This window comes from Leuconostoc litchii (assembly GCF_008107645.1).
Classification (GTDB): Bacteria; Bacillota; Bacilli; order Lactobacillales; family Lactobacillaceae; genus Leuconostoc; species Leuconostoc litchii.
The window spans coordinates 603-58,273 of sequence record NZ_SDGY01000010.1 but is presented as its reverse complement, the minus strand read 5'-3'; the positions used below and the strand labels follow the sequence as shown (position 1 = coordinate 58,273).

At 36.0% G+C, this 57,671-nt stretch carries 60 protein-coding genes; 48 read left to right on the top strand and 12 right to left on the bottom strand.

Annotated features, from left to right (window positions below; all coding sequences use genetic code 11):
• Positions 1-24: 24 nt before the first annotated feature.
• Positions 25-429: a rhodanese-like domain-containing protein gene (locus ESZ47_RS09200; protein WP_148606690.1), complete on the top strand. Its 405-nt coding sequence runs from the start codon at positions 25-27 to the stop codon at positions 427-429.
• A 28-nt stretch (positions 430-457) separates the two neighbouring features.
• On the opposite strand, the gene ESZ47_RS09195 is transcribed toward ESZ47_RS09200, so the two are convergent.
• Positions 458-640, bottom strand: a complete 183-nt coding sequence (locus ESZ47_RS09195; RefSeq protein ID WP_148606689.1) for a DUF3042 family protein — start codon at positions 638-640, stop codon at positions 458-460.
• 83 nt (positions 641-723) lie between these two features.
• On the opposite strand from ESZ47_RS09195, the gene ESZ47_RS09190 reads away from it, so the two are divergent.
• Together ESZ47_RS09190 and miaA are read left to right on the top strand one after the other, a co-directional pair.
• Entirely contained in the window at positions 724-1,464 is a 741-nt protein-coding gene (locus tag ESZ47_RS09190; RefSeq protein ID WP_148606688.1) for a glycerophosphodiester phosphodiesterase family protein, read from the top strand.
• Entirely contained in the window at positions 1,457-2,338 is an 882-nt protein-coding gene (miaA, locus tag ESZ47_RS09185; protein ID WP_148606687.1) for a tRNA (adenosine(37)-N6)-dimethylallyltransferase MiaA, read from the top strand. The genes ESZ47_RS09190 and miaA overlap by 8 nt, the downstream gene beginning before the upstream one ends.
• 40 nt (positions 2,339-2,378) lie before the next feature.
• Here the strand turns inward: miaA and ESZ47_RS09180 are convergent, their stop codons facing one another.
• Positions 2,379-3,206, bottom strand: a complete 828-nt coding sequence (locus ESZ47_RS09180; RefSeq protein WP_148606686.1) for a hypothetical protein — start codon at positions 3,204-3,206, stop codon at positions 2,379-2,381.
• Positions 3,207-3,568: 362 nt separating this feature from the next.
• On the opposite strand from ESZ47_RS09180, the gene metK reads away from it, so the two are divergent.
• Positions 3,569-4,726: a methionine adenosyltransferase gene (metK, locus tag ESZ47_RS09175; protein WP_148606685.1), complete on the top strand. Its 1,158-nt coding sequence runs from the start codon at positions 3,569-3,571 to the stop codon at positions 4,724-4,726.
• Positions 4,727-4,744: 18 nt separating this feature from the next.
• Positions 4,745-5,704, top strand: coding sequence for an ADP-ribosylglycohydrolase family protein (locus ESZ47_RS09170; protein ID WP_148606684.1), 960 nt, complete (start codon positions 4,745-4,747; stop codon positions 5,702-5,704).
• A 15-nt stretch (positions 5,705-5,719) separates the two neighbouring features.
• On the opposite strand, the gene ESZ47_RS09165 is transcribed toward ESZ47_RS09170, so the two are convergent.
• From ESZ47_RS09165 to ESZ47_RS09145, 5 genes are all read right to left on the bottom strand, one after another.
• Positions 5,720-6,634 (bottom strand): diacylglycerol kinase family protein, encoded by a 915-nt coding sequence (locus tag ESZ47_RS09165; protein ID WP_148606683.1) that lies wholly within the window; start codon positions 6,632-6,634, stop codon positions 5,720-5,722.
• Between the two features lie 97 nt (positions 6,635-6,731).
• On the bottom strand, positions 6,732-8,246 hold the full coding sequence (gene ppcA / locus ESZ47_RS09160) for a phosphoenolpyruvate carboxylase (protein WP_148606682.1): 1,515 nt from the start codon (positions 8,244-8,246) through the stop codon (positions 6,732-6,734).
• Positions 8,247-8,545: 299 nt separating this feature from the next.
• Positions 8,546-8,770 (bottom strand): single-stranded DNA-binding protein, encoded by a 225-nt coding sequence (locus ESZ47_RS09155; protein WP_148606681.1) that lies wholly within the window; start codon positions 8,768-8,770, stop codon positions 8,546-8,548.
• A gap of 175 nt (positions 8,771-8,945) precedes the next feature.
• The gene (rnjA, locus tag ESZ47_RS09150) at positions 8,946-10,628 is read right to left on the bottom strand and encodes a ribonuclease J1 (RefSeq protein WP_148606680.1); all 1,683 of its coding nucleotides are present in this window, start codon (positions 10,626-10,628) and stop codon (positions 8,946-8,948) included.
• Entirely contained in the window at positions 10,628-10,840 is a 213-nt protein-coding gene (locus tag ESZ47_RS09145) for a DNA-dependent RNA polymerase subunit epsilon (protein WP_148606679.1), read from the bottom strand. The genes rnjA and ESZ47_RS09145 overlap by 1 nt, the downstream gene beginning before the upstream one ends.
• A gap of 139 nt (positions 10,841-10,979) precedes the next feature.
• On the opposite strand from ESZ47_RS09145, the gene ESZ47_RS09140 reads away from it, so the two are divergent.
• The 15 genes from ESZ47_RS09140 (at position 10,980) to ESZ47_RS09070 (ending at position 21,604) form a co-directional block, all read left to right on the top strand.
• Entirely contained in the window at positions 10,980-11,531 is a 552-nt protein-coding gene (locus ESZ47_RS09140; protein ID WP_148606678.1) for an LOG family protein, read from the top strand.
• A 3-nt stretch (positions 11,532-11,534) separates the two neighbouring features.
• Positions 11,535-12,005, top strand: coding sequence for a MarR family winged helix-turn-helix transcriptional regulator (locus ESZ47_RS09135; RefSeq protein WP_148606677.1), 471 nt, complete (start codon positions 11,535-11,537; stop codon positions 12,003-12,005).
• Positions 12,006-12,099: 94 nt separating this feature from the next.
• Positions 12,100-12,660, top strand: coding sequence for an elongation factor P (gene efp, locus ESZ47_RS09130; protein WP_148606676.1), 561 nt, complete (start codon positions 12,100-12,102; stop codon positions 12,658-12,660).
• Between the two features lie 121 nt (positions 12,661-12,781).
• Entirely contained in the window at positions 12,782-13,234 is a 453-nt protein-coding gene (locus tag ESZ47_RS09125) for an Asp23/Gls24 family envelope stress response protein (protein ID WP_148606675.1), read from the top strand.
• Positions 13,234-13,647, top strand: coding sequence for a transcription antitermination factor NusB (gene nusB, locus ESZ47_RS09120; protein WP_148606674.1), 414 nt, complete (start codon positions 13,234-13,236; stop codon positions 13,645-13,647). The genes ESZ47_RS09125 and nusB overlap by 1 nt, the downstream gene beginning before the upstream one ends.
• A 92-nt stretch (positions 13,648-13,739) precedes the next feature.
• A complete protein-coding gene (locus tag ESZ47_RS09115) occupies positions 13,740-14,537 on the top strand; it encodes a TatD family hydrolase (protein WP_148606673.1) in 798 nt (265 codons plus the stop codon).
• Entirely contained in the window at positions 14,530-15,099 is a 570-nt protein-coding gene (rnmV, locus tag ESZ47_RS09110) for a ribonuclease M5 (protein WP_148606672.1), read from the top strand. Before ESZ47_RS09115 ends, rnmV begins: the two co-directional genes overlap by 8 nt.
• Position 15,100: 1 nt before the next feature.
• Positions 15,101-15,985: a 16S rRNA (adenine(1518)-N(6)/adenine(1519)-N(6))-dimethyltransferase RsmA gene (rsmA, locus tag ESZ47_RS09105; RefSeq protein ID WP_148606671.1), complete on the top strand. Its 885-nt coding sequence runs from the start codon at positions 15,101-15,103 to the stop codon at positions 15,983-15,985.
• Positions 15,986-16,092: 107 nt separating this feature from the next.
• Complete coding sequence (locus ESZ47_RS09100; RefSeq protein WP_148606670.1) at positions 16,093-16,326, top strand: Veg family protein; 234 nt, start codon at positions 16,093-16,095, stop codon at positions 16,324-16,326.
• Between the two features lie 60 nt (positions 16,327-16,386).
• Positions 16,387-17,229, top strand: a complete 843-nt coding sequence (locus ESZ47_RS09095) for a metal ABC transporter solute-binding protein, Zn/Mn family (protein ID WP_148606669.1) — start codon at positions 16,387-16,389, stop codon at positions 17,227-17,229.
• Positions 17,230-17,231: 2 nt separating this feature from the next.
• Positions 17,232-17,930: an ABC transporter ATP-binding protein gene (locus ESZ47_RS09090; protein WP_148606668.1), complete on the top strand. Its 699-nt coding sequence runs from the start codon at positions 17,232-17,234 to the stop codon at positions 17,928-17,930.
• Entirely contained in the window at positions 17,923-18,714 is a 792-nt protein-coding gene (locus tag ESZ47_RS09085) for a metal ABC transporter permease (protein WP_148606667.1), read from the top strand. Before ESZ47_RS09090 ends, ESZ47_RS09085 begins: the two co-directional genes overlap by 8 nt.
• 101 nt (positions 18,715-18,815) lie before the next feature.
• Positions 18,816-19,649: a pur operon repressor gene (purR, locus tag ESZ47_RS09080; RefSeq protein ID WP_148606666.1), complete on the top strand. Its 834-nt coding sequence runs from the start codon at positions 18,816-18,818 to the stop codon at positions 19,647-19,649.
• Positions 19,650-19,655: 6 nt separating this feature from the next.
• On the top strand, positions 19,656-21,029 hold the full coding sequence (glmU, locus tag ESZ47_RS09075) for a bifunctional UDP-N-acetylglucosamine diphosphorylase/glucosamine-1-phosphate N-acetyltransferase GlmU (protein WP_148606665.1): 1,374 nt from the start codon (positions 19,656-19,658) through the stop codon (positions 21,027-21,029).
• A gap of 83 nt (positions 21,030-21,112) precedes the next feature.
• Complete coding sequence (locus ESZ47_RS09070) at positions 21,113-21,604, top strand: hypothetical protein (protein ID WP_148606664.1); 492 nt, start codon at positions 21,113-21,115, stop codon at positions 21,602-21,604.
• On the opposite strand, the gene ESZ47_RS09065 is transcribed toward ESZ47_RS09070, so the two are convergent.
• Positions 21,605-21,862, bottom strand: a complete 258-nt coding sequence (locus ESZ47_RS09065; protein ID WP_148606663.1) for a hypothetical protein — start codon at positions 21,860-21,862, stop codon at positions 21,605-21,607.
• Between the two features lie 418 nt (positions 21,863-22,280).
• Here ESZ47_RS09065 and xseA point away from each other — a divergent pair, with 418 nt between their 5' ends.
• The 6 genes from xseA to recN are packed head-to-tail and all read left to right on the top strand — an operon-like array spanning position 22,281 to position 27,665.
• Positions 22,281-23,558, top strand: a complete 1,278-nt coding sequence (gene xseA, locus ESZ47_RS09060; RefSeq protein ID WP_148606662.1) for an exodeoxyribonuclease VII large subunit — start codon at positions 22,281-22,283, stop codon at positions 23,556-23,558.
• Complete coding sequence (locus ESZ47_RS09055) at positions 23,551-23,775, top strand: exodeoxyribonuclease VII small subunit (RefSeq protein ID WP_148606661.1); 225 nt, start codon at positions 23,551-23,553, stop codon at positions 23,773-23,775. The genes xseA and ESZ47_RS09055 overlap by 8 nt, the downstream gene beginning before the upstream one ends.
• Entirely contained in the window at positions 23,768-24,673 is a 906-nt protein-coding gene (locus ESZ47_RS09050; RefSeq protein ID WP_148606660.1) for a polyprenyl synthetase family protein, read from the top strand. Before ESZ47_RS09055 ends, ESZ47_RS09050 begins: the two co-directional genes overlap by 8 nt.
• A complete protein-coding gene (locus ESZ47_RS09045; RefSeq protein ID WP_148606659.1) occupies positions 24,670-25,506 on the top strand; it encodes a TlyA family RNA methyltransferase in 837 nt (278 codons plus the stop codon). The genes ESZ47_RS09050 and ESZ47_RS09045 overlap by 4 nt, the downstream gene beginning before the upstream one ends.
• A complete protein-coding gene (locus ESZ47_RS09040) occupies positions 25,499-25,954 on the top strand; it encodes an arginine repressor (protein WP_148606658.1) in 456 nt (151 codons plus the stop codon). Before ESZ47_RS09045 ends, ESZ47_RS09040 begins: the two co-directional genes overlap by 8 nt.
• A 37-nt stretch (positions 25,955-25,991) precedes the next feature.
• Positions 25,992-27,665 (top strand): DNA repair protein RecN, encoded by a 1,674-nt coding sequence (recN, locus tag ESZ47_RS09035; RefSeq protein ID WP_148606657.1) that lies wholly within the window; start codon positions 25,992-25,994, stop codon positions 27,663-27,665.
• Between the two features lie 41 nt (positions 27,666-27,706).
• Here recN and ESZ47_RS09030 read toward each other — a convergent pair whose 3' ends face one another.
• Together ESZ47_RS09030 and ESZ47_RS09025 are read right to left on the bottom strand one after the other, a co-directional pair.
• A complete protein-coding gene (locus ESZ47_RS09030; protein WP_148606656.1) occupies positions 27,707-29,014 on the bottom strand; it encodes an NCS2 family permease in 1,308 nt (435 codons plus the stop codon).
• 158 nt (positions 29,015-29,172) lie between these two features.
• Complete coding sequence (locus ESZ47_RS09025; RefSeq protein WP_148606655.1) at positions 29,173-30,525, bottom strand: MATE family efflux transporter; 1,353 nt, start codon at positions 30,523-30,525, stop codon at positions 29,173-29,175.
• 303 nt (positions 30,526-30,828) lie between these two features.
• Here ESZ47_RS09025 and ESZ47_RS09020 point away from each other — a divergent pair, with 303 nt between their 5' ends.
• The 13 genes from ESZ47_RS09020 (at position 30,829) to ESZ47_RS08960 (ending at position 43,621) form a co-directional block, all read left to right on the top strand.
• Entirely contained in the window at positions 30,829-31,491 is a 663-nt protein-coding gene (locus tag ESZ47_RS09020) for a 2,3-bisphosphoglycerate-dependent phosphoglycerate mutase (RefSeq protein WP_148606654.1), read from the top strand.
• Complete coding sequence (pepA, locus tag ESZ47_RS09015) at positions 31,488-32,555, top strand: glutamyl aminopeptidase (RefSeq protein ID WP_148606653.1); 1,068 nt, start codon at positions 31,488-31,490, stop codon at positions 32,553-32,555. Before ESZ47_RS09020 ends, pepA begins: the two co-directional genes overlap by 4 nt.
• Positions 32,555-33,727, top strand: coding sequence for an FtsW/RodA/SpoVE family cell cycle protein (locus tag ESZ47_RS09010; protein ID WP_148606652.1), 1,173 nt, complete (start codon positions 32,555-32,557; stop codon positions 33,725-33,727). Before pepA ends, ESZ47_RS09010 begins: the two co-directional genes overlap by 1 nt.
• Positions 33,724-34,014 carry a YlbG family protein gene (locus ESZ47_RS09005; protein ID WP_148606651.1) on the top strand — a complete coding sequence of 97 codons (291 nt, stop codon included), beginning with the start codon at positions 33,724-33,726 and terminating at the stop codon, positions 34,012-34,014. The genes ESZ47_RS09010 and ESZ47_RS09005 overlap by 4 nt, the downstream gene beginning before the upstream one ends.
• A 25-nt stretch (positions 34,015-34,039) precedes the next feature.
• Positions 34,040-34,594 carry a 16S rRNA (guanine(966)-N(2))-methyltransferase RsmD gene (gene rsmD / locus ESZ47_RS09000; RefSeq protein ID WP_148606650.1) on the top strand — a complete coding sequence of 185 codons (555 nt, stop codon included), beginning with the start codon at positions 34,040-34,042 and terminating at the stop codon, positions 34,592-34,594.
• Between the two features lie 3 nt (positions 34,595-34,597).
• Positions 34,598-35,086, top strand: coding sequence for a pantetheine-phosphate adenylyltransferase (gene coaD, locus ESZ47_RS08995; protein ID WP_148606649.1), 489 nt, complete (start codon positions 34,598-34,600; stop codon positions 35,084-35,086).
• Complete coding sequence (locus ESZ47_RS08990) at positions 35,070-36,161, top strand: SepM family pheromone-processing serine protease (RefSeq protein WP_148606648.1); 1,092 nt, start codon at positions 35,070-35,072, stop codon at positions 36,159-36,161. Before coaD ends, ESZ47_RS08990 begins: the two co-directional genes overlap by 17 nt.
• Before the next feature lie 63 nt (positions 36,162-36,224).
• Positions 36,225-36,860, top strand: a complete 636-nt coding sequence (locus ESZ47_RS08985; protein WP_148606647.1) for a helix-hairpin-helix domain-containing protein — start codon at positions 36,225-36,227, stop codon at positions 36,858-36,860.
• A gap of 1 nt (position 36,861) precedes the next feature.
• Positions 36,862-39,144, top strand: a complete 2,283-nt coding sequence (locus tag ESZ47_RS08980) for a DNA internalization-related competence protein ComEC/Rec2 (RefSeq protein WP_148606646.1) — start codon at positions 36,862-36,864, stop codon at positions 39,142-39,144.
• A complete protein-coding gene (gene holA / locus ESZ47_RS08975; RefSeq protein ID WP_148606645.1) occupies positions 39,113-40,114 on the top strand; it encodes a DNA polymerase III subunit delta in 1,002 nt (333 codons plus the stop codon). Before ESZ47_RS08980 ends, holA begins: the two co-directional genes overlap by 32 nt.
• 37 nt (positions 40,115-40,151) lie before the next feature.
• Positions 40,152-41,237 (top strand): DNA polymerase IV, encoded by a 1,086-nt coding sequence (dinB, locus tag ESZ47_RS08970; RefSeq protein WP_148606644.1) that lies wholly within the window; start codon positions 40,152-40,154, stop codon positions 41,235-41,237.
• 39 nt (positions 41,238-41,276) lie between these two features.
• Positions 41,277-42,257 carry a DHH family phosphoesterase gene (locus tag ESZ47_RS08965; RefSeq protein WP_148606643.1) on the top strand — a complete coding sequence of 327 codons (981 nt, stop codon included), beginning with the start codon at positions 41,277-41,279 and terminating at the stop codon, positions 42,255-42,257.
• A complete protein-coding gene (locus ESZ47_RS08960; protein ID WP_148606642.1) occupies positions 42,257-43,621 on the top strand; it encodes a DEAD/DEAH box helicase in 1,365 nt (454 codons plus the stop codon). Before ESZ47_RS08965 ends, ESZ47_RS08960 begins: the two co-directional genes overlap by 1 nt.
• 56 nt (positions 43,622-43,677) lie before the next feature.
• Here the strand turns inward: ESZ47_RS08960 and rpsT are convergent, their stop codons facing one another.
• Together rpsT and rpsO are read right to left on the bottom strand one after the other, a co-directional pair.
• Positions 43,678-43,929: a 30S ribosomal protein S20 gene (gene rpsT, locus ESZ47_RS08955; RefSeq protein ID WP_148606641.1), complete on the bottom strand. Its 252-nt coding sequence runs from the start codon at positions 43,927-43,929 to the stop codon at positions 43,678-43,680.
• Positions 43,930-43,978: 49 nt separating this feature from the next.
• Positions 43,979-44,248 (bottom strand): 30S ribosomal protein S15, encoded by a 270-nt coding sequence (gene rpsO / locus ESZ47_RS08950; RefSeq protein ID WP_011680241.1) that lies wholly within the window; start codon positions 44,246-44,248, stop codon positions 43,979-43,981.
• A 219-nt stretch (positions 44,249-44,467) separates the two neighbouring features.
• On the opposite strand from rpsO, the gene gatC reads away from it, so the two are divergent.
• The 9 genes from gatC to ESZ47_RS08905 all read left to right on the top strand — a co-directional run.
• Positions 44,468-44,776 (top strand): Asp-tRNA(Asn)/Glu-tRNA(Gln) amidotransferase subunit GatC, encoded by a 309-nt coding sequence (gene gatC, locus ESZ47_RS08945; protein WP_148606640.1) that lies wholly within the window; start codon positions 44,468-44,470, stop codon positions 44,774-44,776.
• A 1-nt stretch (position 44,777) separates the two neighbouring features.
• On the top strand, positions 44,778-46,244 hold the full coding sequence (gene gatA / locus ESZ47_RS08940) for an Asp-tRNA(Asn)/Glu-tRNA(Gln) amidotransferase subunit GatA (RefSeq protein WP_148606639.1): 1,467 nt from the start codon (positions 44,778-44,780) through the stop codon (positions 46,242-46,244).
• A gap of 15 nt (positions 46,245-46,259) precedes the next feature.
• A complete protein-coding gene (gene gatB, locus ESZ47_RS08935) occupies positions 46,260-47,699 on the top strand; it encodes an Asp-tRNA(Asn)/Glu-tRNA(Gln) amidotransferase subunit GatB (protein WP_148606638.1) in 1,440 nt (479 codons plus the stop codon).
• Between the two features lie 65 nt (positions 47,700-47,764).
• The gene (locus ESZ47_RS08930) at positions 47,765-48,751 is read left to right on the top strand and encodes a diacylglycerol kinase family lipid kinase (RefSeq protein ID WP_148606637.1); all 987 of its coding nucleotides are present in this window, start codon (positions 47,765-47,767) and stop codon (positions 48,749-48,751) included.
• A 78-nt stretch (positions 48,752-48,829) separates the two neighbouring features.
• Positions 48,830-50,224, top strand: a complete 1,395-nt coding sequence (gene rlmD / locus ESZ47_RS08925; RefSeq protein ID WP_148606636.1) for a 23S rRNA (uracil(1939)-C(5))-methyltransferase RlmD — start codon at positions 48,830-48,832, stop codon at positions 50,222-50,224.
• A 146-nt stretch (positions 50,225-50,370) separates the two neighbouring features.
• Positions 50,371-52,938 carry a DNA mismatch repair protein MutS gene (gene mutS, locus ESZ47_RS08920; RefSeq protein WP_148606635.1) on the top strand — a complete coding sequence of 856 codons (2,568 nt, stop codon included), beginning with the start codon at positions 50,371-50,373 and terminating at the stop codon, positions 52,936-52,938.
• 4 nt (positions 52,939-52,942) lie between these two features.
• Positions 52,943-54,910, top strand: a complete 1,968-nt coding sequence (gene mutL, locus ESZ47_RS08915) for a DNA mismatch repair endonuclease MutL (RefSeq protein ID WP_148606634.1) — start codon at positions 52,943-52,945, stop codon at positions 54,908-54,910.
• Between the two features lie 54 nt (positions 54,911-54,964).
• A complete protein-coding gene (locus ESZ47_RS08910) occupies positions 54,965-55,330 on the top strand; it encodes a DUF1304 domain-containing protein (RefSeq protein WP_148606633.1) in 366 nt (121 codons plus the stop codon).
• Between the two features lie 1,058 nt (positions 55,331-56,388).
• Positions 56,389-57,671, top strand: a 1,283-nt coding sequence (locus tag ESZ47_RS08905) for a collagen-binding domain-containing protein (protein WP_148606632.1), incomplete at its 3' end; no start/stop codon positions are given.

The window sequence follows — 57,671 nt, the reverse complement described above, 5'->3', positions numbered from 1 at the left end:
TATTTAAGAGAGCGAAAAGGAAAAATGAATAATATATTATTGTTAATTGTGTCAGTAGTGAGTATTTGGGTTCTATTTTCAGTTGGTGGATGGCTTTGGGTATTTATTTCAGCAAAACAAAATGCTTTGCTACTGAAACCAGAAGAATTTACGAATAAAATTAACACGGATAGTGGACAGATAATTGATGTTCGAGAAAGTACGACATACAAGAGATCTCATATAATGGGTGCACGCAATATTGCGGCTATGAATTTTTTGCAAGGTAAATCTGGGTTACGTAGAGATCGTGAAATTTTTTTATACGGTGATAATTTACGTGATGCAGCACGTGCTGCAAAATCACTAAAAAAACAAGGCTTTAAGAAAAATATGATTTTTATATTGCGAGGTGGTTTTTCTCGTTATGAAGGTAAAAAGACAAATTAAAAGAACCGCAATATTGTGGTTCTTTTTCTTAGTAACGTGATTGATGTGCAGCGACACTTCTGCGAATTGCTGCTTTTGAAACTTCGTTATATTCTTCTTCTGCTTGCTCTATGGGCTTTAAAACTTTATGCTGGTATATGAGTGCACTACCGGCAACAATAGCTGCAGACCCAAGTGTTCCAACGATTACACCTAATTTAAATGATTTCATATGCTTTCCACTTTCTTAAGTTTCTCTAAATACCATTATCAACTATTTTAATGTATTTGTAAATAACAATGATTGGATAAAATATGACAGATATTATTGCACATCGTGGCTATCGTCTTGTTGCACCAGAAAATACAATTCCAGCTTTTGAAGCGGCTTTAGCTTATGACATCGACATGTTAGAGACTGATGTTCATCGGACGAAAGATGGACAGCTAGTAATAATTCATGATGAACAAGTGGATCGTACGACAAATGGTATGGGATTAGTTTCTGAACTTACTTTAGATCAGATTAAGTCCCTTGAGGCTGGGCAGTATAAGCAGCCAAAAATGAATAATATTACTATTCCAACTTTGGAAGAATTGTTAGTCTTTTTATTGGCAAAAAAATTTAATAAGACATTACTTTTAGAAATTAAAACTGATCACATACCTTATCCAGGTATTGAGAAAGAAATATTGGATTTAGTAAATCAATTCAATGTAAATTTTGAAATTATCTACCAAAGCTTTAATATGAATTCATTGCGTATTGTTAGAAAACTAGAGCCTTCTGCCAAAATAGCTGCGCTTGTTTTTTGGCCATCTCCAAAGGTGATTTGGTTAAAAGTTATTGGTGTAGTTGATTTTGTTCATCCTGATATTAGGATGCTCAAAAAGAAACCTCAATTATTTTGGCATATGGGCTTCCCTATTAGGCCGTGGACAGCTGATAAGGAAAATGATATTCGTGCGGTATTTAAATCTAACCTATCCGGTGTTATTACGAATCAAGTTGCCTTGGCTAGTCAAATTCGAAAAGAGGTACAAAACAATGAATAAAATTGTGATTATAGCTGGACCAACTGCTTCAGGGAAAAGTAATTTAGCTATTCAAATGGCCCAAAATTTTAATGGTGAAATTATATCTGCTGATTCAATGCAAATTTATCGAAGCCTTGACATCGGAACAGCCAAACCGACCAAGGAGGAGCAAAATATTGTAACACACCATTTAATTGATATTATTGATTTTACGGCAAGTTATTCTGTTGCTGATTTTGTTGTAGAAGCTGATAAAATTATTGCTGATATTATCTCCCGTGGGAAGTTACCGATTGTGGTGGGTGGAACGGGTCTATATGTTAAAGCATTATTGGGGCTCCAAAAATTAGAATACGCAGCTAGTGACGCAAACGAAGTATCAGTATTAAAGTCATACGAATTGAGTGAACTGGTTACTGAATTAAAGATGATTGACGCTAAACAGGCATTAAATGTGGATTTGAAAAACAAGCAACGAATTATACGTGCAATTCAAATTGCACGTCATGGAAAGAAAAAAATACAAAAGTCTCGTCCAACATATGAGTCTCTAACTATTGCGCTGGACTGGCCAAGAAATGTCCTGTATGAACGTATTAATACTCGAGCCTCCTATATGGTTCAGCAAGGTATATTGAACGAAGCTACAGCTATTCTAGAAGCTGGGGGTGAAAATTTACAGGCAGGAAAAGCCATAGGGTATAAAGAATTTTTCCCATATTTGCAAGGTCAGATTGATTTAGATATGGCTATTGAACAATTAAAACAAGATTCTCGTCGGTATGCAAAACGTCAATTGACGTATTTGCGTCATCAAATACCAGGTTTGATTTGGTTAGACGGGATGCAGGCTGAAACACAGCTAACCAATAAGTTACAACGGTGGATTTAAAATTAAAAGTTATTAAAAAAGAACACATTGTGTTCTTTTTTTAACGATATAAGAGAAGCATAGCTATTGCTTGCAACAAAACATACCCCATATTTTGCCAATTCCCCAATTTAGCTTTTACAAATTGTAAAGTAAAAGCTAATATACTACATAAAATAATAAATATTGTGTTTATACCTACCTGATGGCTAAACAATATAACCCAAAATAATCCAAGTGTTAAAATACTAAGTTTACGTCCATCTGGATTAGGCATGATGATAGGTGTGAAAAAGAATATGAAACCAAAAAGCATAGGTAACAATTGCACAATAAATCGCTGAGTGACGTAGTTGTTTTGTACGTAAAAAATTGCAATAGGAACAGTATATGTTGCTAGAATAGACATCAGAAGTAATCCTAATACATTTTGTAAACCTAACCAAAGTTGTTGTATCATGATTAAAAATAAACACAAAATTAATAGTAATACAAATATTTCATGGCGAGACTGAATTAATGAGCTAAACGTGAAAAGAATGCTTATCGCAAAGAAAACATAGCTAGTTAGACTGCGAAAGTTTTGTATCATCATTAGAGCCATACCCAAAGCTGTTGATATTGTATAACAAAGTAAGGGTGTGATTTGCCAAGTTATTGCGCCTTGTAGCATTTTTGTATGTAACAAAGGTAAGCGCCACCAGACAACGTTAAGAGAAAGCAAAATAACGGCTAACGGTAACCAAAACCGTCGATCTCGAAAATGAATGGGATAAAAGTTTTCAAAACTTCTCTTATCGCGTGCATCATTACTCAACCTTCGAGGCATTAAGCGCCCATCTGGTAACTGACGAGTAATATTTGATTGTTGAAAATATTCTTGTTCCATAGTCAATATTGTACCGTAAATTTGAACAAGTAAGTTATCGTTTTTATAACGACATAGTTACAGATAAAATAAATTAGTGCAATTTGCTTTTTAATCAATCATCTGATATGATTGATTATACAATTTAAAACAGCTATCAAGAGCAGGTGAGTGATACAGCACTATGACCCTGCACCAACCGGCAAAAATTGAAATGCACACGATTTCATAATGTGCTTTTACTTTTCGTCACGGTGGTCCATCTGTACAGATAGTCGTCACGTTAGCGCGTTCGACTATGCTTAGTCGAATGCGCTTTTTATTGCGACTTTTTAGCTTTTTATTTTGATTTAAAGGTGACGACCAAACGTAGGAGAATATTCATGACAAAGTATTTCACATCGGAATCTGTTTCGGCTGGGCATCCAGATAAAATAGCTGATCAAATAGCTGATGCTATTTTAGATGCAGTTCTCGAGCAAGATCCGAATGCACGTTCAGCAGTTGAAGTAACTACTTCAACCGGTGATGTTTCAATATTTGGTGAACTGTCTACAAATGCTTATGTTAATATTCGTCAAATTGCCACGGATACGATTCGTGAAATTGGCTATAATCATGCAGAATTAGGTTTTACTGCAAATTCTGTTAATGTTTCTAATAAAATTGTTGAGCAGTCTGGTGATATAGCGCAGGCCGTCGATAATGCTGAAGACGATCCTGACCAGCTTGGTGCTGGTGATCAAGGAATGGTATTTGGCTATGCTACTAATGAAACAGAAAGTTATTTACCATTAACTTTGGCGTTGTCTCATCGTCTAATGCGGAAGATTCGTGATGTGCGTGAAAATGGTGTTTTGCCATACTTACGACCAGATGCTAAAGGTGAAGTAACGGTTGAATTAGACGATAATGACAAAGTAACACGCATTGCGGCAGTTGTTATCTCAACACAGCATGATGAAGAAGTTACATTGGATCAATTACGCGCTGATATTCGCAAAAATGTTATTGATGAAGTGTTACCGCAAGAATTAGTTGATGAGAATACTACTTACTACATTAATCCTTCTGGAAGATTTGTTTTGGGTGGGCCACAAGCTGATTCAGGCTTGACTGGTCGTAAAATCATTGTTGATACGTATGGTGGGGCTGCTCATCATGGTGGCGGTGCTTTTTCTGGTAAAGATGCAACCAAAGTTGACAGATCAGCTGCGTACTATGCGCGTTATGTTGCTAAAAATATGGTTGCAGCTGGTGTAGCTGACAAGCTTGAATTACAAGTATCTTATGCTATCGGTGTTGCTAAACCAGTATCTTTGAATGTAGATACATTTGGCACAGCTAAAATTGATGAAGATAAAATTAATGAGATTATTGCTAATTTGTTTGATTTTAGACCTTTATCCATCATTAACAATTTGAATTTACGTCGTCCAATTTATAAACAAACAGCTGCATTTGGGCACTTTGGACGTACTGATATCGATCTTCCATGGGAATCACTAGATAAAGTGAAAGAAATAAAAAAATTGCTATAATTCATGATAAAATGAACTATGGTTAAAAAAGGGTCGACAATTCAATTTCTGCTGAAAGGAATGGCTGTTGGTGAAAGTATTGCCTATTTGTCTGTTAGTGAACAGGAAAAGATATTGCGGGCTGAGTCCCAGCATGAACTGAGATGGGGTTCACAAACAAGTCTGGCATTAGCAACAACAGCGAGTTTATCCAGAGGTTATCAATTAGCTGATGTGATGATTCATTTGCAAAACTGGTATAAAAAGCGTCAATATGCTCCGATGGGTACCATTCAAGACATCGATGATGTTACCAAACAAGCTCTAGATAATTATACAAAGAACAGAGATATTCTTGCTTCTGGCATTAGTACCGATAATGCAGATAGTGAGAATATTTTATCTAGAATGTTGCCTGTATCGCTATACTTGTATCATCAGGTTGGCGTTTCCTTCATAAATGATGAGTCAGCTATGCTTATGTTACATCGCATAGCAGGACTAACGCACAATGATGAGGGAGCATTGGTAAGTGTTGGCATGTTAAGTCTGATTGTAAGTCAAATTTTGGATGGGCGTGCAATGTCTGATGCTGTCGAAAATGGCTTAGCCTTTGGATTTGAGTACTATTCACGCCATCAAGTCTTTGTAGACGAATTGAAAGCTTTTTACGAACTAAATTTACCTGATTTTTCAAACATCCCAGCGGATAAAATTCAATTAGATGGTAGAGCTTCAACAACCTTAGAGGCAGTAATTTGGAGTCTATTAAACAGTGAAAGTTACACTCAAGCACTAAAAAAGTCTTTAATACATGGTCATTCTAATAGTATTGTACCGACGCTTGTTAGTGCGATTGGCGCTATATATTATAAAGATGATTTAGTGTTAGAGTTAGGACAGAATTTAATTGTTAAACGTGTTTTTACAACTGTTATTGGGCAAGCTGAGCGATCTTCTAGATTCAACTTACTAAATAAACCGGCTAATTTAAGTTAGCCGGTTTGTTTTTGTTTAAACCCAGAACGGATAAGATTGTTGTCTTACGGAAAAAGAAAAACTACCATTACCAAGGTCTGTGCCATCAAGATGTCCAGGTTGGATATCGTGAACATGAATAGTATCTCCTTTTGAGAGCGGAACACGATGAACAATATTTGATTTTGGGTTATTATGTTTAAATAGCATGTTGATGAAAAATTCGACAATACTTATTTTCCTGACGACGATCATCTCAAGTGTCGCTTTTTCTATTAAATTGTTTGAGGAAGAAATATCGTCTAAATTAAATTTATTGGTTAACGTCAATAAAAAAGAATCTGGAAAATGTCGATATTCAGAGCAAAAATTTACTGTAACAGGGAATTTTTTTTGATTGCAAAAAGCTGTTGCTATAGCAAAATAATTTTTAATCGAGTGAAAGACAGATTTCTTTTGGTGTATTATTTTATTATTTTGATGTGTCGTTAAGGCGACATCAAAACCAATACCAAGACTATTAACAAAATATTTAGTTTGTCGTTTAGGAATATCCCCAGTGATCTTGCTAATCGCTAAAAACGTAGGATGAGTAATATATTGTAAATGATGCAATGCACTTTGTGTAGTTTTAATATTTAATTTATTAGAAAAATTAGTATCAGCGTTTATAGGAATATAAGCAATTGGCAACTCATATTTACGTTTGACAGCGAGTAAACCATTTAATGTTTCATTTAGTACAGTATCATCGCCAATCACCAGAACAACATTATTTGATGATAGATCTGGTAATTTCTTAGCAATTTTTTTTGCTAAATAGATAGCTTCTTCGGTAAAAGTTGCATCTTGCCAAGAAATATAACTAATTGTGGATTTAATTTGAGAGATAAATCTTTGATGATTTAAATTATTATTTTTTTCATCATTGATAACGTGAAAAGTTGGCATATTTGGTTCCCCCAATTTGAAACAAATTAGTACTATTGTATCAAAAAAGTATTACTAAGGCGAACGAAAGTCAATAAAAAAAGCCTAAGTTAGGCTTTCATCCAAGGAAGTGTCGTAGCTGTGCTGTACGGTTAATTAACGCTGTAACAGCAATTGGAGCACCATCTTTGATTTGAACTACTTGAAGTGCAATTTCAGCGTGTTGCTGCTCTTCGCGAGTTTGCGGTCCAATCTCAAACTTAAAGATACGTTGCATAATTAAAATGTCTTCCTCCACCTCGGCCCAAGCATCGTTTTGGGTCTTTAAAATTTGAAGTGCATCCATATTGATATAGCGAGCTAATTCATTAAAATCTTTACTCATGCTAGGATATGAACGAACGAAAACACTTAAGTGATCTGCGTCTAGATGCTTAAGCGCACGGCCAAATCCAATAAATTCTGGTGGCACACCAATTGAGTAGAACGAACCAGTGAAGTTAATAGCACGAGGTAGTTCTATACCATCAACAGATCGTGAGTAACCAAGTACACCAACGTGCTGACGGCGGTCACGACGCTTTGGAAAAGCCTTGAATATTGGTTGCATACTAGGCACTAAGTTATCTAAAGTTTGTGAATAAAACTTTGCTGACTCTTCAGCAATTTCAGTTAAAATCTTTTGATCATCTAATGAAATCTTTAGTGGTTTAGCAACAGGCAACTTTTCTTTTAATTCAGCAATTCCTTTTTGAACCTCTTCAATTGGAAAGTCATAACGGAAAGCAGATTGAACAGTTGCTGTACGCACACCGGGGAATTCTGTCACATAACGGTCAATACGATGAGGGGACAAACCACCACGGAAAATTGCTGAACCAGTTCCTGAAATTGGGAAAATTTCAATATTTTCTTCTTCAGCAAACTCATGAAGTCTAGCAATTGCCAGCTTGTTACCAGTAATGGAACTCATGAAACCAGCCGTCAAAGCAGAGTCGGATCCAGCCAAGAATACACGCATGTACTTTGGACGGAAGCCAAAATGTTCTTCGTGAAGTTTCAAATATTCTTTTAAAATTTCAGGGGCGTGTAGTTGTGTTTCGAAATCCTCAAATAGAGGAATCATTTCAATGTATGGTGTGTTTTTATCTGAACGAGTAAATTCGGCAGACTTGAAATTTGCTAATTTTTCAAACAAAATTTGCATTTTCAAAATTTGATCTGCGCGTTGTGCCATTGGTAAAATTGCTTCAAATAGGGGACGGGAAAAGTCTAAATCGTGTGCAAAATCTTCTGAACTTAGGAAAGCAGTCATAGCTTGCATCAAGTTATAACCTTTTTCTTCCCAAATGTTTGGGAAACGGAAGGTTAAGAATTTGTCACGGCCAATTTGGTGTTCTTTAAAATAATCATATTCTGTGCTAAACAAACGGTCAATGACAGCCGCATCAGCGTGCTTACCTTCCCAATCCCACATATACTCATCGACATTTAGTTCATTAAAGTTTTCAAATGCTTCACTAGTTTCGCGATAAGCACTAATAAATGGTTGTTGAGAACTTTCCCAGAATGGCGCGTTAGCATTATCTGGGTGTTGTGTTCCCATAATTGAAGGGATTTTACGTGATGTCATGATAGCTCCTTAATTTGTACTGATGATATTGTAACATACTGACAAGCGACAAACTTTGGCAATGTCAGCTTTTTTACGAATAATTAAGCTAATTAGAATTCAAAGTTCGGATATTACTGATTTTGATATTTTATGAGATGAGTATGTTGACCTAAAAAATCAATATTGAGTAGAAAATTACAAAATATTTATTTTTTGTTTTATACCATCACTGAATTTATATGAAGTAGGTTGTAAAACCCAGAAGTTATTTTTAGTTTAACTTCTGGGTTTTGTGTCTAAAATTAGCAAGTTTGATATTAGTTTTTTAAATAAAAGTGTTTATTTCTGATTTTTTTTCCTAATGCCGATACGTTAGGGACTTGTCCTGACTCAACCAAGTCTAGAAACACTTTATCGGCAGACAAACGTTGATTATTAAGAAATGAGTACCACTCAATTCCTGTGAATAAATCTTTAACGGTAAATTCTGTTCCTGGCTCGACACTATTAACTCTTTTAACAGCTTCTTGCGATATATTCATGTTTACTCCTCCTTAACAAAACGTACAAAATAATTGACTACCTAATTCGATACTACATCTATAAAAATCTATTGTCAATTGAACAAGTTTATTATTCAAAATTTGCATCAAATATATTTAGAATAATCACTAAAAAACCGTCATTCGACATGTTCGGTCGAATGACGGTTCTGTTTTAAATAATAATAAGCATAGGCATAATCATTGGTTTACGAGCGGTTTCTTTATACAAAAAACGAGATAAGTCATCAATGACAGCTTGGCGAATATCGGACTCACTATTATTTGAGTTGTTCATCACACGTCGCATTGTACCGAAAATAACACGGCGACCTTCGTTAATCAAATCACCAGATTCACGCATATAAACAAAACCACGAGATAGAATATCTGGCCCAGATAAGATTTCTTTCTTTTTCAAGTCAATAGTTGCGGTAACAACCACCAATCCATCTTGTGATAGTTTCTGGCGATCATGTAGGACGACTGAACCAATGTCCCCAATTCCAGAACCATCAATGTAAGTATCATCACCTGGAAAATGTCCAGCAACTCGTGCATTTTCGCCATCGAGAGCCAACACATCACCATTTTCTAAAATGAAAGTATGATCTTCAGGCACGTCTAGTTCGTGTGCCAATGAGGCATGAACTTTTAACATACGATATTCACCGTGGACAGGCATGAAAAATTTGGGTTTCATTAATGCAATCATTAACTTTTCTTCTTCTTGACCACCATGACCAGAAGTATGAATGTTATTGACCTTACCGTAAATAACGTTCGCACCGCCTTCTTGTAGCTTATTAATAACGGCGTTCACAGAGGCCGTATTACCTGGAATAGGTGAAGAAGAGAAGATAACGTTATCTTTTGGTTTTAAACGGATTTGCTTGTGCGTTCCTTCGGCAATTCGTGCTAAGGCTGCCATTGGCTCACCTTGAGAACCAGTCGATAGAATAAGTAATTCATCATCAGGAATGTGCTTGATTTCTGATTGCTCAACTAGCATGTCATCTGGAATGTTTAAATACCCTAAGGCACGACCGTTTGTAACAGCAGATTCCATTGATCGTCCGAAAACAGCAATTTTACGTCCATGCGCAATAGCAGCGTCTGTTGCCATACGAACACGATTCATATTAGAAGCGAATGTGGCAAAAATAATGCGACCATGCTGTATTTTATCAAAGATATGGTTAACTGATTTTGCAACCCATGCTTCTGATTTTGTCCATTCGGGACGTTCAGCGTTTGTTGAGTCACTCATCATGAGCAAAACACCATTTTCACCAATACGAGCCATTGACCAAAGATTGGGTGGCTGCTTAGTAGTTGGCGTCAAGTCAAACTTAAAGTCACCAGTTTCAACAATAGTGCCGGCAGGTGTATGAATTGCTACACCAAACACATCAGGAATAGAGTGAGTAGTACGGAAAAACTCAACACTCAGTTTATCGAACTCAATTACTGAGCCATCAGTAATTTCATGAAGTTCGACACGATTAAGCATTTGCTTTTCTTCGAGTTTATTTTTAATTAATGCCATTGCCAATGGGCCAGCGTAAACCGGGACATTAACAGCTTGCAAAAAGTAGGCGATTGCACCGATATGGTCTTCGTGTCCGTGGGTAATGACCAGTGCCTTAACGCGATCGATATTATCAACTAAATAAGTATAGTCAGGAATAACGTAATCAATACCGAGTAATTCGTCTTCTGGGAACTTAATGCCCGCGTCGACGACAATGATTTCATTTTGGTACTCGATACCGTACGTGTTCTTACCAATCTCGCCTAAACCGCCTAGCGCATAAACTGCGACTTCGTTAGGTTTGATATCTACAGAATATGTCATTAGAATGTTGTAACTTCGAAGCTAGGATTGGCCTTTTCATAAGTCACAGCCTTGTCAGATAACTCTTCGATAAACTCCACATTATATTCTGTGTTTTCTTCAATAATTTCACGCGCTTGTGGCAAACTTTCAGCCTCAATGTACATTGAAATAGTTGTTTCACGCTTTGGATTGCGTTCAGGGTGTTCTTGGTAGTAAACTTTATAAATCATAAATGCCTCCATTAAAATAGTTATAGTAATTTGTCACGAACAAAACCTTATTTTCTAGTTTACCACATAAACTAAGTTTTCAGCTACTTGCTTGATTAATAAAGCAATAATTGATAAATTAATACTTAAGGATAATTATATGAAAATATCATCAGTTGGCGTTTTTATGGGATCACAATCGGGAGACAATCCGCGATATGTAGAGGCTGCAGAAGCGCTTGGAAAAAGAATTGCACAAAATGAATTACGGTTAGTTTATGGTGCAGGTAAAGATGGTTTAATGGGTGCTACAGCGTATAGTGCAATGGCAGCAGGTGGTAAGGTTTTAGGTATATCACCGCGAAACCTTGCTGAAGAAGCTGTTCATTCATCTGAAATAACACAACTCATTGAGGTAGATACAATGACAGAGCGTAAGCAACTTCTCATGGATAATTCCGATGTGTTCATTGTATTACCTGGTGGGTTTGGTACGTTAGAAGAAATAGCACAAGTCATTAGCTGGTCAAAAATACATATACACAATAAACCGTTGGCTTTATTTAATATCAATGGATTTTATGATAAGCTTTGGTCGTGGATTCATGAAGTCTATAAGAGTAACTTTGTTAGCGAACATGATATGAAGTATATTCAAATGTTTAATAATATGGATGATATGTTTGATTATTTAGAAAATTTTGAAGGTTGACACATGGAAAATTATGAGTTATTAAATGACTTTATTGATGTATATATGTCAGCTTTAAAAAATCTCGAAAAATTAATCTCTCAACCTACAAGTGAATATGGCGCCTCGTTTGAGCAGTGGTTGATTATGGCTGCAATAGCAAATAGTAATCAACCACTTACCATGACAGAAATTGCTCGTGATCGTGGTGTGACGAAAGGCGCAGTTGCAAGACAATTAAAGCCATTATTTGATTGTGGTTACTTAAAACATTTGTCAGATCACAAGGACCATAGACGAGTATTACTTATGTTAACCGATGAAGGTTTAATAATTGAAAAACAGATGACAAGTAAAGTACAACATCGGTTCAATAAATGGCTTGACATTTTTGGTTTGGAAGCGGGGCAAGATTTTTTAGTAACATTAAAAAGATTCCAAGAACTAATCGTGTTACCAGAACTTCATGATAAAAAAAAGATTGATTCAGACTGATAGTTATGATAAAATATTAATTTGTTTGAAGTCTGCATAAATTAAGGATTTCTGTTATAATAAACTATATTATCGAATAAAGAGGATACTAATCATGGCAATCGGCATGAATGATTTAAAGACAGGTTTGACTATTGAATACTCAAACGGTATTTGGCGTGTTTTGGATTTCCAGCACGTTAAGCCAGGTAAAGGTGGCGCGTTTGTTCGTTCAAAGTTGAAGAACTTGCGTACTGGTGCAGTTAACGAAGTTACTTTCCGTCCAGGAGATAAGTTTGAACAGGCTGATATCACGACAAGACCAATGTCTTACTTATATGCTGAAAATGATGGTCGTGTATTCATGGATGTCGAAAGCTATGAACAAATTAACATTCCAGATGAATATTTAACAAATGCTTTGAAGTTTATGCTTGAAGGTATGGAAGTTAAAATTACTATGTTTGGTAATGAAGTTCTTGGCGCTGAATTACCATCAACAGTTCAACTAAAAGTGACAGAAACACAACCTGGTATTAAGGGTGCAACCGCAACAGGTTCTGGTAAGCCAGCTACTGTTGAAACAGGAGCAACAATTACAGTTCCAGATTTTGTCAATGAAGGTGAAACTATTATTGTTAACTCTGAAGACGGTTCTTATAAGGGCCGTGCTTAATGAGCTTGCATAAGCATCGCTAGTAAAAGGCAACATTTGAGCGGTAGTGAACGTGTTTATGATAAAAAGTTCCCTCCGCGGAACTTTTTATTTTTTTAAGACAGTATTTCGAGGAACGAATATGGCCAAAGAAATTAAATACAATAAAGCAACTACTAAGAATTTATTATTGATTACTGAGAGTGATGTACCTGGCACAACACAAGTGACACCAGACGTCATTGAAGTAATTGCACAAATTGCAGCGCAAGAAGTCAAAGGTGTTTATTCAATGCGCGGTAAATTATCAGATCGTTTTGCTAGTGTGTTTGGTTCAACTGCTCGTGGAAAGGGTGTTGAACTTCAGCAAACAATCGACGGGTTGGTGATTGAAGCATATGTCTTTTTGCAGTATGGTGTTGCGGTGCCTAAAATAGCTTTACATATTCAAAATGCAATTAAGTCACAAGTTTCATCTATGACTGATTTAGACGTAGCGCGTGTTAATGTACACGTTAGCGGGATTATACCAGAAAAGCCCGATCATAGTATTGATCCGGACAATCTATTTGGTGAAAATGAGGTAGCTAATTAATGGCAAACTTAACGCGACATGAGTCACGACAAGCCGCATTTCAGGTTCTTTTTGCGTTAGAAAAGGACCCACAAAGTAACAAAATTGATGATTTATACGAAATTGTATTGAATGGTAAAGAATTTGATGATTATTTACCACATCTAGTTAATGGTGTGTTAGGTTCGAAAGTAGAATTAGATGAGAAAATTTCATCTCATTTAGCTGAAGGTTGGGCAATTAATCGTATTAATAAAGCAGATTTGGTAATTTTGCGACTAGCAATTTATGAATTAACTGCTATTGAGGCCACGCCTTATAAAGTTGCGATTGACGAAGCTATTGAGTTGGCAAAAACTTTTGCGGATGAAGATGACCGTAAATTTGTTAACGGCGTTCTAAAGCACTTTGCACGTGATGAAAAAACCGCTTAAATAGCGGTTTTTTCATTTTAAATAGGCATATTATTAGTAATGTGCCAATCATGATATACTAAACAGAGAATAATTTAATATCGGAGATTGAAATGGCAATATATGATCCAACTAAAAAACCAACTGATAGTTATGATACGCACACACATTTGAATGATGATCAATTATTTCACGACGTACCAGCCTATATTGGTCGAGCAAATGAATTTCGTGTGATGGAAATGAATGTGGTGGGTTACGATGCACAAAGTAATCTCCGTGCCTTAGAAATTGCTGGGAATTATAAGAATATTTATGCTATTTTGGGTTTTCAACCAGAAGATACGAAAGATTTTGATGAGCAAGCGTTAGCCACGTTAGAAGAGCAATTACAACAGCCAAAGGTTGTAGGCATTGGCGAAACGGGTTTGGATTATTATTGGGATACCACGACTCACGATGTGCAACTTTATGCGTTCAAAAAGCATATATCATTAGCTAAAAAATATGATTTGCCTGTCATTATTCACAATCGTGATGCATTTGATGATGTTTATCAAGTTTTGAAGGATGCTGGTATTAACAAGGGTGTGATGCATAGTTTTTCAGGTACACCTGATCAAGCTAAAGCGTTTGTTGATTTGGGGATGCACATTTCTTTTAGTGGTGTCGTTAGTTTTAAAAAAGCTGAGGAAGTTCGGGAAGCCGCTAAAATTGTGCCATTGAATAGGATTTTAGTAGAAACAGATGCACCTTATTTGGCTCCTACACCCTATCGTGGTAAAACAAATGAGCCCGCGTTAGTTAAGTTTGTGATTGATAGTTTAGCAGAAACGCTAGAGATGTCATCTAAAGAGTTGTCAGACCTAACCCGCATAAATGCACATCGTTTGTTTTTAAATCATGAATAAATTACCTAAAATTAAAGAAATGATTGTTGTTGAAGGACGATCAGATACGCAGAATTTATCACGTGCTGTGATAGCAGATACGATTGAAACGGGTGGAAGTGCCGTTAATGATGATGCTATTGAACGAGCAAAGTTAGCCGCTGATACGAGAGGAATTATCATTTTAACTGATCCTGATTTTAATGGGCAACGAATTCGACACATTGTTTCTGAAGCGGTTCCTACGGCTAAGCAAGCGTACCTTACAGTAAATGAAGCACGTGCTGCAAAAGATAATCCACATAAATCTTTGGGTGTTGAACATGCTACACCTCAGGCATTACAAACTGCATTGGCAAATGTTATTACGCCAATGGATGATACATACAATCAATCAGATATTGATCGTTTATTCTTGATACAATTAGGTTTACTTAGTGGACCGGAAGCACGCTTGAAACGTGAATTAGTTGGTGAAAAACTTCATATTGGTTATACAAACGGTAAGCAGTTACTTAAACGATTACAGGCATTTGGCATTAGGCGGGCACAAGTTAAAAGTGTGCTTGAAGGAGAATTTTAATATGGCACAGACAATTGATATAGCTAATCCAGTGCGGACACAAGCTATTTTAAATGAATATGGATTACATGCTAAGAAAAAATTTGGACAAAATTTTTTAACAGACCTTAACATCTTACACAATATTGTGAAAGTAGCTGAAATTACAGCAGATGATTATGTTATTGAAATTGGGCCGGGAATAGGGGCATTAACTGAACAATTGGCTAAAGTTGCTAAAAAAGTATTAGCGTTTGAAATAGATTCACAAATGGTTGATGTACTATCAGATACATTGCAACCATATGATAATGTTAAGGTTATTGAAAGTGATGTCCTAAAAGTAGACTTAGCAAAAGTAATTAGAGAAGAATTTGGTGAGGAGGCACATATCAAAATTGTGGCAAATCTACCATATTACATTACGACACCGATTTTAATGCAACTTCTTCGGGCTAATCTGAACTGGGACAATATTGTTGTGATGATGCAACGAGAAGTCGCTGATCGTTTGAATTCTCAAGTTGGAACAAAAACATATGGTGCGCTAACATTAACAGTCCAATATTTTGCGAAAGCTACTTTGGCTATAAAAGTACCAGCTAGTGCTTTTAATCCATCACCAAATGTTGACAGTGCAGTAGTTAAATTAACACCCCTTGAACCGGAAGTTATTGTTGATAATATTGGTAAATTCTTTAGTGTAATCAAAGCTAGTTTTGCACATAGACGAAAAAGTTTATGGAACAACATGATTCAAACATATGGAAAAGACCAAGTTGTTAAAGACAAAATTAAAATGGCCTTGCAAACTGCCGAAATAGATCCATCGATTCGGGCTGAACGATTAGATTTAAAGCAATTTACACAATTATATTTGGCGTTGCGTGAACAGCATTTGAACTGATTAAACGAATAATTATTCTACAATATGTTTTAATATTCGTACAAATTGCAATGATTGCTTATTTATGGTACAATTGTACTAGCTTTTACACGAAAGGTGGTATAAAAATGCCAAGTAGTTTGCAAGATATTAAAACAAAAATTGATTCCCATTTGGGTCAAGAAGTCACAATTATTGCTCAAGCTGGACGTAAGAAAATTACAGAGCGTTCGGGAATTCTACGTTCAACGTTCCCGTCGCTCTTTGTAGTGGAGCTGGATGAAGAAGCGAACTTTGAACATGCTTCCTATAGTTATACGGATATTCTAACAAAGAATATTGATATTACATTTGCTGATTAGTTGCCCACTGAAGGGCTTTTTTTATAGCTAAAACAACTTAACGATTAAAAAATTAATGTTATGAACAAACAAGCCGTCTATGCAATTTTAACCATCATGTTAATCCCTATTGGGATTCTTTTAGTGTTCTCCAAAATGGTTGGTGACACTACTGAAACCACGAATACAGCTGTGAGAATCACTACTGACAATGTTGCTTATCAGCAGATTGCTAAGATCCTTGTTGGTAATAAAGGTCACGTTACCCTGTTATCTGTTATACAACAAACAAAGCAACAAAAAAAACAATTAAAAAAAACAGAGCTAGTTTTAACGGATAGTCATAAAAGTTCATTGCTAACAGAAATTCAAAGACAGCATATAAGTCCTAAAATGGTTATTGCTAGTGATTATATACAAGCCAGTTCAACAATAAAAAATTATTATTTAAGTCCCGAAACGACTATTGTAATGGCACAACAAATTGTTAATCATTTAAGTGATATGGACCCTAAAAATCGTGATTTTTATGTTGAAAGTAATAAAAAGTTTATGAATAGAATCAATGACTTAACAACAATTTATAATAATTTAAAGAAAAAGCAAAACATTAATTATCTGTCGACAGACAGTACTCAAAATTTGTTAATGTCCCAACTAGGGTACAAGCAGGAAGCCAACAATATTGATAAAATGACTGACAAGCAATTATCCGATGTTGAAAATAAACTAGCTGATAAACATATAAAATTTGTTCTTACGAACATACATGATAATACAGAGAATACCAAAAGTTTATTGAGTGCTGCAAAAGAAGCTGATATCCCAGTTGTTACATTTACAACATTTACGCCTAACAATACTAAAATTTGGAATTGGCAACTATTACAACTTAAAAAAATTCAAAAGGCACTGGATAAGTAAACATGATTATTAAAACAAAAAACTTCAGGGTTAGCTATGGAGACAAAACTATTTTGTCACATATTAATATTGAAGTCCCAGCTGGACAATTTTTAGCTGTTTTAGGAGAAAACGGTGCTGGTAAAACTAGCTTTATTAAAGCCTTAACGGGAGAGAATAATCAAACGCAAGGTCTATTGACAGTTAATGCTAAGCAGATCGGTTACGTACCACAATTTAGGGATATTTCCCGCGATTATCCATTGAGTATTACAGAATTTGTTGGTTTGAATTTTAATCAGGGAAGCCGTCTATGGTTTACTAAAACAGAAAAAAGCGCTGTAGAACAAGCCTTGAAACGTATGGATTTAACAACTTTAGGGAATCAACGTTTAGGATTGGTATCTGGTGGTCAAAAACAACGTGCGTTTGTTGCACAAGCTTTGGTAAAAAATCCTGATTTGTTAATTCTAGATGAATCCACAGCTAGTTTGGATCATGAACATAAAGTTCAACTATTAGAAAATGTGCGTCATTTACAAAGAGAAAAAAATATGACTGTATTGTTTATCACGCATGAAATTAAATTGGTAGCTGATTTTGCCGATGGATACTTACTTTTTGAAAATGGTCAAGTCAAACAAGGTAGTTCTGATGAATTGCAAACTTTAACGACAGATTTGACAACCAGGCATTCAGAAGATGAGGTGCGTAATGTTTAGTTATGATTTTATGCAAAATGCATTTATAGCTGGTACGATTGTGAGTATTGTTGCTGGTGTGATTGGTACCTTTGTTGTTGCACGAAACTATGCATTTTTAACTCATTCATTGAGTGAAATTGGGTTTGCTGGTGCAGCATTTGGTTTATGGATCGGATGGCCAGCATTGTTGGGGATGATGATTGCAACTTCAACAGCATCATTAGCAATTGGTGCATTGGAATCAACATATACTAAGCACGATAATGTCACAAGTGCTGTATCGGCGCTGGCTATTGGCATGGGCATTCTATTTTTAGCTCTAGGGCACACATCATCAAGTGCAGCAACTGGTATTCTATTTGGCTCAGTGCTGGGTATTAGCCACCGTGATTTATACTTACTTATTACATTAGCCGCCATTGTTTTAATCACTTTGTTGTTTAATTATCGGGCACTACGACAATTGTCATTTGATGAGGCTGGAATATTTTTACAAACTTGGAAACAAAAATCTGTTCGGTATATTTTCTTGATAATGATAGCCTTGTCAATTAGCATTTCTTCACAATTAGTAGGCTCTTTATTAATATTTGTCTTAGTTACTTTGCCAGCAGCAAGTGCGAAGTATTATGCAAAAACAACTGTACAATTGATTGGCATGGCCATTACTTTTGCGCTTTTTGGGACATGGGTAGGATTAACAATTGCGTATTTAACTGATTTACCCACAAGTTTTTTTATTGCAGTGATTGAAGTTTTGATTTACTTAATCTCAGTATTACAATTTAAGAAAAACGCCTAGTTTCCGAACAATTAGAATTTATAAATGGTATAATTAGTCGTAAATATTAATAAAATTTTAGGAGGAAACGGACTGCTATCATTAGCAGTCCGCCATAAATCATGAAAACACGTCGTTCGGATCGATTAGTCGATATGGCGCGCTATATGCTTGAGCGCCCACGAAAATTGATATCACTATCATATTTTGCAAAAAGATATGAATCAGCAAAGTCATCGATTTCTGAGGATTTATCAATACTTAAGCGTACATTTCAAGAACGCGGAACGGGGTTGTTAGAGACAGTACCGGGTGCAGCTGGTGGGGCAAGATTTATTCCGTACATGGCAGAAGCAGAAGCAGAAGAGTTCATTAATGATATTTGTCGATTAGTAAATGATGAAACACGTGTACTACCTGGTGGTTATGTATACTTGTCGGATTTGTTAGGAAGACCTGATATTTTACGTCAAGCTGGAAGATTAATCGCAACACAATATATTCGTGATGATATTGATGCTGTTATGACTGCAGCGACTAAGGGTGTACCTTTGGCTCAAGCAGTTGCTGATCAGTTAAATGTACCTTTTGTTATTGTTCGTGACGATGCAAAAGTTACAGAGGGTCCAACAGTTTCTGTTAACTATTTGACAGGGTCATCTAAACGTGTTGAAAAAATGGAATTATCACGACGTTCATTGCGCACTGGATCACGTGTATTGGTTGTGGATGATTTCATGAAGGCCGGAGGCACTATTCAAGGAATGCAAACTTTAGTTGGCGAATTTGACGGTACAGTTGTAGGAACTGCTGTTTTTGCTGAAGGGCGTTCAGCTACGAGATTGCTAGATCATTTCACATCATTGTTACATGTTGATACAAACCTGAAAAATGGGGATCCTATATTAGTTACCCCAGGTAATTATTTGAACGAAATTTTTAAACGTGAGGCTTAATAAACGATGAGCGATATAAATATATTAATATTGGCAGCTGGTCACGGTTCACGTATGAAATCCGCAACACCTAAAGTTTTGCATAATGTTGCTGGACAAACCATGATCGACTGGGTTTTAGACGCTGTTGAGCCACTTAAAGCCGATAAATTAATTACTATTATCGGCGTCGGGGCTGAAAGCGTTCAAGAACATGTGGGTGATCGTAGTTCCTTTATACTGCAATCACAGCAATTGGGAACTGGGCACGCGGTTCGCCAAGCTGAGTCGGAACTTAAGGGTAGAGATGGTGTGACATTGATTATGTCAGGCGATACACCGATGTTTCGATCGGAAACATTGATGGGTTTTATTGCAGAGCATGAGCGTGCTAATAATGCAGTTACTGTATTAACAGCAATTGCTGAAGATCCAACAGGCTATGGCCGCATTGTTCGTGGTGAAGATGAAACAGTTCAAAAGATTATTGAACAAAAAGATGCAAGTATTACTGAACGTCGTATTAAAGAGATTAATACAGGTGTGTATGTGTTCAATAATCGTTTGTTATTTGATGCTTTGGCGCAGGTAAAAAATAATAATGCTCAAGGTGAATATTATCTACCTGATACATTAAACATTTTGCGTCGTTCCGGAGAGCAGATTGGCGCACATACTTTGCAAGATTTTACTGAATCGTTGGGTGTTAATGATCGCGTTGCGTTAGCAACAGCTAATCGTGTTATGCATCAACGAATTAATCATCAATTAATGGTTAGTGGTGTTGAGTTGCTTGACCCTGAAAATATCTATATTGATTCAACGGTTCATATTGGACAAGATACGGTAATTGAGGGTGGTGTAACCATACTTGGTGATACTAGTATTGGTACTAATAACACAATTACACAAGGTTCTCGAATTTCTGACAGTATGATTGGTAATGACAACGTCATTACATCATCGCATATTGAAGAATCTACTTTAAAAAATGGCATTACAGTTGGACCATATGCTCATCTACGACCAGATGCCCAACTTGATGATGATGTTCATATTGGTAATTTTGTTGAAGTTAAAAATGCTCAGCTTGGTAAGAACACGAAATCGGGTCATTTAACCTATATCGGCAACGCTACAATTGGACAAGACGTGAATATTGGTGCAGGGTCAATTTTTGTAAATTATGATGGTGTAAATAAGTTCAATTCAACTGTAGGAGATCGTGTATTTATTGGATCGAATACAAAAATTGTTGCACCTGTTAATATTGCACAAGAGTCAATTACTGCTGCTGGTTCAACAATTACGGATGATATACCGAAGCATGCAATGGGTATTGCTCGTACTCGTCAAACGAATAAAGAGAATTTTTGGCAACATATGCCACATAAATTTTAAAATAAAAAAGAGTTCTTAGAACTCTTTTTTATTTTTGATAATTGTGTTTATAATAGAGATAAAACATGTAAAGGAAAGTCTTGATGCAAATTACTGGTAAGTGTGCATTGGCAAACATTGTCGATGAAAAATTTTATACAAAATCTATAGACGCAATGGATGAAGACGAAATTCAACTTGATGAACTTTTTTCAGAAATTGATATACATATATTAGATAAAAACTTTTTACATATTGAATTGAAAATTAATGGTGGCATAGAGAATGAGGGGACAACATTAAGTGTTGAAACTAATGTTATTAATCTACCACTACGTTACCAAAATCAACTTCGCAAGTTAGTCTGGCAAGAGGAAGATGAATTAGAAGTTAATTTCTATATGATTGCTGAAAATGAATTCGCAAGTAAGTCTCATTTAAAAATTGCTTTAGCAAGTTCGGTGTCTGCATATGAAGATGATTCGGAAAGTGTTAAGGCTAAAATTTCAGCATGGTTTAATGAACAACTCGCGCATATTGTTGAAATGCAAGAAAAGGTTGCCGTAGAAAAGAAAATTACTGATGAAGAAGAGTAATTATACAGCCATTGTAATATGAGCAGTTATATGTAATCGTTTACTCATAGCGATACATGTAAAATCCAAAACATGCTTAGCTGTTGCCGTTTTGATACCATCTAATTGACCCAAATTGTAAGTGTCGATGATGTATTGTGCTAGTTCCTGTTTAGCGGTTAAATCGGAGATAGGTATGAGTAAATTTTCTAATGCAACTTTTGTTGGATTAGCCAAACGCCCAATTTCGTGTTTTTCAATCTTAGTTATTTTTATCATGTATTCAATTATAACGACTTTTTTTAATTGTGTAAATTGAAGATGATTTTGTCATTGCGTTTAAAATATTGATTCACTAGTTGCTTAATTTCACGATTATTGATATAATTAGGCTATGCGATGAGTCGAAGCGTTTGAAAAATTAACGCTGATTGCGGCCTACTGTGTTGATTCACAAGTCTCGTATAGACGTAGGTGTTAAGTGTTGTTGTGGAACTCACTTATCTCACCTGACTAACAGTGTTTACACTGTGGTGACGCGACTTTGCTATTAATGTGACAGTTGATAGTCGCCCGTCAGAGCGAATCTGACATGCCAAACTAAACAGCTAACTTAGGTTAGTTGTTTTTTTATGCAAATTTTATTGTATAATTGTAATAGATTTTATAAGTAACTAAAGTAGGTTGGTCTAAAAGGATGGAAAAAGAAAATAATCAATATTTAACTATCGGTGCATTGACAGCCTATTTAAAAAGAAAATTTGATGTAGATCCGTATTTGGCAAAGGTTTATGTCACGGGAGAAATTTCCAATGTTGGTCGTCGACGTGGACCGCATTTATATTTTTCGATTAAGGATAGTGAAAATAATGCTGTAATTAATGCTTCGATGTTTGGATATGCACGTCGAATTAAATTCCAACCAGAAGAAGGAATGAAAATTAATGCAGTTGGTCGTGTAGAAATATATGAACCAAGGGGATCCTATGCTATTGTTCTAGAATCAATGTCGCCTGACGGCATTGGCGAATTATTCTTGGCATATGAACAGCTAAAACATAAATTACAGGCTGAAGGATTGTTTGACATACCCAAAAAAAAATTACCATTATTTCCTAAAAAAATAGCTGTCGTCACTTCAGCCACTGGAGCTGTCATAGAAGACATTGCGCGAACAGTGCAACGTCGATTTCCAAGTGCGCAGGTTATTTTATTTCCAGCAGTTGTTCAGGGAGATAAAGCGGCACCAAACATTATTCGACAACTAAAGCGCATTGATGAAATGAATTTTGACACATTAATTGTTGGTCGTGGTGGTGGTTCTATTGAAGATTTGTGGGCTTTTAACAATGAGGAATTAGTGCGAACAATTGCAAAATTGCATACACCAGTCATTAGTTCAGTAGGGCATGAAACGGATAACACCCTAGCCGATTTAGTAGCTGATTGGCGTGCTGCAACACCCACTGCCGCAGCCGAATTGTCAACACCTGTAACATTACAGCAACTTACTGAACGATTACAGGAGTTGCAAATCAGACAAATAAGTCTATTGAAACGGATGATTGATGTCAGAAAGCAACGATTAGATCGAGTAGCTAATCATGTGATTTTAAAACAACCCGATCGTTTATATACGGGATATAGTCAACGAATCGATCAGCTTAATCATTCTTTGCTCCAGCTAACCAAGCAACAGATGGTTAAGCAAGAACATCAATTGGTCACACTACTACAAAGACAACAACAACTACAAGAAAATATTTTAAAACCTGCTAAAGAAAGATTACATTTATTAGGAGCAAAATTAGATTTAGTCAGCCCTCTAAAAATTCTTTCCAGCGGTTATTCTATCGTAACGAATGATGATAAAGTAGTACGTGGCATCAAAGATATTTCCGTTGATGATGGTGTTGATATACGCCTTTCTGATGGTAAAGCTACAGCAACAATAACAGGAGTAAAATATGAGTGAGCAACCAACCTTTGAAGATAAATTACAACAACTAGAAAATATTGTCAGTCAATTAGAAAAAGGCGATCGGCCATTAGAATCAGCCCTAGAAGATTTCCAAACGGGCGTTGGTTTGGTCAAAGATTTACAAAAGACACTTAAAGATGCAGAAGATACATTGGCTAAAGTAATGGATAATGATGGAGAGTTATCAGATTTGGAACTAACAAATGACTAATTTGAAGAAATTTCAAACAGAATGGCTACCTAAAATTAACCAACAGTTAGAGGCTGATTTATCGGATGTGTCCACTGATGATGATTTAGTAGCTATGATGAAATACGCTGTATTAAATGGGGGTAAGAGGTTACGTCCACTGATGACGTTAGCTGTTGTAGATAGCTTTGGCAAACAGATTACACCAAGTATTTTAAAAGTCGCAACGGCTATTGAATGGATTCATTCTTATTCACTTGTACATGACGATTTACCAGCTATGGATAATGATATGTTCCGTCGAGGGAAACCTAGTGTGCATGCGTTATATGGTGAATCAAATGCTATTTTGGTTGGAGATGCTTTACTAACAGGTGCCTTCAATGTTATTGCGACAGCAAATGATAATCTTGAAACAAACGATATATCTGATAAAAAATTATTATCCATTGTTCAAAATCTCTCACGTGAATCTGGTGGATCAGGGATGGTATTAGGGCAAATTTATGATATGGATAATCATAATAATGAACAAAATATTGATGATAAATGGTTAATTAATAATGTTTATACTATGAAAACATCTGCTTTATTAAGGTTTTCTGCCTTAACAGGAGCAATATTATCAGACCAACATACGTCGGATACTGAACGAAGCATAAAAGAAATGATGTATAACTTTGGAGAAAATTTTGGATTAGCGTTTCAAATTCAAGATGATTTAGATGATTATGCACAAGATCAGTTAGAAGATATTAACTCGTTACCTCATTTATTAGGCGTAACAGGGGCTAAATCTGTTCTTGAAAAACATCTTTCTCTAGCACAAAAAAGTTTAGATGATACTGTCAAACAAAATAAACAATTTAATCGAAACTTACTTGATGACTTTATCAACTTAATTGGAGACAAGAAATGAGTATTGAAAAAGAACGTGTTGATGTTTTGTTAGTCCAACAAGGACTGTTTCAGTCACGTGAACAGGCAAAACGTGCTGTCATGGCTGGACAAATCCTTGGTCATAATGAGGAACGTTTAGATAAAGCTGGTGAAAAAATACCAGTAACAACGGAATTGCATTTCAAAGGTGAACAATTAAAATATGTTTCGCGTGGTGGCCTAAAATTAGAGAAAGCATTGAATGATTTTGATATAACAGTAAAAAATAAAACAGTTTTAGATATTGGTTCATCTACGGGTGGATTTACTGACGTCTCATTACAAAGTGGTGCTAATCTTGTTTATGCATTAGATGTTGGTACCAATCAATTAGCTTGGAAATTACGTAATGATGATCGCGTAAAAGTAATGGAAAACACTAATTTCCGTTATTCTAAGTTAGCTGACTTTAAATTTGGACAGCCAGAGTTTGCAACAATTGATGTATCCTTTATTTCACTTGGATTAATTTTGCCTGCCTTGGCCAACATTATAACAATGGGTGGAAATGTTGTGGCATTAATTAAACCCCAGTTTGAAGCTGGCCGTGAAAATGTTGGAAAAAATGGTATTATTAAAGACTCTGCTGTTCATAAACAAGTGTTGCAGAAAGTAACGCAAATGATGATAAATGATGGTTTTTCAATCAAGCATCTAACATATTCACCGATTAAAGGTGGACAAGGCAACATTGAATTTTTGGCCATACTAGAAAGAGCACAAGAAGCTAAGTTATTTGACGACTTTAATATTGATAATTTACTTACAACTACTTATGGACAGTTAAACCATAAGGAGGGGATAAATGAATAAAAAAGATCGTCAAAAGGCCTTAATATCATTAATTAAAGATAATCCCATTGGTAGACAAGAAGACATTGTAGCGCACTTTCAGCGATTAGGTGAAAAAGTCACTCAAGCTACAATATCAAGGGATATTAATGAGTTGGGTTTAGTCAAGGTGCCCAATTCTCATGATGGCTTTTTATATCATTTACCAAAATCAGATGACCGTCCTTATTTACACAGGTTGCGCCGAGCGTTGCAACAATCATTTCTGAGTTTACGTGCTCAAAATGGTATGCTTATGGTTAAGGTACAGCCTGGAAATGGACAACTTGTTGCTAATCTAATTGAACAAGTACAGTTACCGGAAATATTTGCTACAATAAGCGATGACGGTTCAGTGCTCGTACTATTAAAAGATGGGGTGCCCGCTACGAAAGTGATTAATATTATTCAAAAATTGCTTGAAAAATGAAGGCAGTATTAAGTGAATTTGATTCATGGAGTAACATATGCTAGAAAATCTTATTATAGAAAATTTTGCTATTATTGAAAAAGTTGACCTCCAATTTGATGAGGGCATGAGTGTTCTAACGGGTGAAACGGGTGCAGGTAAATCTATTATAATTGATGCACTTTTTATGTTAACTGGAGGACGTGCTAATTCAGGAATGGTACGTCATGGTAGTAAAAAAGCTATACTTCAGGCTGTTTTTAGTGTACCTAATAATCCCAAGTTAAAAGCATTAATTATTCAACATGGGATTGAGAGTGGTGATAACGAGCTAATTATATACCGAGAACTCAATCAAAATGGGCGTAGTATTATTAGAATAAATGGTGTTTTAGTCAACTTGAAAACATTGGCAACTATTGGTCGATACTTAGTAGATATTCAAGGGCAAAATGATACGCAACAATTACTTAATCCAGATGAACATTTGCCGTTACTGGACGCTTTTGGTGGTGAAAAGATAAATGAGTTTAAGACAAATTATCAAAAATTGTTTACTAAATTTCGCGATGTAACTACGCGAATAAAAAAAATTCAAACCTCTCAGCAAGAAATCACGCAACGTCTTGATTTATTAAAATTTCAACAAGAAGAGCTAAATGATGCAAATTTACATCCTAATGAAGAAGAAGATTTATTAGATGCGCGAGACAAATTACGTAATTTTAAAAAGATATCCGACCGTTTACATCTGACACAACTTGCTTTAAATAATGAACAGAGTGGTGCAATTGATTTACTTGCCAGTGCAGTTCATCAGCTACAAGATATCGCAGAATATGACGATAGTTACGCTGAGTTGGCAAAAACAATTTCTGAAGCATACTATACTGCGCAAGATGTTGGACGTAATATCGATGAACAACTTGCTGAACTAACTTACGATGAAGAAGAATTAGTTCGTATTGACGACCGTTTGCAGATTATTCATTCATTAGAAAGAAAATATGGTTCAACAGTTGCAGATGTTTTGAATTTTCAGGCTAAAATTGAAAAAGAGTTGTCCTTGATGACAGATGACGAATATAATGTTGAACAGCTTCAAGTAATGCAAAATGATTTACGTCAAATGCTACGTAAGAAAGCAACTAAGCTTCGTGAAATACGTCAAAAAGTAGCTAGAGATTTAGAAAAAAATGTTAATCAACAACTAAGTGAATTATTGATGAGTGGTGCTGAGTTTTCTGTTCGATTTAGTGCAATTGAAGGTTATGTTTCATCAGGAATTGATAGAGTCGAATTTTATGTTCAAACTAATGTAGGGGAGGGCATGGCACCACTTGTTAAAATTGCTTCAGGTGGTGAAACCGCTCGCTTGATGCTGGCATTAAAAACAACGTTTGCTGAGCAACAACATATTATTTCAATCGTTTTTGATGAAGCCGACACAGGTGTTTCCGGGCGTGTGGCTCAAGCAATTGCTAAGAAAATGTTAATGATTTCAACAAATTCTCAGGTATTAGCGATTACTCATTTACCACAAGTTGCAGCTGCTGCGACACATCACTATTTAATTTCTAAATCAACTCAAAATGATAGAACACAAACACAAGTCATGCCATTAGATGAGGATGGTCGTGTTCATGCGATTGCCTTGATGCTTTCTGGAGATAATATTACTGAAACTGCACTTGCAAATGCACAAGATTTGAGAAACGAATTTATATCATAAAAAATGANNTCATTTTTTATGATATAAATTTAATTTTGATATTAATGCGCAATGATCATCAAGAATGCAACGAACATAATTGCCAATACATACATTAATGGATGCACTTTTTTCATACGTCCAGTTGCAATCATTGTAATTGGATATAAGATAAATCCAAGTGCTATACCGTCAGATATTGAGTAAGTTAATGGCATTCCGATGACAATCAAAAAGGCAGGTGCTGCAATTGCTAAATCTTCCCAGTCAATTAAGCGCAAGTTTTTGGCCATTAACACGCCAACTACAACAAGTGCTGGTGCGGTTACTTGTGAAGTAACAACTGATAGTAATGGAGAAAATAGCAGGGCAAATAAGAAGAACATACCAGTAAACACTGAAGTTAAACCAGAACGGCCGCCGACAGCGATTCCTGAGGATGACTCTACGTAAGCAGAAGTCGGTGACGTACCTATAACCGCACCAACTGTCATGCCAACAGCATCTGCCATCAAAGCTTTTCCAGCACGAGGCATTTCGTTATTTTTCATAAATCCGGCTTGCGTGGCTAGTCCAATCATCGTTCCTGCCGTATCAAAAAAAGTAACGATTAAGAAGGTGATAACGACCATAACCAATTGTAGAGAATTAATATCACCAATATGAAGTACACCAGCCCCAAAAGTTGGTGCTAGAGAAGGTGCCGGTGAAATAATAGCAGATGGTAATTTAATTAATCCTGTTAAAATACCGGCAATTGATGTTAAAATCATGCCAATAAAAATAGCAGCAGGCGTTTTTCGACTCATTAATACGAAAGTCACAATAATTCCAAAAATAGATAATAAGGATGTTGGTGCTGTCAAATGTCCTAAAGATACCATCGTGTCTTTATTGGCAACGATTAATCCAGCATCATGTAAGCCGATAAAGGCAATGAACAAGCCAATACCAGAGGCTATTGCAAGCTTTAGGTTTTGCGGAATGATGTTGATAATTTTTTCGCGAATTTTGAAGAATGTTAGTACTAAGAAAATCAATGCAGCGACAAAAACGCCAGCCATAGCTGTCTGCCATTTGACACCCATGCCAATGACAACAGAATAAGCAAAGAAAGCATTAACACCAAGCCCCGGCGCAATGGCAATAGGATATAATGCTACAACGCCCATGAAAATGGTTGCTACTGCTGCTGCTACTGCCGTGGCAGTAAATACAGCACCTTTATCCATACCTGCAGCACCCAAAACAGAAGGGTTGACGAAAAGTATGTAGGCCATTGATGTAAAAGTCGTTAAGCCGGCAATAAACTCAGTACGGACGTTCGTGTTAAGTTCGTCGAGTTTGAAATAATGTGCAATCGTAGACATGATTGCCTCCCAAATATATTAGTTACGAATAACGTACAAGTACAATTTTATCAGTAATTTACTAATAATTAAAATAAAAATGAGAGAATATAGCTTGACAATATGAACAATGTTTGAAAAAAAATAGTGAAAGCGCTTAATATTCGAATGAACAACAATCATTGTTCGGAATTTATTGAAAGATGCTTTTCTTTAAGCATTTGAATAACTTTGAGGTAAGCAGGGATCATGACTAAGACTGATCCCGTCCAGGCTAACATATTTGCTAGACTCGCACCAAAAAATCCAAATGGACCAACAAGAGTAAGCGCTGCTACAGTACGCATAATAAGTTCAGCAATACCGGCGAATGTAGGTGTTTTGGAGTCGTTAAGACCTTGTAAAACATATCGAATGATAAATAATGCTGATAATATATAATAAAAGGCACCATTAGCCCAGAAATATTGTTGCGAAAGCGCTAATACTTGGTGTTGATCAGCACCAACAAATAATGAAACGGCAATATGACCAAAGATAATTTCTAAAATACCCATGAAAAGGCCAAAGCCCATACTCATCATTAAAGCGTGTTTAACACCTACTAAAATACGACTGTATTGCTTTGCGCCAAAGTTTTGTGCTGCAAAGGTTGCCATGGTAATACCAAATGACATCATTGGTAATGTAGCTACTTGGTCTATTCTTTGTGCTGCAGTGGTTGCCGCTACAGCATCGGTTCCTAATGTATTGAGTGCTCCTTGCAATACTAATGCACCAATGGCAATAATTGAACTTTGAAAACCCATAGGTAAACCGGCATTTAGATGAATTCTGATATCTTTGGTATCCCATTTTAAATCGTCACGGTGAACTTGGAGTTGAGGTACAAATTTGTAAATATGCCAAAAACTTAAAATTGTAGAGAGCAATTGTGCTAAAACAGTTGCAATTGCAGCTCCAGCAACACCAAAATGAAGACCTAAAATCAACCATAATTCCAATGCAATATTGACGAACATGCCAATAACTAAATAAATTAAAGGGGAACGAGAATCACCAACCGCACGAAGTGCGTTAGCTGTGACATTATAACCCATTGTTGCAAAAATACCAGCTAATATAATGCTAATAAATGTAAAAGCCTGATTTAAAATATCGACTGGTGTTTGCATTATTTTTAATAATGGATAAATCAAAAGGAAACTCACAATAGTGACAACAATAGTAACAATGGTTGATACTATAATCGTTGTAGCCATGCTCTTACGTACACCAGCTATATCGCGCGCACCATAACGCTGCGCGGTAATAATGGATAGTCCAGCAGTAAATCCCTGTACGAAACCAATAACTAAAAACATAATAGAACCAGTTGCACCGACAGCTGCTAATGACTTTACACCAAGTGTTTGTCCAACAATCAACGTATCAGAAAAATTGTATAGTTGTTGAAAAAGGTTACCAATAACTAGTGGGATCGTAAAAAATAAAATTTGTTTTGCGGGCGTTCCCTGAGTTAAATCACGCATATTCTCTCCAATAATATTTAAAAATGTCCTGAATATATATTTTAAACGAATACTTGTTAATTGACTATACTTTTGTTTGATAAATTATTTTTAAGGAAAACATGTGCAACAGAAGAACAGATAACCACTGACGGTTTGTAATATTCCATCGAAAAGCATAACTAATTGTTTATCAAATAAATGATATAATCAAGTGATATTATGTTTCAAAATAATCGGTAGGGAATGGCTTAAACGCTAATTACGTAGCTTTAAAAGGGCTGAAACGATATAATAGAAAGAGCATAAAAAGGAGTTAGATATATGGCTGCTAAACTTGTTTTAGTTCGCCACGGAGAGTCAACAGCAAACCGTGACAATGAATTTACTGGTTGGACGGATGTTCCACTCACGTCAAGAGGTATTAAACAAGCACACTGTGTTGGAGAAATTTTAAGATGGCATCACATGCAATTTGATGTATCATTTACTTCCTTTTTAAAGCGCGCGATAATCACTGACAATATTATATTAGAAGAGTTAGGACAGTTGTGGGTACCATTATATAAAGCCTGGCAACTCAATGAAAGACATTATGGTGCGTTACGTGGTTTAAATAAAGATTATGCGCGTGAATACTACGGTGTTGATAAAGTGGCCTTATGGCGTCGAAGTTATATCGCTGTTCCGCCACTTTTGAGTCATCTTGAATCAGATAATCGTTACCCTGAAGGATTAGAACCACGAGGGGAAAGTTTGAAAATGGCAAGTGAACGACTTATTCCTTACTGGTCTTCAGAAATATTACCGAAACTAAAGCAAGGAAAGAATGTTTTAGTGGTAGCGCATGGTAGTTCATTAAGAGCGCTAGTTAAGCATTTGGAAAGTATTAGTGATGAAGATATTGATGGCTTAGAAATTGATAATGGGGAACCAATTTTATATGAATACAATCAAAAATTCAGTGAAAGGATTTATTTAAAATGAATGATAAAACATGGGCGCGAATAAAGAAGTATACAGAATTACAGGGTACTTCTGGGCAAGAACATAATGTTCGTCAATCTTTCCGTTCGGATTTAGAACCATTGGTTGATACGATATATCAAGAAGGTCTTGGTGGTCTTTTCGGTTTAAAAGAAGGTCATGGACCAAGAATTATGTTTGCTGCGCATATGGATGAAGTCGGTTTTATTGTCAAGAACATTCAAGCTAGTGGCGCACTTCAAGTAGCTGCATTAGGGGGATGGAATCCTGCCGTGATTAGTTCACAACGGTTTACCTTATTTACGAGTCAGGACCAATATCCAATTATATCTAGCTCTGTTTCACCACATTTATTGAGAGGTGGTAACAAAGAACCACAACTGCCCATTATCGATGATATTTTATTTGATGCTGGTTTTGTTGATAAGAAGGAGGCGCTGTCTTTTGGTGTGCGTCCTGGGGACTTTATTGTGCCACAAGTTGAAACGGTCATGACTGTTAATCAAAAACGCGTCATTTCTAAAGCTTGGGATAATCGTTTTGGTCTGGTTACTTTGTTAGACGTATTAGAGGAATTAAAAAATATTCAGACGCCAAATACTTTAATAATGGGTGCAAATGTCCAAGAAGAAGTTGGGCTACGTGGTGCACATGGAGCTGTAAACCTTATGAAACCAGATATTTTTTTTGCTGTGGATTCTAGTGCAGCAGATGATACTGCAGGAGGTTCAGATCATCAAGGGAATTTGGATCAAGGAACGCTTCTTAGAGTCTTTGATCCTACAGTTGTTATGCCTCTGCGTTTAAAAGAATTCTTATTGTCTGTAGCAGAAGATAATCATATACCTTATCAGTACTTTGTATCAAAGGGCGGAACTGACGCTGCAGCAGCCCAAACTGAGTTATATGGTGTACCGTCTGTGGCGTTGGGAGTTGCTTCACGGTATATCCATACGCATCAGACAATGTGGTCTATTAAAGACTTTGAGGCGACTAAAGCCTTTATTGTAGCTATCACAAAAAGTTTAGATGATACCAATTTTAAAACAATTATGGGCGATTAATGTTTAAGAAAATTAGAAAATTAGATTATTGGATTGCAGTACCATTTGCCATACTCAGCGCGTTAGGGGTGGTCATGGTTTTTTCGGCAAGTTTAACTAGTTCAGCAATGTTAAATTTTTATAAGCAATTACTATTTGTGTTCATTGGTTGGTTAGGTGCGTTTGCGCTTTTTCATTTTAACATCAGCAATTGGCGAAATGAAAAATGGATAAAAATAATGATGTTTGGTATTATTACGCTATTAGTTATTGCTCGAATAATGCCAGCTGTTAATGGCGCTCATGGGTGGATTCCGTTGGGAATTATTACTTTACAACCAGCTGAATTTTTGAAACTAGTACTAATATTTTATTTCGCTGATTTTTTTGCTGAGCACCCTTGGCAACCAGGGATTAAAATATCTCGGCAATCAATTAGTCAAGTTAGTGCATGGTTCTTACCTATGACATCGTTATTTTTGCTGTTTATTATGCCTGATAATGGGAATATGATTATTGCTGCTATCATTGTTTTTACAATTATTTTAGCGGCTGGTGTTTCCAAGAAAGTGACAGTAATATGGTTTTCAATAGCGGGTATAGGTTTTGGCCTTCTTCAGCCCATTATTAATTTAGTTGACCAATTATTTCATTTAACTGGCAGTAAGCACTATGGTATATTACGATTAATTAACTTTGTTAACCCATGGGCAGATCCAGATCAAAGTCGGCAACTACTTTATGGTTATTATGCTATTGCTCACGGTGGGTTATTTGGTGTTGGATTAGGTAATTCTTTAATTAAGCCATATTTACCAGAGTCAAATACTGATTTTATTATGGCCGTGATGACAGAAGAGTTGGGTGCTATTGTTACGATGATTGTTTTGGTGTTGTTATTAGTTATTATCACTCGTTTGATTATTTTGGGTATTCGTCAAAAGAGTCAATACCAGCGTTTAATTATGTATGGTGTAGCGACATTATTGTTCACACAAGCTTTTGTTAATCTTGGTGGTGTCATTGGTGTTTTACCCATTACAGGAGTCGTTTTTCCATTTATTTCAGGCGGTGGGTCATCTTACATAGCTTTTAGTGCTGCAATTGGATTAACATTAAATATTGCCGCCAAACAAAAGAAATCTCCTGTAATTCACCCTAATGACACTGTAGCTAGAAAGGATTATAAATGACATTTCAGATACAGCCAAGGCGAGCATTATATGTGTATATTAATCATATGAAACATACACAACAACTCAAAAAGTTTGGACAAATTACTTATGTTTCTCGCAAGATGATGTTTGTCACCTTATACATCAATGATGAAAATGCGCCACAATTAATTGATAAATTAAAGCAATATAAATTTGTTAAAAAAGTTGTCATGTCTCCACGTCCGGAAATTAATCCTGACTTAGATAACTTACATGATGATGTTTTCTTTGAAAATTATGATGAAGGAGGAAATACAAACTAATTGTTTGTATATTCATGGTTAAATTATGCGGGTAATATCAGGAAGATTTCGTGGAACACGCCTTGAAGCTGTCAACGGTGATAAAACGAGGCCAACAACCGATAAAGTTAAAGAAGCAATGTTTAGTATGCTGATGCCGTACTTGAATGGTGGACGTGTACTTGATTTATATGCCGGAACAGGCGGTTTAAGTATAGAAGCTGTTTCAAGAGGAATGGATCATGCTACTTTGGTTGATCGTCAGTTTCAGGCTATTAAAATCATTCAAGAAAATATTGATAAAACACATCATGCTGATGAATTTACTATTTTAAAATCACCAGCACAACAAGCTTTAACGCACTTGAAAGTTGCTAATCAACACTTTGATTTAGTATTTTTAGATCCACCATATGCTAAAGAAACAATTGCTGTAGATATGGCCTTTATGGTAGATAATGGTTTGTTGAACAAAGGAGCTATTATTTTAGCTGAAAGCAATGATGAAGCTAATTTGCCAAGTGAAAGTGATAACTTTTCGATGATTCAACAGAAACATTATGGAATTACAGTTGTTACGATATATCAATATGAGGGTTAAATTATGAGTATTGCAGTATTTCCAGGTAGTTTTGATCCATTGACCAATGGACATTTAGATATTATTAAACGAGCTAGCGAGATATTTGAAAAAGTTATTGTGGGAGTTGGTAATAATACTAGCAAAGCAGCCTTATTCACACCACAAGAAAAAATTGAATTGATCAATATTGCTGTAAAAAATTTGCCTAACGTAGAAGTAGCTATTATGAAAGGCCTAACTGTTCAGTTCATGGCTGATATAGGGGCTAAATATATTGTTCGTGGCCTTAGAAATGGTAAGGATTTTGAATACGAACGTGATATAGCAGGCATGAATAGTGCACTAGCGGACGTTGAAACTGTCTTACTGCTCGCAAAACCAGAGAATCAGAATATTTCTAGCTCTATGGTTAAAGAAATTGGCAGTATGGGTGCTGAGAATATGGCACGGTTTGTTCCTGCAATTGTTGTCGAAGCATTAAAGGAGAGGCTGAATGCGCAAAAAAAATAAAATAATTATTGCTACAGTTTCCCTACTAGTACTGATTGGTATTGTTGGTGGTGTGTGGCCGTTGAACGGTTATATTGAAGCACCTGGTGAAGCCGATGATTTGGCGTCATTTGTCAAAATTGACGGTAAAAAAGATACGTCCAAAGGACAATATCGAATAACATCAGTTTATTTATCACAGGCTAATGGCTTTAAGTATTTACAAACCAAGATTAATCCCCATTTATCCTATGCAACGGCGGATGAAGTTACAGGAGGACAAAGTTCAGCAACATTTAGCAAAGTACAAGATTTTTATATGCAAAGTGCTATTGCCAATGCTGAGCAAGTTGCTTTTAAAAAAGCGAACAAAGGGATTACCACAAAATATCGTGGTATTTACGTATTAAGCGTTTCTGCTAAATCTCATTTTAAAAAGAGTATCAAAGTTGGCGATACAATTACAGCAATTGATGGTCATCATTATGAAAATTCAGATAATTTCATTAAATATTTGGCAAATAAAACAAAAGGAACAAAAGTTACTGTTAACTACACTCGTGATGGGAAGGCAGGTCAGGCAATAGGAGATACGATTAAACTTGCTGGTACCAAGACAGCTGAATATCCTAATGGCCGTGCAGGAATAGGTATTGTATTGACAGATAATGTTGCAGTGACGACAACACCAAAAGTTACTGTTGATCCTGGTCAAATTGGTGGGCCTTCGGGTGGATTAATGTTTACAATACAAATTTACGACCAATTGACGGGAGATAAGTTATCTCAAGGTCGCAATATTGCTGGTACCGGAACAATGAGTGCAGACGGCTATGTAGGTGAGATTGGTGGTATAGACAAAAAGATCATGGCGGCTAAAGCGTCAGGATCAACCGTGTTTTTTGCTCCATATGTAAAACCTAGTAAGGAATTGCTTAAGTATGAAGAGCAACATAAGACAAATTATATGTTAGCTCGCGATACAGCGAAAAAATATGCACCTAACATGAAGGTTATACCTGTGCAGACATTTGATGACGCAGTCAATTATTTACAAACAGGAAAAATTATTAAAACAACTGACAGTACGAAATAAAGCTCACCAATAATGGTAAGCTTTTTTCTTTTGGTTTTCGTAAAATAACACTAGAGGGAAAACATGTTAGCTATATTTGAAAAAGCAAAAGAAAAAATTTATGATTATAAAGTTTGGTTATTAATGGGGCTTGTTATCTTAGGGATTTTTGTTTGTTATTTAACTTCACATTCTACGAAGGAGACAGTGCCTTCTTCGATATCTTCGGTTTCATTGGGGAGTAGTAGTGCTAGTTCACACTATGTGGCGTCCACTTCATCGATGGTTATTATAGTAGATGTTAAAGGGGCCGTCAAAAATCCAGGTGTATATAATGTTACCGATAAGGCTCGAGTACAGACTGCTATCACGCAAGCAGGCGGTGTGTTAGATAATGCAGATATGAATCAAGTTAATTTAGCACAAAAATTAACTGATGGACAAGTTATCTATATACCATTAAAAGGTGAGCAAAGTGCGCCTATTTCATCGAATAACAATGCATCATCCATTGCTAAGACGAGTGATGTAATGGTGAATTTAAACACAGCTAGCTTAACTGAATTGCAGACATTAGATGGTATTGGTGCAAAAAAAGCAGAACAAATTATTGATTATCGTGAGGAACGTGGTGGTTTTAAGTCCATTGAAGAAATCAAAGAAGTATCAGGTATTGGTGAAAAAAGATTTGAAAAGTTGAAAGATAAAGTAACAATTTAATATGGCACGTTTTTTAATGTTTGCAAGTTTATTGGCTGGTAGCATCACAGGAATTGTTTATAACCCATGCTTTATCACGTGGTTTATTTTTTTAAGCATAATCTCATTATGTTTATGGCAAAAAGACATTATTTTTTTGTTGAAATTGTGCGTTTTAACATTACCATTTATCATTTATTTTAATTGTCATGCATATCATTTACACAAGCAAGTTGCTCAACCAGAAGATAATCACCAAAAAATAGCCGGCATAATTTTTCCAGATGACATTCAAATAGATGGTGACAGTTTGAAAGCTGTTGCACAATTAGATGATCACCAAAAAGTTAAACTTTACTGGACGATACCTGATAAATATACGAAAAATGAGTGGGAAAACAATAATAAAGTCATTCACTTTCAAGCGAATGCTCAGTTAATTCACATACAAAAGGCGACGAATTTTAATCAATTTGACGCGCAAAAATTTTATTTAACAAAATCTATCACTCATCAAGCTAACATTAATGAGTGGCAAACGACAATTGTTAATTCATCGGCTCCACTTCAAAAAATGAGATATCAATTGCATGAGTGGCACAGTGTTGGTATACAGAGTGCCGAACGGTTACCATCTCCACTTAATGAATATGCACAAGCATTGATTTTGGGAACGACACCACAGTCTTTATATGAAGATAATCCAGGAGTACAGACATTAGGATTAATTCATTTATTTAGTGTATCTGGTTTTCACGTAACATTTTTAATGTCTATGTTGATGGCATTGGCCAGAAAATTGTGGTTTCCGAAAGAGTATACAATTGTAGTATTGGGTATAACGTTGATTGTATATTTTATATTTGCAGGAGAGCCAGATGTGTTAATTCGTTCTGTTATAGCAGGCGAATTACTTTTGATACAAGATCTTACTAACAAAAAAATGAAATCACAAAGTATTTGGGCTTTGAGTTTGTTAGCTAGTTTGCTTTTTACACCACAAATTTTACTGACTTTAGGAGGGCAATTGTCGTTTGCTTTGACATTTTGTTTGTGTTTCGCCAAGCAGTTAACGTTTTGGCAAAGTAATTTATTGATGAGTTTGGTTAGTTTTCCGCTAATTATTCAGCAACAATATACTTGGCATATTTTACAAACATTTGTTAACTTTGCAGCAATTCCTGTCTTTGGGATAGTAATTGTACCCTTAGTCATGATAGGATATTTTGGTCAGTCTTTTTCATTTTTATCTGAAATAACCAACAATATTATTCATAGTTTTGCTAGTTTTGTGGATCTATGTGCAACATTGCCAGGGAATATTGTTATTGGTAAAGTACCTTGTCTACTATCTGTCGTACTTTTTGTTTTAGCTATAGGGATTTTTGTGCGTGAAAAAAAAATTAAATATTATTCAAAATTATTGTGGTGGGCTTTTTTGGTGATTGCCATGATTTGGACGCATTTTCCTTTCCAAGGGGAATATGCAACATTTGATATTGGGCAAGGAGATGCAGCGTTAGTTCGAGAACGATTTAACAAAACCATTACATTAATTGATACGGGTGGTCAAGTTGAGTTTGGTCAGCAACAGACGTGGAAAAAATCGAGATTTAATCGCACGCGTGGAGAGACTATCATTGTACATTATTTACATAGTCGAGGTGTTTATCGTATTGATAATTTAGTATTAACGCACCGCGATCAAGATCATGTTGGGGATGCAAAAATTATTTTGAATAGAATGAAGGTTAAACAGCTTATTATTCCTGCGGGTATGGTGAACGAATCTGTGTTTAAAAAAGAGATTAAGCCATATATTAGGAAAACAAAAATTATTGAAGTAACTAATCAGGTAAAAGTAAAAAATTTTCCATTTCAAATTGTTCATCCTTTTAAAAGCGGGCAAGCTAAAAATGAGGATTCAATCGCCCTTTTTGGTCGTTTAGGAGGCAAAAATATTTTTACAGCTGGTGATTTAGATCAAACAGGTGAGCAGTCAATTGCGAATGCTTATCCGGATATACATGTGGATATTTTAAAATTTGGACATCATGGCTCAAAAAGCTCAACAAATCCTGAAGTAATCGACAAATGGCAACCTAAATTTGGTATAGTATCGGCTGGGAGAAATAATCGTTATAATCATCCCAATAAAGAAACATTGGTCATTGCGCAAAATAATCAAATGACCGTTTTTAATACGCAAATCCATGGTATGATTAGCTATGAATACTCGAAGTTTAACGGTCAATTTAAGGTGAAAAATTCTAATGAATCTAAAGCAGCTGCAACAACAAATTGAAAATAATGCTATGGCAAATATTTATGTTGTAGCAGGGGAAGAAGAAACACTTTTACATCAAGCAAAAGTAATGTTTCAAGAGTTAATTGATCAAGCTGATAGAGAAATGAATTATTCTCAAATTGATTTAGAAAATCAAAATATAGATGTGATGATTGACGATGCCATGTCAGTACCTTTTTTTGGTGATAGACGAGTCGTCGTTATAACTAATCCACTGTTTTTAACGGCCACTGGAAAAATAAATGATCACGAGCAAGAGCTTGTATTAAAGATACTTGAGCAACCATTACTAAAAAACATAGTTGTTTTTTTTGTGAATGATTTAAAATTAGATAAAAGGAAGAAAGTCACTAAAGAACTACTCAAAGTAGCTGAACATGTTTCTTTACCAGCACTGAATGAACGCCAAGCACAACAGGCTATTATGCAGCAATTAATGCAACGAAACTATTTGATTGAGCCATCAGCACTAAACGAATTAACACAGCGCACTAATGCTCAGTATACCGATATGAAGAATGAGCTCATTAAATTAATCACTTATGCTGCAGAGAGTAAAAAAATAACGTTTGATGCTGTTGTTGATCTTGTACCAAAAACATTAGCAGCCAATGCATTTGATCTTGTGGATACAGTTATCAAAAAAAAGACACAAGTAGCTCTGACTCTGTATCACGAACTATTACAAAATGGGGAAGTGCCTTTGAGATTAAATGCTGTTTTAACCAATCAATTTAGATTGCTTTTACAGGTAGCAGGCTTAAACGGCAATGATCAAGACATAGGAAAGCAACTTAATGTGCATCCGTATCGCGTCAAACTCGCAAAACAAGCATTGCGAAATTATCCTCCGCAATTCGTACGAACAGGCTATTTGGGGATGATAGATATTGAAAGACGATTGAAATCCACTTCTCAAGATCCTGAGTTATTATTTGAACGCTTTATTGTAGAAAATTTTCAATAATTAACAAGAACAAATGTTCTTGTGATAGAATCAGATTATGGCAGAATTCCTTATCACGTCTGACAACCGAAAAATACTTCATATAGATTTAGATGCTTTTTATGCGCAAATCGAAATACGTGATAATCCGAAATTACGTCATGTGCCATTAATTATTTCGAGAGATCCTTCAGAATCAAATGGGCGTGGTGTAGTTGCAACAGCAAATTATGCTGCGAGACAGTTGGGTGTACATTCAGCTATGAGTGCAGCAGAAGCTAAACAACTGGCACCAAATGGTGTGTTTATGAAACCTAATTTCCAAAAGTACCAAATGATTTCAAATCAAATTCACCAAATTTTTCACCAATATACTAATAAAATTGAACCAGTTGCGTTTGATGAAGCTTATCTTGATTTGACTGAAAGTGTATTGTCTGGCGCAACATTAGCAGCTAAGTTGCGCCATCAAATTTTAAAAGAAATCCACCTAACTAGTTCCGTTGGGATTTCTTATAATAAGTTGTTAGCTAAGTTAGCCTCCGAATTTAATAAACCAAATGGTGTTACTGTAATTACAGAAGATAATGTTTTAGAGTTTTTGTCCATATTGCCAATTGCTTCATTTCGAGGAGTTGGGAAAAAAACACAAGAAAAATTCAAAGTGTTGGGTATTACAAATGGTGAGCAATTAAGAAGGATGTCACAAGAAGCGTTAAGAGCTCAGTTTGGTAAAATGGGTGAGCATTTATATTGGCAAGCCAGAGGTGTTCATTTTGGTGAAGTGAAATGGCAACGACAAAGGCAATCGGTGGGTAAAGAAGAAACTTTTGATCGATTTTTACAAACAACACAAGAGATAAATTTAGAGTTTGAAAAATTAGTTACCAAAGTTATCTTGGCTATGAGTAAACGTAGTTTTGTTGGACGTACGCTTAATATTAAAATTAGAGATAGTGAATTTAATACAATAACACGTTCTGTTACGCAAAATGAACCATTTAAATTGGATAAACACATACTGATTTCAATCGCTCAATCGATATTTGATGAAAATATTGACGCGCCATTTTCAATTCGTTTGCTTGGATTATCGTTTAGTAATTTACAATCTAGTGGTTTTGAAGAAATAACCCTCTTTTAATGATACAATAATATAAAATGATAATTAGAAAGTATAAACATGGCAACAATTGAAGAACAAATATTAGAACAAATCAAACGATATGATACAATTATTATTCATCGACATCAGCGTCCTGATCCCGACGCATTTGGTTCACAGCTTGGTTTAAAAGAAATTTTAAAGTCAAGTTTTCCAGAGAAAAAAATTTATGCTGTTGGTAAAGAAGTTGCTGGGTTGTCTTGGATAAATGAATACGAAACATTTATGGACACGGTACCTGACGCTGTTTATAACAAGGCGCTTGTTATTGTTACTGACACTGCTAATGCGCCCCGTATTGATGATCAGCGTTGGCCAGATGGATTAGAGGTTGTCAAAATAGATCATCATCCAAATGATGAGCCATATGGCGATTGGCAATGGGTGAAAGATAGCCATTCTGCTACAAGCACTATGATTTTTGAGTTTTATGAAAAGCTGAAAGATCAGGGGCTAGTTATGACAAAGGAGGCAGCCAGATTACTATATATCGGTATCATAGGAGATACTGGGCGTTTTATGTATAGTGATGATTCTGAAACCTTTCGCGTTGTGTCAGAATTGTTTAAGTATGATTTTGATTATCAGAAAATTCACCACGAAATGTCGACTATTTCGGAAAGTGCTGCAAAGCTATCGGGATATGTTTTGCAAAACGTAAAAATTTTAGCATCGGGATTTGCTTATGTCATTTTGACAAAGGAATTGTTGCAAGAATTTGACTTGAAAGATGATGGTACAGCTTTCGTTGTTCCACTGCCATCAAAAATTGATCGCGTCAAAGCATGGGCTATTTTTGAAGAACAAGACGAAGGAAACTACCGCGTGAGATTACGTTCTCGAACAATTCCAATTAATAAGATTGCGAATCAATTTGAGGGCGGTGGACATCCGATGGCTTCAGGAGCTTGGGCACAAGATGAAAATGATATTAATCAACTCATCTCTGTGATTGATAACCAATTAATCGCAAAGCAAGATACAGAAAAGGAAGATTGATGGCTGAAAAAGCAAACCAATTTGGACAATTTAATTTAAAAAAAGAAATAGTTACTGCTTTGAGTGCTATTGGTTTTTATGAACCAACACCGGTGCAATTGAAATTAATTCCGGATGTACTACAAGGGCGTGATGTAGTTGGACAGTCACAAACTGGCTCAGGTAAAACGCATACATTTTTAATTCCAATTTTAAATCAATTGGAACTAAATAAAAAATATGTGCAAGCAGTTATTACAACACCATCACGTGAATTAGCTTCGCAAATTACCAAAGCGACAAAAGAATTAGCTGTTCAATTACATACAGATATTTCTATTTCTGAATTTGTTGGTGGAACAGATAAGCAACGTCAAATTAAGCAATTAGAAAAACAACAACCTCAAATAGTTATAGGAACGCCAGGTAGAATTAAAGATTTGGTTGAGTCTGGTGCTTTGAAGTTAAATGCTGTTCATACGCTAGTTGTTGATGAAGCCGATATGACATTAGATATGGGCTTCTTGAGTGAAGTCGACTTTATTGCGGGTGCAATGCCAGAAGAACTACAAACACTAATATTTAGTGCAACAATGCCTGAAAAATTGAAGCCATTTTTAAAAAAATATTTAGACCATCCGCATTTTGAAGCGATTCCAGTATCAACCGTTATTGCAGATACCATTGATAATTGGTTATTAGCTACTAAATCTAAGGAAAAAAATGATATCATTTACCAAGTTTTAACAATTGGGAATCCTTATTTGGCATTGGTATTTGCCAACACTAAAGACCGAGCAAAAGAAATTTCAAGTTCTTTACGTGGTCGCGGGCTGAAAGTTGCTGAAATACATGGAGATATTGAACCCCGTGAACGCCGACGTGTCATGAAAGCGATTCAAAACTTAGAGTATCAATACGTAGTTGCCACAGACCTTGCTGCTCGTGGTATTGATATTGAAGGAGTTTCACATGTAATCAACGATGATATACCTGACGAATTAGAATTTTTTGTTCATCGTGTGGGACGTACCGGACGTAATGGGCTACCAGGATTAGCCATTACCTTGTACGGACCTGATGAAGAAAATGAGGTTGCCGAGTTAGAGTCGCTAGGCATTAAATTTAATGCTAAACAAATTAAGGGTGATGAAATTGTCGATGTGAAGGATCGTCGCGCTCGAATTCAACGTGTAGCCACTACCAAAAAGTTAGATACCGAAATGGTTGGCATGGTTAAAAAGAAAAAGAAAAATGTTAAACCAGGATACAAACGTCGAATTAAAAACGCAATTCAGCGTAAAAACCAAATGGATCGCCGTATCTCTCAACGACAAGAAATGAGAGCAACACGTAAGGCCAACAAACAACGTGGAGAACATTAAAAAAAGGACTTGGAAACATTTTCCAAGTCCTTTTAATATTCAAGGAAGTAGGTTAATTACTTAACGTACTTGGCTAAACGTGACTTTTCACGTGAAGCTTTGTTCTTCTTGATTAAACCTTTTGAGTAGGCATGATCAATAGCTGAAGAAGCAGCCTTGTATAATTCTGCTAAATTGTCTGTACCAGCAGCTGCAGCTTTTTCAAACTTTTTTACGGCTGTACGGTAAGCACTGATTTGTGGTTCGTTACGGTCGTGTTGCTTCTTAGCAAGACGAACACGTTGAATTGCTGATTCAATAACAGGCATATATCTTTTCTCCTTAAATTTGATACGAGGTTTTCAAGTAATCCTAAGATTAACGACGCAAACCTAAGCGTTGGATCAATTCACGATAACGTTGAATATCAGTATTACGTAGGTAACGTAACAAGTTACGACGGCTACCAATTTTCTTCATTAAACCACGTTGTGAGTGGAAATCATGCTTGTGAGCTGCCATGTGTGTGTTCAACTCGTTAATATCAGCAGTCAAAACTGCGATTTGTACTTCAGCTGAACCTGTATCGCCTTCGTGGCGGGCGTATGCCTTGATGATTTCGTTCTTACGTTCTTGTGTAAGGGCCATATTTATATCCACCTTTCTAAAATGTCGCTAGAAACTGTGTGAAGCGATGGTGAGCCGCTAAACAAAGTAACCGGTCTGTGTTGTTTGTACAACGTACTTAATTATACAGGAAAACCATTGAAATGCAAGGCGAGAGATTAGTTAATATGTGATAAAATGGATAAGTATATAACATGAAAGGAAGTGTGCAAACGAAAAGGTTTGCACCTGCGGATATTTATGGCCGAAACAACAATTACACGTGATGAAGTGGCTCACGTTGCAGGATTAGCCAAGTTAGCTTTTAATGACGTTGAACTTGATCAATTCACAACACAACTGGGTGATATCTTAAATATTTTTGATACACTAAGTGAAGTAGAGACAAGTGATGTAGAACCTACATATTCAGTGACAGAAAATGTCAACCATTTGCGAGAAGATGTTGCAAATAACTGGAATCAAAAGCAGGATTTGCTCAACAATGCGCCACTCGAAGCTGCCGATTTGATTAAAGTTCCTGCAATTTTAAATGGTGAGGGGGAATAACATGACAATTAATTATTTTGAGCATGATCTAACTTCTTTACACGAACAATTGGTTAATAAAGAAGTGAGTGCGATTGATTTGACTCGCGCAACGCTTGATAATATATCAAAGACTGATGATCAGTTAAAAGCATTCATCAGTACAAATGCTGATGATGCTTTGGCACAAGCCCAAAAAATTGATGAAAAGGCTGATTTTTCTAATGTTGTGACAGGTATTCCTTTGGCCTTAAAGGATAACATGGCCACAAAAGGTATCCAGACAACAGGTGCTTCACATATTTTGGAAGGATTTAAGCCAATATATAATGCAACAGTAGTGGAAAAACTACAAAATGCTGGTGCTATTTCTGTTGGTAAGGCAAACATGGATGAGTTTGCTATGGGTGGTTCAACAGAAACATCATATTATAAACAAACTACAAACGCTTGGGACCATAGTAAGGTACCTGGTGGTTCATCGGGTGGCTCAGCTGCAGCTGTTGCTGGTGGTCAGGTACCATTTGCGTTAGGGTCAGATACTGGCGGTTCGATTCGCCAACCTGCTGCATTTAACGGTATTGTTGGCCTAAAGCCTACATATGGTCGTGTATCACGGTGGGGATTGTTTGCCATGGCTTCATCTCTTGATCAAATTGGGCCGTTTACTAGAACAGTGAAAGATAATGCTGTTGTTTTAAATGCAATTAGCGGTTTTGATCAAAAAGATTCTACTTCGTCACAACGTGAAGTGCCTGATTTCACTGCAAAATTGAGTGGTGATGTCAAAGGATTGAAAATTGCTGTACCAAAAGAGTACTTCGGAGATGGTATTGATGCCAAAGTAGCCGCTCGGGTTAAGGCAGCTATTGCGCAACTAGAAGCATTAGGTGCCACGGTTGATGAAGTTAGTTTGCCACATACCAAGTATGGTGTGGCTGCTTACTACATTATTATGTCATCAGAAGCATCATCTAACTTACAACGTTATGATGGTGTGAGGTACGGGTTCCGTGCAAATGATGTTAAAAATTTGGAAGACTTGTATGTTAAAACTCGTTCGGAAGGTTTTGGAGATGAAGTAAAACGTCGTATCATGCTTGGGACATTTTCTTTGTCAGCTGGTGCTTATGATGCGTTCTTTAAAAAAGCAGCCAAAATTCGTACTTTGCTAATAGAAGACTTTAATAAAGTCTTTGAAAATTATGATTTGATTGTTGGTCCCACTGCTCCAACGCCTGCTTATGGATTAGGTGAAGAAATTGACGATCCTACGGCAATGTACTTGGCAGATGTTCTGACAATACCAGTCAATTTAGCTGGTTTGCCTGGATTATCTGTTAATGCTGGTTTTGTTGACGGGTTACCAGTTGGTTTGCAAATCATTGGAAAACCATTTGATGAACAAACCGTTTATCAAGCTGGTTATGCTTACGAACAAGCAAGTCGTCTGTTTGAACAACGTCCTACTATTGCAAAAGAATACTAAAAGGAGGGGGCATACATGGGAACTGGAAATTTTGAAACAACGATTGGTCTTGAAGTCCACGTTGAGATGCAAACAAACTCAAAACTATTGTCACCTTCGCCTGTCCACTATGGGGACGAACCAAATACCAACACAAATGTGATTGATTTTGGTTATCCAGGTGTTTTGCCAGTAGCAAACAAGGGTGCTTTAGAATATGGCATGCGGGTTGCATTGGCTTTGAATGCTAAGGTCTCACCATTTATACGATGGGATCGTAAGAACTACTTTTATCCTGATAATCCAAAGGCCTATCAAACAACTCAATCACAAACACCAATTGGCACCAACGGATATCTTGATGTGACATTAACAGATGGTACAGTAAAGCGTATCCGTATTAAAGAAATGCACGTCGAAGAAGATGCTGGTAAAAATACGCATGGATCTGATGGATATTCTTATGTTGATTTGAACCGTCAGGGAACGCCTTTGATTGAAATTGTTTCTGAACCAGATATTGCATCACCAGATGAAGCTTATGCATATCTAGAACAATTACGTCAAGTTATCTTATTTACAGGTGTCTCCGAAGCTAAAATGCAAGAAGGACAGATGCGTGCTGATGTCAATGTTTCTTTGCGTCCATTTGGTTCAGACCAATATGGTACTAAAGTAGAAATGAAGAATATCAATTCGTTCAACTATGTCCGTAATGCATTAATTTTTGAAGAAAAACGTCAGGCTGAGGTTTTGCGTTCCGGCGGTATTATTCAACAAGAAACACGTCGATATGATGAACCAACTAAGTCTACTATTTTAATGCGTGTTAAAGAGGGTGCCGATGATTATCGTTATTTCCCAGAACCTGATTTAGCACCAGTTGTGATTAATCAAGAGTGGGTTGCTGAAGTTGCTGAAAATTTGCCAAAATCAGCAGATAGTCGTAGAAAGCACTATGTTGATGAACTAGGTATTGAACCATATGATGCTGAGGTTTTGACACAAACACTCGCAATGTCAGACTTTTATGATGCAACTGTAGCAGCGGGTGCGGACCCAAAGCGTACTGCTAATTATCTTATTGGTGACGTTAATGCATATATGAATAAGAATCAGGTAGAGTTGCAGGAAACACGTTTGACGCCAGAGCACTTGGCAGGTATGATTAAGCTTATTGAAGATGGCACAATCTCAACGAAGCAGGCTAAGCAAGTCTTTGAAGCTATTATGATTGGAGAAGAACCAGAAACTTTTGCAAAAAAGAATGGCCTTGTGCAATTGAGCGATCCGGATTTATTATTGGGATGGATTACTGAAGTGTTGGATAACAACCCACAATCAATTGAAGACTTTAAGGGTGGAAAAGACCGTGCAACTGGTTACCTTATCGGACAATTGATGAAAATGTCTAAAGGGCAGGCCAATCCTGGTGTTTTGAACAAGTTGCTATTGTCAGAACTTAAAAAACGGTAACTAAAGTAACTAAGCGGATTTTTCCGTGTACATATTGTCAGTTGAAAGGAAAAGTGTTTGCGAGCATGAAACGAGCAAGAATTATTTATAATCCAACTTCGGGTCGTGAGGCTATTAAACGTGAGATGCTTGATATCTTGGCTGTTTATGAAAAAGCTGGTTATGAAACTTCAGCCTTTGCGACAACACCAGAACCAATGAGTGCGGCTACAGAAGCAAGACGTGCTGCTGAATCAGGATTTGATTTGATTGTCGCAGCTGGTGGGGATGGTACGATTAATGAGGTGGTGAATGGTCTCTCTCCGTTAAAAAATCGCCCAATGATGGCAGTTATACCAGCTGGAACCACAAATGATTATGCTAGGGCATTGAAATTACCGCGTGATGAACCACTTGAAGCTGCTAAGATTATTTTGCAAAATGAAACCATTAAAATGGATATTGGTCAAATTGATAAAGGTTCTGAAACCAAATATTTCATGAACATAGCCGCTCTTGGCACAATTAGTGAAGTAACCTATGCTGTTCCTTCACTGATGAAATCTTTGTATGGCTACCTTGCATATTTAGTAAAAGGTGCCGAATTGATCACGCGGGTAAAACCCGTTAATGCTAGAGTTATTTTTGATGATGGAGAATATTCAGGTAAGACCTCAATGATATTTTTAGCGTTGACTAATTCAGTTGGTGGTTTTGAGTCTATTGTGCCAGATGCTAAGCTAGATGATGGCCGATTTACGTTATTAATTATCAAAGAATCTAACCTTGCTCAGATGCTACAAATGGTAGCACAAATGATTAATGGTGGTAAACATATTGATAATCCGCGACTGATTTATAAAAAAACTAATCAAGTGGAAATATTACCTTTAGACAATGATCAAATGAAGGTTAATTTAGATGGTGAGTATGGCGGTGATGCACCAATGAGATTTACTGACTTACAGCAACATATTGAGTTTGTGGCTAATCGTTCTGGCATGTCTGAAAATTCTGTTAGTGTTGCAAAACGCAAATTTGTCGAAGAAGCAGAAAAGTTAGATACAAAATAGTTTAGTAAGACGTCAATAGTGGCGTCTTATATTCATTATTATAGTGCGTGTCAAAAAGCGCAAGAAAGTAGTATAGTTATGGCGAAAGCTAACCGAGTATATAAAATACAAGTCCCAGTAGTTAAAAATCAGGAAATTGAATCAACTGTTATTGATATTACATATCAAGGCATGGGTGTCGTTAAAGTTGATAATTTTCCAATTTTTGTTGTTGATGCAATCCCAGGTGAAATCGTTCACATTATCATTACCAAGGTGTTAAAAAGCTACGCATTTGGTCGTGTTTTGAAACGCATTAAAGAGTCAGAGAATCGTGTTCAAAATGCCAACAAGATAGCTATTACAACAGGAATTGCACCACTAGCGAATCTAAAATATGATGCACAACTTGAGTTTAAGCAACATCAAATAGAAGAATTGTTTAAAAAAGTAAACTTGGCAGTTGATGTAGCACCAACAATTGGAATGGAAAATCCTACTGAATATCGAAATAAAGCGCAAGTACCTGTGCAAATGATTAATGGACAGTTAGAAACAGGATTTTATAGACGCGGTTCGCACAGGTTAGTGCCTATTGAAAATTTTTATATTCAAGATGCTAAGGTTGACGAAGCAGTCCGTGTAACAAGAGACACTTTGCGTGAATTAGGTATTTCAGCATACAATGAAGAGACCAAAAAAGGTGTTGTTCGACACATTATGGCTCGTCGTGGCTATTACTCTCATGAATTAATGGTTGTTATTGTAACAAATACCAAAAAATTACCAGAGAGTGAAGCGATTGCCCAGAAGCTTAGCGCAAAACTACCTGAATTAAAGAGTTTTATCCACAACATTAATAATCATGATACGAATGTAATTATGGGGCAATGGAATCAGACAATTTGGGGCGAAGACGATATCCATGACCAGTTGATGGGGAAAGATTTCGTAATTGGACCAAATTCTTTCTACCAAGTTAACCCTCAAACAACCTCTGTTTTATACACTTTAGCCGCTGAAAAAGCTAATTTAAAGTCAACAGATATCGTAGTAGATGCTTATTCTGGTATCGGCACAATTACTCTGTCTATAGCAGATAAAGTTAAAAGAATTTATGGTGTGGACGTTGTTGAGGGCGCTATTGAAGATGCTGAAAAGAATGCTCAAAACAATAAAGTTGAAAATGCAGAATTTGTCTTAGCAGATGCGCCAGAGCAAATGGCTAAATGGGCTACTGAAGGATTGAAACCAAATGTTGTTTTTGTGGATCCACCGCGAAAAGGGCTAACGCAAGAATTGATAGATGCTGTTCATGATATGAATCCTGAAACATTTGTCTATATTAGCTGTAACCCAGCAACTTTGGCACGAGATGCTGTGCAAATTTTGGCAGCAGGATTTGAGATAGATGGTGCTGTACAACCTCTTGACCAATTCCCACAGACAACTCATGTTGAAAGTATTACGATTTTTAAAAACACAGCTTATTAATAATTACTTATAATTTGCGGTATGTATCTTTATTGCGTGGTTTGCACTATTGCAATTCAAAATGGATATGTGCTGCATTTTTCAGTGTGTCGCAGAAATGTTGATTTGATATGTTAAAATATATGGTATAGAAAGAGGTATTCGACATGGCAAAAGTTGCTGAAACACCTATGATGGTACAATATCATGAAATTAAAAAACAATATCCAGATGCTTTTGTTTTTTATCGCCTAGGTGACTTTTATGAATTGTTTGAAGAGGATGCAGTACTTGGTGCTAAATTGTTGGAGCTAACACTAACAGCACGTAATAAAAATTCGGAAAATCCTGTGCCAATGGCCGGCATCCCACATCACGCAGCTCAAAACTATATTGATATTCTTGTTGATCAAGGACATAAAGTTGCCATCGTCGAACAAATGGAAGATCCTGCCACTGCTAAGGGAATGGTAAAACGTGATGTTGTACAACTGATTACACCTGGTACAAAGCTTAATAATGGTTTGGGAAATGATAAACAAAATAACTATTTAGCAGCAATTTTACCACGTAATAATCGTTATTTCTTAAGTTATATTGATCTATCAACTGGTGAACTGAAGGCTACAACTTTAAAACGATTTAGTGATGTTGTGGATGAGTTAAGTTCTCTTGAAGTCAAAGAAATTGTGTTGTTGAAAGAGGCGCAAACAGCTGAATCTAAAATCGCAAACAGCCTTGCAGAAAGAGGTTTGGTGATTTCGACACAAACAACAGTTGACGTCAATGCAACGGTAAGCTTTTTAACACAGTCCTTAGTTCATGAAAATGAAGCACAAGTGACCGCAATTCTACTGAATTATATATTTGATACACAGCGACGTAACTTAGATCACATTGTTCCTGCACAAAGTTATGAGCGGTTAGCCTATTTAAAGTTTAATCAAGATACCAGGACTAATTTAGATCTCATTCAAAATTCACGTACAAAAAAAAAATCAGGTTCTTTGCTTGGTTTAATTGATGAAACGAAAACAGCTATGGGTGGCCGTCTTCTCAAACAATGGGTATTACGACCACTGCGAGATGTTGAAGATATTAATCAACGACTGAACATGGTTGAAGCATTTCAAAACGATTTTTTTGTTCGTGGTGCCTTACAAGATCATTTGAAATCAGTTTATGATTTGGAACGTTTAGCAGCACGTGCTGCTATGGGTACGATGAACGCTCGAGAATTGGTCCAATTAAAACGTTCATTGTCAGCAATTCCAGGTATAAAATCTGTTTTGTTATCTAGCCAAGATATTTTAAAACAATCTGGTGAACGACTAGAAGATATTCAGGATCTAGCGGGATTAATTGATGAGGCAATTGTTGATGACCCGCCAGTTAGTGTTCGTGAAGGCGATATTATTAATGATGGTTTTGACTCCAAAATTGACGAATATCGAGAAGTATTGAGTCAAAATCAACAGTGGCTAGCACAATTAGAAACCAGTGAGCGTATGGCTACTGGAATTAATTCTTTAAAAGTTAAATATAACAAAAATTTCGGTTTTTTCATTGAAGTTTCTCGGGCCAATGTTGGTAAACTTGAAGAAGGTCGTTATGAACGTAGGCAAACATTAACAAATGCTGAACGATTTGTTACACCTGAATTGAAAGAGCATGAACATTTAATTAATGAGGCACAATTAAAACGAACAGAACGTGAATACGAATTATTTATTACAATTCGCGAACGTGTAAAGGCTAATATTACGCGCTTACAGAAACTAGCACGTCAAGTTGCAGGTCTAGATGTACTAGCCAGCTTGGCTGATGTAGCTGATAATCATCGTTTTGTTCGTCCAAGTTTTACTGTAGATAGTATAATTAATATTCAGCAAGGGCGTCATCCCGTGGTTGAATCATTATTAGAAGCCGGTGAATTTGTTGCAAACGATGTTGATTTGGATGAAACAACTGCTATACAATTAATTACTGGACCAAATATGGCTGGAAAATCAACCTATATGAGAGAGTTAGCATTAATCGTTATTTTAGCGCAAATTGGAAGTTTTATTCCTGCAAATAGCGCTGTATTACCTATATTTGACCAAATATTTACACGTATTGGTGCTAATGATGATATGGCTATGGGGCAGTCAACATTCATGGTTGAAATGGCAGAAGCTAATCTGGCGCTTCAAGAAGCTAGCGCACATTCATTAATATTATTTGATGAATTGGGTCGAGGTACAGCAACTTATGATGGGATGGCTTTAGCGCAGGCGATTGTTGAATACTTAGATAAACATGTGCATGCGAAAACATTGTTTTCAACACACTATCATGAGTTAACAACGTTAGCAGATAAACATACAAATATTGAAAATGTTCATGTTGGTGCGGTAGAAGATGACGCGGGTGAATTACATTTCTTACATCAAATTCAAAAAGGCCCAGCTGATAAATCTTATGGTATTCATGTTGCTGCCTTGGCTGGCTTGCCCAATGAATTAATTACTAATGCAACTGGGATTTTAAAAAATTTAGAAAATGAAAATGTTGTTGCAACTAATTCACAATCTTCAGAATTGTCGGAACAAGTAGCCTTATTTAGCGTTTCAGATGTTGAATCTGATGAAACTAAAGAACTTTTTCAAAAATTAGATGGTATTAATATATCAACAATCACACCTTTAGAAGCATTAAATGCATTGGCAGAATTACAAAAATTAAGGAAGTAAAACAGTGCGCATACATGAATTATCCAATTTATTAGCAAACCAGATTGCTGCAGGGGAAGTCATTGAACGTCCAGCCAGTGTGGTTAAGGAATTAGTTGAAAATGCTATTGATGCAGGAGCGACACAAATTGATGTAATTATCGAAAATGCTGGTGAATCATTGATTCGAGTTATTGATAATGGTGAGGGTATTGATCCTGAAGATGTACCATTGGCTTTCACGAGACATGCTACGAGTAAAATTAGTACTCGACATGATTTGTTCAATATTATGTCGCTAGGATTTCGAGGTGAAGCGTTACCATCAATTGCTGCCATTTCAGATGTTACGTTAAATACTACTACTGAGAATTCACCAAAAGGTATAATGTATCATATTAAAGGCGGGAAACAAGTTTCAGCAACCCCTGCAAATGGTCGTCGTGGTACAGTTGTTTCAGTCAGAGATTTATTTTACAATACACCGGCCCGATTAAAGTATTTAAAGCGGCCACAAACCGAGTTATCTCGTATTGCTGACATCATGAATCGTATTGCGTTATCTTACACCAATGTTGGTTTCACATTGCGTGCTGATGGACGACATCTTCTACAAACCACTGGGGATGGTAATCAGCAACGGGTTATTGCTGCAATATATGGACGTGATGTCGCCCAAAAAATGCGTGCCATTGCTGGTGAGGACGACGATTTTAATATAACAGGGTATGTTTCCTTGCCAGAACTAACTAGAGGATCGCGTGATTATTTGACAATATTGGTTAATGGCCGATTTGTTAAAAATTTTTCTGTTTCTAATGCGGTGATTCGCGGATACGGATCAAAACTAATGGTCGGTCGTTTTCCAATGGGTGTCATTAACATCAACACAGATCCATTGTTAGTTGATGTTAATGTTCACCCACAAAAATCTGAAATTCGATTATCCAAAGAAGATGAGTTATCAACTTTAATTATTGATACAGTAAAATCCTGTTTTGCAGATGAAAACTTAATTCCAGATGCGTATGAAAATTTATATGGTGAGCAACCAAGGCAAAGTAAAGAAACAATAATACCAAAACAAGTGGCGCCATGGTCTATACCGGAAGTTAAAATTAGTGAACCATCAAGAGTGACTGTTAATACAGGCATTGATGTTAATGAGGTTGTTATTAATCATAAATCAGATTTAAGTAGCTCAGAAGTTAGCAATTTTGTAGAAAAGTATTCTAATGAACCTAACCTACCTATTTTTGATGATGAATTAGCTGTGCAAGTATCTGAAGACATTTCTAATTATCAAGAGTTACAACCAATAGCCAAAAACATCCAAGAAGAACTTGATGTAGCCCCTAAGAAATCTAGTGGGTTTCCAACATTATCGTATATTGGTCAGATGCATGGTACATTCTTATTTGCACAAAGTCACGAAGGATTGTATTTAATTGATCAGCATGCAGCACAAGAGCGCGTGAAGTATGAGTATTATCGAAAAAAGATTGGTGAGGTTGGTACTGATAAACAACGTATGTTGGTACCCATTACACTTAATTATTCAGTTTCGGATATGCTTAAAATTGCAGATAAATCATCTGAATTAGAGACCATTGGCCTTGAATTGGAATCTTTTGGACCAACAACTGTTATTGTACGTGAACATCCAACATGGTTTGAAAAAGGCCAGGAATCTGAAACAATTAAGGAAATGGTCGATTGGATTTTAAGAGATGGTAATTTGACAGTAGCAGAATTTCGAGAAAAGACTGCTATTATGATGAGCTGTAAGCGATCCGTACGTGCCAACATGCATTTAAGTGATTTACAAGCGCGTACGTTATTGGAAGATTTAGCTAAAGCTGAAAACCCATATAATTGTCCGCATGGACGTCCTGTGGTAACATCATTTACATTAACTGAAATGGAAAAAATGTTTAAACGAATACAAGATTCTCACGAAGCATGGGAAGAATATGATAATCATCCATATTAACTAGCATCACGTTGACAGACATTATGATTCGGATACATAAATATTAGGAGAGATATGAATATACTAATTAATACACTCAGCATTTTGGTTGCAATTGAGTTTTTCTATATTATGTTTTTAGAAACATTTGCAACAACATCAAAAGCAACAGGGAAAACTTTTAGCATGACAGCGAAAGATCTTGCTAATAAAAAAGTGCAAATGTTATTTAAAAATCAAGGTATCTACAATGGTCTGATCGGCATTGGTATACTATATGCTGTAATATTTACAGCTAATTCACGCACTTTGTTAATTCCTATGATGGTATACATTGTACTTGTTGGTCTATATGGTAGCTTATCAAGTGGAAATAAGATGATTGTTGTCAAGCAAGCTGGTCTAGCAATCATCACATTGATTTTAATGTTACTTAGTTAATTGATATAAATAAAAATCCTCTCATCGCAATCAGTGGTGGGAGGATTTTTATTTTGTTTTAGCAAAATAATTTTTCTTATTTCTTACAATAATTGGTTGGTGTTTGACCAACTATTATTTTAAAAGTGGTTACAAAGTAGCTTTGACTATTGAAATCAACAAATGTAGTGATATTTTGCAAGCTGAAGTCAGTAGCACATGGATTTATGAATTTTACGTCGACGTATATACTGATTAATTGTCGAGTAATTTTGTTTTAAAAACAAGGTTTAGTCTTTTTAGTGGTGCGTGTTTCTAGTAATATTACAGTCAATATGATTTTTATTTTCTTAGGTAAAGTTGTTTTGAACAATAACAGCATATATTTTCTGTTGTGGCATGTATGTCTTTACTCGGATAGCCATGATTAATGAACAAATTAGATAAAAGAACAAGTATATTCAATTAGCAAGTTTTGTGCGTATAAGCTATTTAACTCAGTAATCAAAACTTTATTTTTTAGTAACTGAGATTTCAAAAAAAGGAAATTGACCTTTATTGCTTTGAATAATTTAAGATTTAAATTATTCAGTGAAAAGCTACCTTTATAAATTGACTCATCTTATTTATAATTAGTGGTTCAGAACTTAAACCACTAATTATAAACGTCTGGAACAATAAATTCAGTTGAGCATCACTAACTCAGACACAAATAACAAAATAATTTTTCAAATTAATGAAACTGTAAGTAGGATTTTCAGCCTTATGCGCGAAAAAATTTGCGTTTTGAAAATCAAATGTTGAATGAATTCCTGTTGTTTTCTTGTTAAGTATATCAAAACTATATGTGTTGAAATCTAAGATACTAGCAAAATATAATAATATATTCCTCATATGATTTTTTTCATTCCCAAGTTAGCATGGATTTATTTAACATTATGGAAAATATATTGTAAAAACAAGCGAAGGATGCGATTGTTAAACGTTGGCACTTAATTTGCAATGACACGAGAAAGATTTGTTGATAGTTTAGTTGGAGGACTATTTTGACCTAAGTAATAAGTTAAGGATAAAGAGGTATGAAAACTAATAAATTTAATCATTTTAAAATGTATAAATCCGGTAAACAGTGGATTATTGGTTCTGTGACTGTGGGTATAGCTATTGTAGCTTTAGGCACAGTCGATAATAATATATTACATTTTGAAAGTACAACAGTATATGCAGCAAAAGTACAACAAAATGATGATGTTAAAGCAGCACCTGAATTTATTTTAAATGATACAAAGAATTTTAGTAATATCAAGTATATTGATAATAATAATGCTTTAGGAATAGCATCCCTATTTAGTATTTTTGCACAAAATGCTAAGTTAGGCGCAGATGTTAATGGCAATATTGCCGTTCAAAATCTGATTGATGCTAATAGAGACTTTGGTACGCGCTCTAATAATTACAACACAACAACAAACGATGTGTCTTACATTCAAAATATTAATGACAACAAAACGTTGAATGATCGTGCATTTCGTGCTGAAAATTCTGTTGCTATTTTAGGTGAATCAATTAAAATTGAGAGCAATTCTGCTGGGCAAACTGAAATTAATGGTGGACGCGTTAGCACACTGACAAAAGACAACACTTTTCAAGATGCTAACAGTAATAAATATATTGATTTTGATGCGTATTTTTCATCACTAAAATTGAAGGCAGATACGTACAATGCATCAAGTCAAACAGAAAATGTTATTAGTGAATATTCAGATATGAATAAACAATTTATTGACGTTTCGAATGTGGATAAAAATCAAAAGTTCATCTATGTTGACATTGATTATAATAAATTGGCTGGCCCTCAAGATATTACAGTAAAAGGATTGTCTGCTGAACTTTTGGGTCCAACAGTCATTTTTAATGTGAAAAATTTGCCATCTAATGATGCGTGGATTCAGACGAAAATTAATTATGAATATAGCAATGGTCAAACTGTTCGTCAAAATAGTGAAAATCATAGTATGCCAAACCATGTTGTATGGAACTTTGGTTCTTACCAAAATAACATTAATATTTCTAGTGGGCGCTTATTGGGAAGTGTTTTAGCACCTGAGGCAACTGTTAATGTTGGCGTTAATGTTGACGGTAATATTGTGGGAGCTAATGTTAATGTTACTGGTGGTGAAACACATCGTTGGGATGTACAGACACCATTTACACAGGAAAATGAACCTGAAAGCACGCCCGAGAGCGTTCCTGAGAGCGTTCCTGAGAGTACGCCGGAAAGCGTTCCCGAAAGCACGCCGGAAAGTGTTCCCGAAAGCACGCCGGAAAGTGTTCCCGAGAGTACGCCGGAAAGTGTTCCTGA

Coding starts and splice junctions, on each gene's coding strand:
- gatB (WP_148606638.1), top strand. CDS start 46,260: ATGGGAACTGGAAATTTTGAAACAACGATTGGTCTTGAAGTCCACGTT.
- ESZ47_RS09190 (WP_148606688.1), top strand. CDS start 724: ATGACAGATATTATTGCACATCGTGGCTATCGTCTTGTTGCACCAGAA.
- ESZ47_RS09070 (WP_148606664.1), top strand. CDS start 21,113: ATGCAAATTACTGGTAAGTGTGCATTGGCAAACATTGTCGATGAAAAA.
- ESZ47_RS09050 (WP_148606660.1), top strand. CDS start 23,768: ATGACTAATTTGAAGAAATTTCAAACAGAATGGCTACCTAAAATTAAC.
- ESZ47_RS08965 (WP_148606643.1), top strand. CDS start 41,277: ATGGCAACAATTGAAGAACAAATATTAGAACAAATCAAACGATATGAT.
- ESZ47_RS09045 (WP_148606659.1), top strand. CDS start 24,670: ATGAGTATTGAAAAAGAACGTGTTGATGTTTTGTTAGTCCAACAAGGA.
- ESZ47_RS09025 (WP_148606655.1), bottom strand. CDS start 30,525: ATGCGTGATTTAACTCAGGGAACGCCCGCAAAACAAATTTTATTTTTT.
- xseA (WP_148606662.1), top strand. CDS start 22,281: ATGGAAAAAGAAAATAATCAATATTTAACTATCGGTGCATTGACAGCC.
- ESZ47_RS09040 (WP_148606658.1), top strand. CDS start 25,499: ATGAATAAAAAAGATCGTCAAAAGGCCTTAATATCATTAATTAAAGAT.
- ESZ47_RS09165 (WP_148606683.1), bottom strand. CDS start 6,634: ATGCCAACTTTTCACGTTATCAATGATGAAAAAAATAATAATTTAAAT.
- ESZ47_RS09010 (WP_148606652.1), top strand. CDS start 32,555: ATGTTTAAGAAAATTAGAAAATTAGATTATTGGATTGCAGTACCATTT.
- rsmD (WP_148606650.1), top strand. CDS start 34,040: ATGCGGGTAATATCAGGAAGATTTCGTGGAACACGCCTTGAAGCTGTC.
- ESZ47_RS09115 (WP_148606673.1), top strand. CDS start 13,740: ATGGCAATATATGATCCAACTAAAAAACCAACTGATAGTTATGATACG.
- gatA (WP_148606639.1), top strand. CDS start 44,778: ATGACAATTAATTATTTTGAGCATGATCTAACTTCTTTACACGAACAA.
- nusB (WP_148606674.1), top strand. CDS start 13,234: ATGGCAAACTTAACGCGACATGAGTCACGACAAGCCGCATTTCAGGTT.
- rnmV (WP_148606672.1), top strand. CDS start 14,530: ATGAATAAATTACCTAAAATTAAAGAAATGATTGTTGTTGAAGGACGA.
- ESZ47_RS09085 (WP_148606667.1), top strand. CDS start 17,923: ATGTTTAGTTATGATTTTATGCAAAATGCATTTATAGCTGGTACGATT.
- ESZ47_RS08910 (WP_148606633.1), top strand. CDS start 54,965: ATGAATATACTAATTAATACACTCAGCATTTTGGTTGCAATTGAGTTT.
- ESZ47_RS09135 (WP_148606677.1), top strand. CDS start 11,535: ATGGAAAATTATGAGTTATTAAATGACTTTATTGATGTATATATGTCA.
- dinB (WP_148606644.1), top strand. CDS start 40,152: ATGGCAGAATTCCTTATCACGTCTGACAACCGAAAAATACTTCATATA.
- ESZ47_RS09055 (WP_148606661.1), top strand. CDS start 23,551: ATGAGTGAGCAACCAACCTTTGAAGATAAATTACAACAACTAGAAAAT.
- metK (WP_148606685.1), top strand. CDS start 3,569: ATGACAAAGTATTTCACATCGGAATCTGTTTCGGCTGGGCATCCAGAT.
- ESZ47_RS09155 (WP_148606681.1), bottom strand. CDS start 8,770: ATGAATATATCGCAAGAAGCTGTTAAAAGAGTTAATAGTGTCGAGCCA.
- efp (WP_148606676.1), top strand. CDS start 12,100: ATGGCAATCGGCATGAATGATTTAAAGACAGGTTTGACTATTGAATAC.
- miaA (WP_148606687.1), top strand. CDS start 1,457: ATGAATAAAATTGTGATTATAGCTGGACCAACTGCTTCAGGGAAAAGT.
- ESZ47_RS09180 (WP_148606686.1), bottom strand. CDS start 3,206: ATGGAACAAGAATATTTTCAACAATCAAATATTACTCGTCAGTTACCA.
- ESZ47_RS09200 (WP_148606690.1), top strand. CDS start 25: ATGAATAATATATTATTGTTAATTGTGTCAGTAGTGAGTATTTGGGTT.
- ESZ47_RS09030 (WP_148606656.1), bottom strand. CDS start 29,014: ATGTCTACGATTGCACATTATTTCAAACTCGACGAACTTAACACGAAC.
- rlmD (WP_148606636.1), top strand. CDS start 48,830: ATGGCGAAAGCTAACCGAGTATATAAAATACAAGTCCCAGTAGTTAAA.
- ESZ47_RS09020 (WP_148606654.1), top strand. CDS start 30,829: ATGGCTGCTAAACTTGTTTTAGTTCGCCACGGAGAGTCAACAGCAAAC.
- ESZ47_RS09005 (WP_148606651.1), top strand. CDS start 33,724: ATGACATTTCAGATACAGCCAAGGCGAGCATTATATGTGTATATTAAT.
- pepA (WP_148606653.1), top strand. CDS start 31,488: ATGAATGATAAAACATGGGCGCGAATAAAGAAGTATACAGAATTACAG.
- ESZ47_RS09125 (WP_148606675.1), top strand. CDS start 12,782: ATGGCCAAAGAAATTAAATACAATAAAGCAACTACTAAGAATTTATTA.
- ESZ47_RS08960 (WP_148606642.1), top strand. CDS start 42,257: ATGGCTGAAAAAGCAAACCAATTTGGACAATTTAATTTAAAAAAAGAA.
- rpsO (WP_011680241.1), bottom strand. CDS start 44,248: ATGGCCCTTACACAAGAACGTAAGAACGAAATCATCAAGGCATACGCC.
- ESZ47_RS09100 (WP_148606670.1), top strand. CDS start 16,093: ATGCCAAGTAGTTTGCAAGATATTAAAACAAAAATTGATTCCCATTTG.
- ESZ47_RS09095 (WP_148606669.1), top strand. CDS start 16,387: ATGAACAAACAAGCCGTCTATGCAATTTTAACCATCATGTTAATCCCT.
- ESZ47_RS09090 (WP_148606668.1), top strand. CDS start 17,232: ATGATTATTAAAACAAAAAACTTCAGGGTTAGCTATGGAGACAAAACT.
- ESZ47_RS09195 (WP_148606689.1), bottom strand. CDS start 640: ATGAAATCATTTAAATTAGGTGTAATCGTTGGAACACTTGGGTCTGCA.
- ESZ47_RS08985 (WP_148606647.1), top strand. CDS start 36,225: ATGTTAGCTATATTTGAAAAAGCAAAAGAAAAAATTTATGATTATAAA.
- ESZ47_RS08980 (WP_148606646.1), top strand. CDS start 36,862: ATGGCACGTTTTTTAATGTTTGCAAGTTTATTGGCTGGTAGCATCACA.
- purR (WP_148606666.1), top strand. CDS start 18,816: ATGAAAACACGTCGTTCGGATCGATTAGTCGATATGGCGCGCTATATG.
- rsmA (WP_148606671.1), top strand. CDS start 15,101: ATGGCACAGACAATTGATATAGCTAATCCAGTGCGGACACAAGCTATT.
- ESZ47_RS09140 (WP_148606678.1), top strand. CDS start 10,980: ATGAAAATATCATCAGTTGGCGTTTTTATGGGATCACAATCGGGAGAC.
- gatC (WP_148606640.1), top strand. CDS start 44,468: ATGGCCGAAACAACAATTACACGTGATGAAGTGGCTCACGTTGCAGGA.
- coaD (WP_148606649.1), top strand. CDS start 34,598: ATGAGTATTGCAGTATTTCCAGGTAGTTTTGATCCATTGACCAATGGA.
- ESZ47_RS09170 (WP_148606684.1), top strand. CDS start 4,745: ATGGTTAAAAAAGGGTCGACAATTCAATTTCTGCTGAAAGGAATGGCT.
- holA (WP_148606645.1), top strand. CDS start 39,113: ATGAATCTAAAGCAGCTGCAACAACAAATTGAAAATAATGCTATGGCA.
- ESZ47_RS09145 (WP_148606679.1), bottom strand. CDS start 10,840: ATGATTTATAAAGTTTACTACCAAGAACACCCTGAACGCAATCCAAAG.
- mutS (WP_148606635.1), top strand. CDS start 50,371: ATGGCAAAAGTTGCTGAAACACCTATGATGGTACAATATCATGAAATT.
- rnjA (WP_148606680.1), bottom strand. CDS start 10,628: ATGACATATTCTGTAGATATCAAACCTAACGAAGTCGCAGTTTATGCG.
- ESZ47_RS08930 (WP_148606637.1), top strand. CDS start 47,765: ATGAAACGAGCAAGAATTATTTATAATCCAACTTCGGGTCGTGAGGCT.
- glmU (WP_148606665.1), top strand. CDS start 19,656: ATGAGCGATATAAATATATTAATATTGGCAGCTGGTCACGGTTCACGT.
- ppcA (WP_148606682.1), bottom strand. CDS start 8,246: ATGACATCACGTAAAATCCCTTCAATTATGGGAACACAACACCCAGAT.
- recN (WP_148606657.1), top strand. CDS start 25,992: ATGCTAGAAAATCTTATTATAGAAAATTTTGCTATTATTGAAAAAGTT.
- rpsT (WP_148606641.1), bottom strand. CDS start 43,929: ATGCCTGTTATTGAATCAGCAATTCAACGTGTTCGTCTTGCTAAGAAG.
- ESZ47_RS08990 (WP_148606648.1), top strand. CDS start 35,070: ATGCGCAAAAAAAATAAAATAATTATTGCTACAGTTTCCCTACTAGTA.
- ESZ47_RS09065 (WP_148606663.1), bottom strand. CDS start 21,862: ATGATAAAAATAACTAAGATTGAAAAACACGAAATTGGGCGTTTGGCT.